Below are 55,271 nucleotides of genomic sequence, written 5' to 3'. Positions count from 1 at the left end.
CTCAGGCTCAATTGCCCGCCCATCATGGCGCACAGGCTGCGGCAGATCACCAAACCCAGGCCGGCGCCGCTCCTGGCCAGTTGCCCAGAGTTGTCGGCTTGGGCAAAGGGTTCGAACAAGCGCATCTGATCGTCGCGGCTGATGCCGATGCCGGTGTCTTCCACTACCAGTTTCATCTCGACTTGCTGGGCAAGATCGGTGGGCAGCACGTCCACCTTGATTTTGACCTGACCGCGCTCGGTGAACTTGATCGCGTTACTGATCAGGTTCGACAGCACCTGCTTGAAGCGCAGCGGGTCGATCAACACTTCGGTGTCGTCCAGGTCAGTCTTGAACTCCAGTATCAGGCTGAGGGTTTTCTGGCGGGCCAGGCCGTCGAACACACGTACCACCGATTCGATCACTTCCCGCAGGTTTACACGTTCCGGCGCCAGGCTCAGGCGGCCGGATTCGATCCGCGCGATATCGAGGATGTCGCCGATCAACTCCAGCAAGTCCTTGGCCGAGTTATAGGCCACTTCGATGGCGGGGCGGTCGAGGTGGCCCTGGTCCGCGCGCTTGAGCGTCAATTCGAGCATGCCGATCACTGCGTTCATGGGCGTGCGGATTTCATGGCTCATGGTCGCCAGGAACGTACTTTTGGCGCGATTGGCCTCGTCCGCACGTTCTTTGGCGGCACGCAGTTCGTCGAACAATTGGCGTCGCTCGCTGATGTCGATCCAGCCGCCGATGATGCCCTGGACTTCGCCGACGGAATCGCGATACGGCAAGATCCAGTGATAGATCGTGAGTTTTTTACCGCGTATGTGCAGGGCGCGATCCAGGATCAGCGGGTTGCCCTCAGCCACCACACGCTGATAATCGGCGTGGTATTGCGCGGCCTCTTCCGCCATGGCGGTGCTGATCTGCATCGCACTCCTGCCGATCACCTCTTCGCGCTTGACGTCGAACGCCTGCAGGTAGCTGTCGTTGCAGGTCTGCAGCAGGCCCTTGCGGTCGCGCACGTAAATTGGGTGCGGCGTTTCGTTGACCAGGGCGCGCATGAATTCGAACTGGTCATTGAGAGCGCGCTCAGCCATTTTGCGGTGCTTGATCTGGCGCTGCATGTAGGCGTTCCAGGTCAGGGAAATCAGCAGCAACAGGCCGGTGCCGATGATGATGCGCGCAATCAATTGATGATAATTGCGCCAGTAGCTGTCGGAGGCGGCGGTATAGCCGCGCCAGCGACTGTTGATCACCCCCAGCTCGTCCGGAGCGATGCTGAGCAGAGCCTTGTCGAGAATCGAGCTGAGTTCGGTGGCCCCCCGGGACGTTGCCAAGGCAAAGGTGGCCGGCGTGGTGCCAATGCTGAAACTGGTCTGGACCTTATCTTGGAATATCGGTGAAGACAGGAAATAGTTGGCGACCACCAGGGTATTGACCGCACCCTCCACATGGCCTTGTGCAAGGAGTTCGGTTGCCTTGAACGTGTCCCCCGTTTCTACCAGTTGAATCTGCGGAAAGTGCTCGCGCAGGAATTTGATCGGCGGGCTGCCTTGAGTTACCGCCACGCGTTTGCCAGCCATTTGCTCCAGACTGGTGGGCGCCTGGTCTTCCTTGCGCGTCAACATGACGTAGGAGTTTTCCAGGTAGGGGCGGGTAAAGTTCAACTGTCCTTCGCGTTGCAGGCTGGGGGCGATCGCGCCGATGACATCTGCTTCGCCGGCCTCCACCTGCTCGATCATCTCGTTCACATTGCGTCCGCGCTGGATCTCGAAGCGTAAGCCGGTGCGCAGGCGAATCAGTTCCAGCAGGTCGGCGGTGATGCCGCGGAAGTTGCCGTCTGCATCGAAGAATGTCAGCGGTGCGAAGGTTTCGTTCGCGATGACTTTGACCACTGGGTTGTCTTTCAGCCAACGCTCCTCGCGCGGGGTCAGTTGCAGCTTCTGATCGGTCAACAGAATGTCACTGCCGGCACTCCAGCGCTTGGCAATGGTTTCTCGCTCGGAGATGGGCACAGCCATCAGGACGGAGTCGACGATGCTCAGCAGGATGTGCTGGTGCTGCGGCAGGGCAAAGCTGAAGCCGTAGGCTTCGTGCTTACCGAAATTGGCCATGCGCACGTTCTTCAGGTAGCCCTTGTTGATCAGGTAATGGGTGGAAATGGTATCGCCGAGAAACACGTCCGCCTGTTCGAATGCCACTGCATTCAACGCATTCTGGTAAGAGGGATAGGCGCGGATGACCGCGTTGGGGTAGAGCTTTTCCACTTCGCTCAGAGGCAAGTAGTGATAGACCAGGGCCAGGCGCATCCCCGCCAAGCCCTCGCTGAGGCTGCGCGTTTCGCCCTCGCGGGTGACCAGCACCGGTTGATCCACCGCGTAGGGTTCTGACAGGGTGAGGTTGGGGTTGGCGGCTTCGAACCCGTTGGAAGAGCCCAGCAAGTCGATCTCCCCGGACTCAAGGGCGCGAATGGCCGCCTCTCGGGAGGGGTAGCGCACCACTTTGATCGGCAATGCCAGCGCCTTGGCCAGCAGCCCGGCGTAGTCGGCGGTGAGGCCCTCGTAATCGCGGCCGCTGGAGGTGAGATCAAAAGGGGGGTAGTCAGGGGCCGCAGTGCCCAGTACCAGTTCGCGTTTGTTCTGCAGCCATTGGCGTTGAGCCTTGTTCAGGTGGGTTTCCAGTTGTACCGAGCCTGCACGACTCAATAAATTGAAATATTCCGGGCCCGTTGGAGGGGCGGCAGGCACGGCAATGCTGAAGCACAAACCGGCACTCAATAAAATCAGATAGTCCTTTATACGCCTGGGCATCCGCTTTCTCACACTAGCGCGTTTCGTTTTGCCATCTCGATAAGTTCTACCAAGGACTTGGCTTGAAGTTTTTGCATGAGCCGCTTTTTATAGGTGCTTACTGTTTTGTTACTCAAGAACATACCTTTGGCGATTTCCTTGTTAGTCCGCCCTTGTGCAAAAAGTTGCAATACCATCAGTTCGCGATCGTTTACCGCTTTGAATAGTTCAAGTTCCTTTGAAACCGTGGTGTCCGCCCCATTGGCATTCAAAGCCTGGCTGGGAAAGTAGTTGTAACCTGATAACACGGCACGGATGGCGCTGAGCAACTCGCTCAGATCCCCTTCTTTGCACACATAGCCATCGGCGCCCGAGCGCATGCAGCGGGTGGCGAACAGGGTTGGGGATTGAGCCGTCAGCACCAAGGTCTTCATTGAAGTGTTCATGGCATTGAAGCGGCAGAGCACTTCAAGCCCGTCGAGTTTTGGAATGCTGATATCCAGAATGATCAGGTCCGGTTGGCACTCACGGACCATTTGTATGGCGTCGCATCCATTATCGGTTTCGCCCACTACTTTGTAGCCCTCGTGCTCCAACAACATTCGGATGGCGAGCCTTATAACCGGATGATCATCAATTATAAAAACGGTGTTCATGTTTACGTTTCCGTGCAAGTGCAAATAAAGCGGGCACATTAGCTCAGAAGCGGATGCAGGAGCATGAAGTGGAGGGGGAGCAAATATAAAACAGGAAAGTTCCTACATCAAAAAAGGTAAAAGCCTACTGGTTGCTAAGGATTTGTGAAGCGAGATGACAACGTTTCGCTGTTATTTCGGTTTAATCCAGGCATCAGGTGATTAGAAGGACTAGGTGTCATGATCTTGGTCGGTCTACAGGGTTGCAAGACTTGTTTTTATAAGGCGGGTAATGGAAAGAGCAACTGTGAAAGTTCTTCTTTGTTCAATGGCTTTGACAAGTAACCGAGCATGGGCAAACCACGCTCCAGTGCCTGAACATGCAACGCCGACAGCTCTGCGATGGGCAGCCCGCTGAGCAGGATAGCGGCGTTGATAAAGCGTTGACGGCTGGCGATTTCAATCAGCTCCAGACCCGGTAGATCGGGCAAGCATTGATCACACAGAAGGATGTCGAAAGGCATGTGCGCCTGGGTCATCAGATGGACGGCCTGCGCGGCGTTTTCGCATGGTGTCAGCCGCTCGAAGCCGAAGCTGCGAAGCAGACACTGAGTGGCGAGCAGTTGAAAAGGATGATCCTCCACCAACAGGATGCAAAGAGGGTTACTGGGCATAAAAAGTACACGATGAGTCAAGCGTCGAAGGGGGGCATGTAGGAGCTGTTCGATGACTGTGCCCGGAGCGGGCGCGATTATTCCCCGTGTATCTGTGCGAATTCGATCAGGCCGCTCTGTTCCGTGTGTAGGCAGATTCTGCTCAATCGGCAGGCGGCTTGATCGGGCGGTTATTGAGGGCTGGAGCGACCGGTCATCTCTCGTGCCATTTCAGTGGCATAGCTGTCGGTCATGCCGGCGATGAAGTCGATCATGCGCAGGAACGACGTGTGCAGTGGCCATGCCGGGTCCGGTGCGTTGTTGCCGAGCAAGTCGAGAATGCGCCGGTTCTTGAAGGACGGCGTGCGCCCGCCATGTTGCTCCAGTGCGGCGCCGCAGAACGCATTCAGGAGAATTTCCAGGGTGGTGTAAGCGCCGATTTCGTGCAGCGTCTTGCGCTTGTCCTGGAAGATTTTCTTGCGCGCCATGTCTTTGGCGTCCAACACACAGCGTTTGGCCGGACCGTGCATATGTTCGACCAGATCGCCGGGCAGGGTGCCGGCCAGCAAAGCATCCTGCTGATCGACGAACGCGCGCGCCGCGGCGTTGGTCAGGTGCTCGATGGCCTTGCCGCGCAGGATCGCCAGTTTGCGCCGGCGTGAGTCCTGCGGCCCCAATTGACGGTAGGTTTGCGGCAGGTCGTCGCCCACCAAATCGAGCAGCAACGACTCGACTTCGGCGTACTCCAGCAAGTCCATTTCCAGGCCGTCTTCCAGGTCGATCAAGGCGTAGCAGATGTCATCCGCGGCCTCCATCAGATAAACCAGCGGGTGACGCGCCCACCGTTGGTCCTCCAGTTGCGGCAGTCCGAGTTTGTGGGCGATCTGTTCCAGAATCGGCAACTCGCTCTGGTAGCAGCCGAACTTGTGCTTCTTGTAGCCCAGGGAGTCGGCGTGGCGGGCAGTCCAGGGGTATTTGAGGTAGGTGCCTAGGGTGGCGTACGTCAGCCGCGTGCCGCCGTCGAACTGGTGGTATTCCAATTGAGTGAGCACGCGAAAGCCTTGGGCATTGCCTTCGAAGTTGAGGAAGTCATTGCGCTCGGCGCTGCTCATGTCGTCCAGCCAGCCGCGGCCGGCTGCTTGTTGAAACCAGTGGCGGATAGCGTCTTCGCCTGAGTGCCCGAACGGCGGGTTACCGATGTCATGGGCCAGGCAGGCCGACTGCACCACCATGCCCAGGTCGCTGGGATCGCACCAGTCGGGCAGGGCGCTGCGCAGGGTCTCGCCCACGCGCATACCCAGGGAGCGGCCGACGCAGCTGACTTCCAGCGAGTGGGTCAAACGGGTGTGGATATGGTCGTTGCTCGACACGGGATGCACTTGCGTCTTGCGACCCAGGCGACGAAACGCGCCGGAGAAAATAATGCGGTCGTGATCTTTATGGAACGGGCTGCGGCCCAATTCTTCCGGGCTGTGCAGTGGTTTTCCAAGACGTTCGCGGGTCAGCAGGGTGGGCCAATCCAAGGCGGGTACTCTCCGTGCGGTGAATGACCCGCCCAGCTTCCCGGTTCCGCCGCGGCGGGGCAAGCGAAAATCTACAGGCCGGCGGCGTCGATATCGATTAACAGTAAGCGCTGACCGTTATCGAAGAATTGTCCGGCGGTGAGGCAGTACTGGTTGGTGGTGGCATCGCGGTAGGTCGAAGACAGCGTCAAGCGGCGCTCCTCCCAACCTTCGGCGAGCAGATGATAAAAGTACGGCCGCCACGACCAGTTGTGGCCAAGGTAGCGGCTATCACTCTGCCAGGCGTCCTGGCGCCACTCGAAATTGGGCGTCAGTTGGGTGCCGTGGCGGTCGCACTGATAAAAGCGCAGCAGCCAGGGGAATGCGGGCAATTGCGGTAACTGGCTCAACGGTGCCTTGGCCTGGGCCCAGCTTTGCAGGATGCTCATCAGCTCGGCCATTTGCTGGCGCAACTGCATGATGCGCCCGCGTTCCGCCAACTTCTGCTGGACGTATGCGGTGCGCAGTTGAGCAAAGCGTGGCACGAAGGCGTCGGTGGCGAACCAGTCCAACTGGGCTTGGGCAAACAAGTAACCTTGTACGTAGCGGGCGCCGCACTCCAGGGCGAAGTTCAGTTGCGCTTCAGTTTCCACGCCTTCGGCGATGATCCAGCAACCGGTCTTTTCCGCCATTTGTGCCAACGCGCGCACCACCTCGCTGCTTGGCCCGCCGCGCGCGGCCTCCTGAAACAGACGCATGTCTAGTTTGAGAATGTCCGGTTGCAACGCGAGCACCCGGTCCAGCTGGGAATAGCCGGCGCCGAAGTCATCGATTGCGATCCGCGCGCCCGCCTCACGGTAGCGCGCCACAACCTCTGCCAGGCGCCTGATGTCGCCCCCCAGTTCGGTGATCTCGAACACGATGCGCTGCGGGTCCACGCCGTGGCTGTGGATCTGTTTCAGGCTCGGCAACGGCTGGCCCGGACGCAGGCGGTTGATCCAGCGCGGTGAGATGTTCAGGCTCAGGAACCAGTCTTCAGGCGCCTCATGCAACCGGCTCAGGGCGTTATCGCGCAGCTGCCGGTCGAGTCGTCGCAGAGCTACGCCGGAGGTACGCGGGTCGGCGAACAGCGGGCCTACGGACTGCAGGCGACCGTCAGCCAGGCGCAGGCGACCCAAGGCTTCCACGCCGGCAATGCGGCCGGTGGCGGTATCGATGAAAGGCTGGAAGCAGGCGAGCGGTTGCCCGTCGATCACAAGGCCTCCTTAAGAGAGGTGGCGAAAAAAAGGCCCGCCCCTCGTGAACAAGAGGCCGGGCCGATTCTGTTAGCAAGAATGCAGCCAGCGAGGGCCGGCGCAGCTCAGTCTTTGCGCGAACGCCCTTGCATGGCCAGTTTGATCAACGGGATCAAACCCGCACCCAGGCGCACCAGACGCGTCACGCTGCTGATACTGCCGCCCTTGGCGCCCTTGCCAGTGAGGAAGCCCATCAGCGTCACCGCCGCCACGCCCCACAGCGGCGCGTGCTTGATGCCCAGGTTCTCCTGCCAGTTATGCCGCATGTCGCGCATCTTATGCAGGGGCGTGAGCAACTGCTGGGATTCGTGGCGGATTTCCTGGCGGTGCATTTCCATGCGCAGGCGGATCAAGGCCTTGCGCATTTCTCGCCGGGTGGTGGATTGCGGAACTTCAGTCAGGCTCATGGCAGCAGGCGCTCCCGGTCATTGGCCAACTCTTCGAGGGTGGCATGGAACGGTGTGGATTCATCGAACACCGCGGCTTTCAAGCGTACCCCGCAGAACGCGGCAGCCAGGCTATAAAACACGCAGAGGCAGATGATCCCTGTCAGGCGGTAGCCGGTGTCCCACACCAGAATCATCACCAGAGTCGACAACCCCACCAGCAACAGCAAAGCGAACACCAGGGCAAGGCCTGCGAACAGCAGCAGGCTGACGGTGCGGGCTTTCTGTTCCTGCAACTCGATGCCGAACAGTTCGACGTGGCTGTGCAGCAAGCCTAGAACGGCAGCGCCCAGGCGTCGTGAGGTAGAACTTGCGCCCGTAGACGAGCCACTTTCGCCGATAGACATAATTTAGCGCCTTGTAGCCAGCAGACCGATCAGAAAGCCCACGCCGGCGGCAATACCGATGGACTGCCAAGGGTTGGCCTGCACGTAATCTTCCGTTGCGGTGACCGCCGCCTGGCAGCGTTCGCGCAGGGAGTCTTCGGTCAATTGCAGGGTTTCACGGGCCTTGAGCAGGCTCTCGTGAATCTTGCTGCGCAGTTCATCGGCCTGGTCGCCGGCGAGGATAGCGGTGTCGTCCAGCAACTTTTCGGTGTCGCTGACCAGGGTTTGAAAATCCGCCATCAGTATTTCTTGAGCAGTCTTTGCAGTGGTTCTGGCCATGGGTATCTCCGTGATTGGCTGATCGGTGCGTGTGGTTTCGAGTCACCGGCGTCGGTGAAGGTTCATTGCGATTGCCTGGTACAGCTTTTGCTTTGGCTTGGTGCGCGGGCCCCACGGCCTGCGCTGAATCCGGGCGGTCGAGGCCAATGCCTTGAAAAACCTTACCCTAAAACACTTAAACCCGCGGAAAAACCCTGTCGGCAACGGCCTATTGTGATGTTCGCTGCGCTAAAGCGGTTCATGCCCCCAACAGAGGGGTGGTTCCGCCGGTTCCAATTTAGTGCGCGGATTTCTGGCTTGAACCGCTTTGGTGCTTTTTGCCCTGAGTACAGGCCTGCCAGCTTCCATGGACACTCTACAAAGTGCGGTGGACACCCTCGTCCATAGCTCCAACACCCTGTTTATTCTGATCGGCGCGGTCATGGTCCTGGCCATGCACGCCGGCTTCGCGTTTCTGGAAGTCGGTACGGTGCGTCAGAAAAACCAGGTCAACGCGCTGTCGAAGATCCTCAGCGATTTCGCGATCTCGACCCTGGCTTACTTCTTTATAGGCTATTGGATCTCCTACGGCGTGAGCTTTATGCAGCCGGCGGCGGTGATCAGTGCCGATCATGGCTACGGTCTGGTGAAGTTCTTCTTCCTGCTGACATTCGCCGCGGCAATTCCGGCGATCATCTCCGGGGGCATTGCCGAGCGTGCGAAATTCGCGCCGCAGTTGTGCGCCACCGCGTTGATCGTGGCCTTCATTTACCCATTTTTCGAAGGGTTGGTGTGGAACGGTAATTTCGGTCTGCAGGCCTGGTTGCTCAGCACTTTCGGTGCCGGTTTCCATGACTTTGCCGGCTCGGTGGTGGTGCATGCCATGGGCGGTTGGCTGGCGCTGGCGGCGGTGTTGCTGCTGGGCCCGCGCAACGGTCGCTATCGCGAGGGGCGGCTGGTGGCGTTCGCGCCGTCGAGCATTCCGTTCCTGGCGCTGGGTTCGTGGATTCTCATCGTCGGCTGGTTTGGCTTTAACGTGATGAGCGCGCAGACCCTTAACGGCGTCAGCGGTCTGGTGGCGGTCAACTCGCTGATGGCGATGGTCGGCGGCACCGTGGCTGCCCTGGTGATCGGTCGCAACGACCCTGGTTTTCTGCATAACGGGCCGTTGGCCGGATTGGTGGCGATCTGTGCTGGTTCCGACCTGATGCACCCGGTGGGCGCATTGGTCACCGGCGTGGTGGCCGGCGGTTTGTTCGTGTGGTGTTTTATCGCGGCCCAGGATCGCTGGAAAATCGACGACGTGCTGGGTGTGTGGCCGTTGCATGGCCTGTGCGGCGTGTGGGGTGGAATTGCCTGCGGGGTCTTTGGCCAGACGGCCCTTGGCGGGCTGGGCGGCGTGAGCCTGGCCAGCCAGTTGATCGGCACCGCCCTCGGTGTGGCGGTGGCGTTCGGCGGCGGCCTGTTGGTGTACGGCGTGATCAAGCGCGTGCACGGGCTGCGTCTGAGCCAGGAGCAGGAGTACTACGGCGCGGACCTGTCGATCCACAAGATCGGTGCGGTCAGTCAGGATTGATCGGCGCCTCATCGTTGTCGCTGGGCGGTGCGTGAAAGCCGTGCAGCAGGCGATAGCGGTTTTGCCGCACTTCATCAACGCGCGCCTGCACCTGTTGATCCGGCAGGCCCAGCAGGAGCAAGGCGTGGGAGGCGAGCATCAGGCTCGACTCCAATAACTCGGGCACCACTTCAGTGGCGCCCGCTGCTTTCAGTTCGGCCCACTGGCTATCATCGCGGGTGCGCACCAGGATCGGCACCTGGGCGTTGATACGGCGCGCCTCTTTAAGCACCACCAGCGCGACATCGCTGTTATCTACAGCAATCACCACCAATCGCGCGCGCTCTATGCCCACTGCGCTGAGCAGGGCGCCGCGCCGGCAGTCGCCGTAATGCACGCTGCTGTCTTCGGTCGCCGCTTCCTGAACCCGTTCCGGGTCATCATCCAGAGCGATGAATGCTTGTTGCTCGCGACGCAGAAAGCGCCCGATGGACTGTCCGACGCGCCCGTAACCGCAGATCACCGCATGGTTGCGCAGCTGCGCATTGAGCGCGGTGATGGTCTCCAGTTGCACCTGCTGATTGGGTTTGCGATGCAGGCGCAGGGCGATGGCCGGCGCGGCGCGCAATAGCAGGGGGGTGAGCAGCATCGAGCAAAACGTTGCGGCGAGCAGCAGGCCGTTGAATTGATCCGGGATCAGCCGGCTCTGCTGCATCTGTGCCATCAAGGCGAAGCAGAACTCGCCGCCCTGAGCCAGGGCCAGGCCGCTGCGCCAGGCGGTTTCCATGTCGCTGCCGCGCAGTTTGACCAGCACGGCGACCACGCACCCCTTGATCAGCATCAGCGTGAGGGTCATGCCGAGGATCAACAGGCTGTGGCTGAGGAACAATTGCAGGTCGATCAGCATGCCGATGCTGACGAAAAACAAGCCCAGCAGGATGTCGCGAAATGGTCGGATATCCGCTTCGATCTGATGGCGGTAATGGCTTTCACCCAGCAACATCCCGGCCAGGAACGCGCCCAGGGCAGGGGAGAGGCCGAGCAAATGGGTGAGCCAAGCGGTCAGTAGCACAATCACCAGGGCCAGCAACACAAACAGCTCCGCCGAGTGGGACGCGGCGACCTCACGGAACAGGCGCGGCAACAGCCAGCGGCTGGCAAGCAGCAGGCCGATAAACAGCACCACGGTCTTGCCCAAGGTCAGCGGCAACGCCAGGTACCAGGCCTGATCGCTGCTGCCGGCGAACACCGGCACCAGCGTCAGCAGTAACACTGCGACCACGTCCTGAAACAGCAACACGCCAATCGCATTCTGGCCATGGCTGCTGAAAATCTCGCCAAGGCTGCCCAACTCCTTGCTGACGATGGCCGTGGACGACAGCGCCAACCCCGCGCCGAGCAACAGCGCAATTCCGGGCGCCACCCCCAGTAGCATCAATGTGGCCCCCAGCAGCGCGCCGCACCCCAGTACCTGCAAGCTGCCCAGGCCAAACACCACATGGCGCAGGGCGAGCATCTTGTTCAGGGAAAATTCCAGGCCCAGGGAAAACAGCAGAAACACTACCCCCAGCTCGGCGAGATCGGGCAGCTCTTCGCTATCGTTCACCCAATCCAGCGCGGTGGGCCCCACGGCCAGGCCTACGCACAGATAGCCCAACACGGGCGGCAATTGCAGCCGGCGAAACAGGGCGATCACCACCAGGGATGACGCCAGAATGATCAGCAGGTTGGCGAACACAAACCTCTCCGTTACAGGGTCAGCTGACAAAAAGCCGCGAGAATGGCTGAATCAGTTATAGGCCATGGTGACTTGGGTCAGGTCTTTTTGGGGCGGCATGCACAACTCGCCACCCTCGGTAAGCAGGCTTAGAATGACCCACCTTATTCTGATCAGGCCCATTCGTCATGCTTCCTGAATGCCAGCTGTTCGGCACCCTGGGTTGCCACCTGTGTGAGTTTGCCGAAGCCGAAATCATGCCGCTCGTCGAACATGGGTTGCAGGTTGAGTTGGTGGATATCACCGATCCCGAGGACTTGACCGAGGTCTACGGCCTACGGATTCCGGTGCTTCGACGGGTAGACACGGGGGCGGAACTGGACTGGCCGTTCGACACCGACCAGGTGGTCGCCTTCCTTCTCTGACGTCGTGGCGATGGCGGGTTTCCAAATATTACGCTACTGTATGTTTGTACAGCGATGGAATAGAGGGAACGCCCGTGGTGAATGTTGAACAACTGAAAAGCAGCGTCAATCGCATGTCCGCCGACATCGTGCGCGATGCGGTGAACGAGCTGCGCCTGGACGGTCTGGTCACGGAAGGTAAGACGCCGTTCAACAAAGTGCATTTCAATACCTGCTTTGCCGAGATCGAAGCGCTGTTTCAGCGTGCCGGCTATCACAAGCAGTTGGACGTGGTGGGTTACCAAGGCTTGCTGTACGCCCTCTACGATCCGGGGCGTTGGGAGGCGGTGGACGTGTTGCGTTGGCTCAAGGAGTTCACCGAAGCGGCCAGTGCCTCGCCGATCCTGCGCGCTGAATTGGCCAAGGCCTGAGATCCGCCCTAGGCTCGATCCCGCTCCATGCGGGATAATGCCCGCCGATTTTCCCAGGCTTCGAGCGTCTTCATGTCCACTTCCGGTTTTTCCGCGTCCCAGCACCAGGCCAGCACCTTGTATCTGCCACCGGGCCCTTGGGCTACGGTGCTGGACTGTCTGTGCACGCACTTCCCCGCGATCAGCCGCGAACACTGGTTGGACCGCATCGCTCGCGGTCGCGTGCTGGACATCAACGGCGACCCCATCCAGCAAGATCTGGCCTACAGGGAAGGCCTGTGCATCTACTATTTTCGCGAGGTGCCCAACGAAAAGGTCATCCCGGTGCAGGAAACTATTCTGTATGCCGACGAACACTTGGTGGTGGCCGATAAACCGCACTTCCTACCCGTGACGCCGGCCGGCGAATACGTCGAACAGACGCTGTTGCGCCGCCTGATTCGTCGCCTGGACAACCCGTCGCTGGTGCCCCTGCATCGTATCGACCGGCACACCGCGGGGCTGGTGCTGTTCTCGGCCAACCCCCACAGCCGCGCGGCGTATCAGCAGCTGTTTCCTACGCGCAAGATCGATAAATTTTACGAAGCCATTGCCCCCGCGCTGCCGGATCTCACCTTTCCCTTGGTACACAAAAGTCGTCTGGTGGACGGTGAACCCTTCTTTCGCATGCAGGAAGGTCCCGGTGTCAGCAACACCGAAACCGCGGTGGAAGTTCGCGAAAAACATGGCGAGCTATGGCGTTACGGCCTGTTCCCGGTCACCGGCAAGAAGCACCAGTTGCGCGTGCACATGACCGCGCTGGGGGCGAGTATCTGCAATGACCCGTTCTACCCCGACGTGCTCAAGGACGCCGTGGACGACTACGCCAACCCACTTAAACTGCTGGCCCAGGGTGTGCGTTTTGTCGACCCGGTTACCGGCCAGACGCGCGACTTTCGCAGCCGCATCACCCTCGATTGGTGAGCGCCGGAAACGACAAGGCCCGCGCGAGGCGGGCCTTGTGGGCAAACGTTTAAGACTTACAGGTCTTTAACGGTGCGAACCTGGTCTTTATTGATACGGGTGTGCTTGCCGTCCAGCTGTTCGAATTCGTAGAAGCCCGAATCTTCATCGTATTTCGGGGTGTCGACGGCCTGGATTTCACGCCCGTCATTCAGGGTGATCACGGTAGGCGAGGCGCAACCGGCGAGGGTAGCGAGGCCCAGGGCGAGCATGAAAGCGGCGATGGTCCGTTGAGTCATGGGTGTGTCTCCAAGAGAATTCTTTGAAATTGCTGACCTTGTGACGCGTAAGGCGTCGCCAAAGTTCCTTGTACGAAAGTTCATTCTGACACGTCAGACTTCTGGTGCAACAGTTCGGGTGTGTTCAAGTTGGCCAGGCGTGGATCATTCGCCGGGCATTCCAGGCCCACGCCACCCAGTTGCAGGAGGATCTTGCGCGGGCTGCGCTCGCCAGCGTGCCAGGCTTGTTCTACCGCGTTCCTGAGGTGCGTTGGGATGATGCAGATCAAGGGTTCCCAGAATTCCCCATGGCGCACCATCACCGGCGACTGCGGGGTGCGTCGGGCCGTGTCACGCAGGTCGGCGAGCAGGCGCGCGTCGATATGCGGCACATCGCAGGGCAACACCAGCAAGTGCTCATGGCGCGCGGCGGCGAGGCCGGCGCGGATACCGGCGAGCGGCCCGGGGAAGTCCGCGCTGTCGTCGTTTACTAGGTGATCGGCGTATGCCGCGTAACGGTCTTGGTTGCGGTTGCAGGAGATGATCAAGTCGTCGGTCAGCCCGCGCACCAAGCCCTGCAAGTGCGCAATCAGCGGCTGGCCGCGCCAGGTTAGCAAGCCTTTGTCCTGGCCGCCCATGCGTTGGCCGCGGCCACCGGACAGCAATAGAATCGAACAGGGCAGAGGGCACGAATCAAAGGACATGGTGGTTCCGCAGCGGCAAGCAAAGGAGGGCCTGTGATATAACACCGGGCTGTTCCTTCGACAACCGGACCGTGCCATGAAAGCCAAGGTTGATGCGCCTTTTGTACCCCTGAATATCGCTGTATTGACCGTCAGTGACACCCGCACCCTGGATACCGACACCTCGGGCCAAGTCTTCGTCGACCGTCTGACCGCCGCCGGCCATCGCCTGGCCGAGCGCGTGCTGCTCAAGGACGATCTCTACAAGATCCGCGCCCAGGTTGCCCACTGGATCGCCGAAGACGTGGTGCAAGTGGTGTTGATCACCGGCGGCACTGGCTTTACCGGCCGCGACAGCACCCCCGAAGCGGTGAGCTGTCTGCTGGACAAGCAGGTCGACGGCTTTGGTGAGCTGTTCCGCCAGATATCCGTGGCTGATATCGGCACCTCCACCGTGCAATCCCGCGCGCTGGCTGGTCTGGCCAACGGCACCCTGGTGTGCTGCCTGCCGGGCTCCACCAATGCGGTGCGCACCGGTTGGGACGGCATCCTCGCCGAGCAGTTGGACAACCGCCATCGCCCGTGCAACTTCGTCCCGCACCTCAAACTGGCTGAACCTTGTGAATCCCGTGGGTAAGCCCGGCAAGGCCGGCGCCCTCATGCCGGTAGAGCAGGCGCTGCAACAGCTGCTGGACCTGGCCGACGCCACGCCGATTCGCGAGCAGGAGACGTTGCCCCTGGCCGGCTGCGACGGTCGCGTACTCGCGCATGCGCTGATCTCCACCCTCGACCTGCCGCCCTGGCCCAACAGTGCCATGGATGGCTACGCCGTGCGCCTCTCTGACTGGACCGGCGAGCCGCTGGTGGTTAGCCAACGTATCTTCGCCGGTCAGGCGCCGCAGCCCCTGGCGGCAGGAACCTGCGCGCGGATTTTCACCGGTGCGCCGGTCCCCGCCGGCGCCGATTGCGTGGAGATGCAAGAAAACGCCGTGGTCCACGCCGATGAACGGGTGAGCTTCAGCGAACCCCTGCGCACGGGCCAGAACATCCGCCCCCAGGGCCAGGAAACCACCGTCGGCGAAACCGTGCTCGACGCGGGCACGCGCCTGGGGCCCATTGAGCTCGGCTTGGCCGCGTCCTTGGGCTGCGATGGCCTGGCCGTGGTGCGTCGCCCGCGGGTGGCGGTGCTGTCCACCGGCGACGAACTGATCGAACCGGGCTTGCCCCTCGGCCCGGGGCAGATCTACAACAGCAATCGCCGCGTGCTGTGCAGTTGGCTGGCGCGGATGGGCTGTGAAGTGATCGATGCCGGGATTCTGCCTGACGACCTGGAACAGACCCGTGGGCGTCTGGCCGGGTTGGGCAGCGTTGACCTGATCCTGTCCACCGGCGGCGTGTCGGTGGGGGAGGCGGACTTCCTCGGCGTCGCCCTGCGTGAAGAGGGCGAGCTGGCGTTATGGAAACTGGCGATCAAGCCAGGCAAGCCGCTGACGGTCGGCCATTTTCGCGGTGTGCCGGTGATCGGTCTGCCTGGTAACCCGGCGTCTACCCTGGTGACGTTTGCGCTCTTGGCGCGCCCGTACATCCTGCGGCGTCTAGGCGTACTCGACGTGACACCGTTGCGCTTCGAGGTTCCGGTGGGTTTCGAATGGCCCAAGCCGGGCAACCGCCGCGAGTACCTGCGCGGGCGTATCGAGCAGGGCCGCGCGGTCATCTATCGCAACCAGAGTTCCGGTGTGCTGCGCAGCGCGGCGTGGGCAGAGGGATTTGTGGAGGTGTTGGAAGGCACAACGCTTAATGTGGGGGATCGAGTCAACTTCATCCCGCTGAGCGAAGTCCTCAACTGAATAAAAAGTCCGAGTGTGGGAGCGAGGACACTGATAGCGGAGTAACAGTCACCTAATGGCTGGCTGAATCACTGCCATCGGGGGCAAGCCCCCTCCCACCCTTGATAATCATTGCCTGGGCTGGATCATACGGCGCAGCACCGCGCAAACCATACTGCTTCCCCCGGTATCAACTGAAAAGCCGGCTCAAAATGTGGGAGGGGGCTCGCCCCCGATGACGGCTCGCTATTCAGTAATCGTCTCCGCGCTCGGTCACATCCCGCTCCACCGGTCCCGCATGCGGGTCAAATCCCACCGGGAACTTGCCTTTCAATGTCCAAGCAAACGCAATGATCTCGGCAATGGTGCGATACAACTCCTCGGGAATGCTGTCGCCCAATTCCATGCGGGCCAGCAGTTTTACCAACTCGGCGTTTTCATAGATCGGTACTTCGTTTTCCCGCGCCAGCTTGAGGATGGCTTCGGCCAGGGCATCATCGCCTTTGGCGGTGAGCGTTGGCGCCTGCTGGCCGTCGTACTTGAGGGCAATCGCCTGGCGAGATGATTCGGTGGTCTTCATGCGGTTTCGTCCACCCAGCGTTGTTCCAGGCCTGTCTTGGGGCCCCGTGGCGGCGTGCCAAGGTGGCAGTCGAGGTCGCCGACGTTGAGGCCCGAGGTCACCAGGCGCTCGCGCAGACTGCCCAAATGGCTTTCGATCAGGCTCGCGGTAAACGGTCGGGTCGCCCACAGTTGGCTCGACAACTTGCCCTGGCTCAACTGCGCCTGCACCTGCAACGGGCCCAGGGGTTCCATATCGAAGGCCAGCTCAACGCGCCAGAGCATCTGCTTGGCGTCCTTATTGGCTTTGCGTTCGGGCTGATCCTTGTCCGGCGCCGGTTCTTCACGCTGGAACTTGACCTGCAACGGCACGATGTCCTGCAGGGTGCGCATGGGGATTTCCAACTGCCAAGTGGTTTGCAGGCGGCCATCGGCCGTAGTGCCGGTTTGTTCCAGGCTCGACAACTGATGGCTCTGCAAGCGCGAGATCGCTCCGGCGGCCAGGCGCAGCAGGTTTTCCAGATCGCCTTCGCCCTCCAGCTTGCCCATCAGGCGTTCGGGCAGCGGGAAGCTCACCGGTGCCTGGCGTGCGCTGACTTGCCCCAAGGTATTCAGCGGGCTGCGCACAAAGTTCGGCAGTATCTGGGCCAGGGTGTTGGCGGCCAGGATGGCATTGAGGTTGGTATTGGCGGGCAGGGCGGGGACCAGATCGGCGACCAACCGCAGCAGCGCACCTTTCATATCCAGGGGCGGTACCTGCGGGTTCTGGCCGGCCAGCAGTTTGGCCTCCAAAAACGCGCCGCTGTTCTGAATCACCTGGGCCAGCACTTTCGGGTTGCTCACCTGGGCCAGGTCCGGCAGGGCGGCCAGCAGACGGTCGGCGGCGGCGCGTAGGTCCGCCGAGGTACTGCCCTCACGCGGTAAGTTCTGCAACGCGTTGAACACTGCATCCAGCGAACCTTGGCGGCTTTGTTGGGTCGCCAGCTGTTGCGTGACGGCCAACTGATCCTTGAGCCCGCTCAACGGCACGAAATTCAAGGTTTGCGCGTTCTGCACCACCGCGCTGAGCAGGCTGCCGACGCGCAACGGCTGCGGGCTCTCCACGGTCAGCGTCGCGCCGGCCATGGCACTGTTGAGCACTGTGACCAGCGAGCGGTAGATCGCCGGCTGTGTGGTGCTCAGGGGCAACACCTGGGTGGTCAGCACCTTGGCCTGCAGCAGCGTGCCTTTGGGGATTTTGCTGGTATCGATGCGCGTCAGGGCGGCGACGTTGGCGCTCAACGCTTGCTGCAGGCTCAAGGTCAGGTTGCCTGCAGCCGTCTGACTGACCGCCACATTGCTGCCCAGGGGCAACGGCTGTGGGCTGCTGGCTTGCACCAGGGTCTGGCGGCCGCCATCGAGGGTCAGCTTGAGCAGCAACTGGAAAGCCTCGCCGCCTTGTTTGAGGGCGATGACTTCCGCATTGGCGGTTTTCCCCGGGTCGATCAGCCCCGTCTGCGGCTCCAGCAGTTTAAGCAGTGCGCCGGCCGCCGGCAGCGATGGAGCGCCGCTCGCCGGGCTGGCAGGTAACGTAGGAAGGTTGATCTCACCGGTCATTGCGTGCGCCGTCTCTGGGGAAATTGCCCTCTTTAGAGTAGGGCATCACATGTATAATGCCGCCCGTCTGCAAAGAGAGCGGTAAAAACCTCACAACTATTTGATCCAGCTCTCTAAAATCGGTCGCCAAAGCCGTTATTGTGCATCTCTCTTTAACGGCCGCTGCACCGCCGACTTGAACCGTAAAGGCCCGCGATCTTTTGACCAGCCCTCTTCTTGAAGCCGTAGCGCTTGCCTGTGAACGCGACCTGCGCCTGCTGTTCGAGCACCTCGAACTGCGGCTGGCGGCCGGCGACATGGTGCAGGTCAGTGGCCCCAACGGCAGTGGCAAGACCAGCCTGCTGCGCCTGTTGGCCGGGTTGATGCAACCCACGGCCGGTGAAGTGCGCCTCAACGGCAAGCCTCTTAACGAGCAGCGCGGCGAATTGGCGCGCAATCTGATCTGGATCGGCCATGCCGCCGGTATCAAAGATGTGCTCACTCCCGAAGAAAACCTCAGCTGGCTCACCGCCCTGCATCACCCGGCGTCCCGCGAGGCGATCTGGCAGGCGCTGGCCGCTGTCGGTCTTAAAGGCTTTGAAGACGTGCCTTGCCACACCTTGTCCGCCGGCCAGCAGCGCCGTGTCGCTCTGGCGCGCCTGTATTTGCCGGGCGCGCCGCTGTGGGTTCTCGATGAACCCTTCACTGCCCTGGATAAGCAAGGCGTGGCCCAATTGGAAGAACACCTGGCCCGGCATTGCGAGCAGGGCGGTCTGGTGCTGCTCACCACGCACCACAGTTTGACGCGGGTGCCCGCCGGTTACCGTGAGTTGGACCTGGGGCGGTGGTCGCTATGAGTGTGTTCGCCTTGCTGGTCGCCCGCGAAGCGCGCTTGCTGTGCCGCCGCCCAGCTGAATTGGCCAACCCGCTGGTGTTCTTTGCCATCGTGATTGCGTTGTTCCCGCTGGCGGTCGGTCCCGAGACTAAACTGTTGCAAACCTTGTCGCCGGGACTGGTGTGGGTAGCGGCGCTTTTGTCCGTCCTGCTCTCGCTGGACGGGCTGTTTCGCAGTGATTTCGAGGACGGTTCTCTGGAACAGTGGGTCCTTTCGTCGCACCCCCTGCCACTTCTGGTGTTGGCCAAGGTACTGGCACACTGGGCTTTTTCCGGCTTGGCGCTAGTCTTGCTCTCGCCGCTGCTGGCGATGATGCTGGGTTTGCCCGTCGAATGCCTGCCGATCCTGCTGCTGAGCCTGTTGCTCGGTACGCCGGTCCTCAGCCTGCTGGGGGCGGTGGGCGCGGCGCTGACAGTAGGTTTGAAGCGCGGCGGGCTGTTGCTGGCGCTATTGATCCTGCCGTTGTACATCCCGGTATTGATCCTCGGCAGCGGTGCCTTGCAAGCCGCGCTCATGGGCATGCCGGCAACCGGTTACCTGCTGTGGCTTGGCAGCCTGACCGCCCTGGCGGTAACCCTGACACCTTTTGCGATAGCCGCCGGCCTGAAGATCAGCGTCGGCGAATAATGAGGTCTGGCCGGGCGTTATGCCTTCGCCAGTAAAGACCCTAAGCTGCTTGCCACGACAAGCGGTAACCGTGACGGAAACAGCAATGAACTGGACCTGGTTTCACAAGCTCGGCTCGCCCAAATGGTTTTATGGCATCAGCGGTAAATTGCTGCCGTGGTTGAGCCTCTTCGCCGCAGCGCTGATCGGCATCGGCCTGGTCTGGGGCCTGGCCTTCGCGCCGCCGGACTACCAGCAAGGCGATAGCTTCCGGATCATCTATATCCACGTGCCCACCGCGCTGCTGGCCCAGTCCTGCTACGTGATGCTGGCGGTGTGCGGCATTGTCGGGCTGGTGTGGAAGATGAAACTGGCCGACGTGGCCCTACAATGCGCCGCGCCCATCGGCGCGTGGATGACCGCCGTGGCGCTGGTCACCGGCGCCATCTGGGGCAAACCCACCTGGGGCTCGTGGTGGGTGTGGGATGCACGACTGACGTCTATGTTGATCCTGCTGTTTCTGTACTTCGGTCTGATTGCGCTGGGCAATGCGATCAGCAATCGTGACAGCGCCGCCAAGGCCTGCGCGGTACTGGCCATTGTCGGTGTGATCAATATTCCGATCATCAAGTACTCGGTGGAGTGGTGGAACACCCTGCACCAGGGCGCCACCTTCACCCTCACGGAAAAACCGGCGATGCCCGTGGAAATGTGGGCGCCGCTGCTGTTGATGGTGCTGGGGTTCTATTGTTTCTTCGGCGCGGTGCTGCTGATGCGCATGCGCCTTGAAGTGCTCAAGCGCGAGGCCCGCGCCAGTTGGGTCAAGGCCGAAGTGCAAAGCTGCCTGGGGGCGCGGGGATGAGTTTCAGTTCTTTCGGCGATTTTCTCGCCATGGGCCATCACGGCCTGTATGTCTGGACGGCCTATGGCATCTGCCTGGCGGTGCTGGCCCTCAACGTCGTCGCGCCGATCCTGGCGCGCAAGCGTTACCTGCAACAAGAGGCGCGTCGTCTGCGCCGGGAGACCGATAAGTGAATCCGCTGCGTAGAAAGCGTCTGTTGATCATCCTTGCCATCCTGGTGGGCGTCGGCATTGCCGTGGGCCTGGCCTTGAGCGCCTTGCAGCAGAACATCAACCTGTTTTACACGCCGACCCAGATCGCCAATGGCGAAGCGCCGCTGGACACACGCATCCGTGCCGGCGGAATGGTGGAGAAAGGCTCGCTGAAGCGTTCCGGCGATTCCCTGGACGTCACCTTCGTGGTCACCGACTTCAACAAGGCCGTGACCATCACCTACCGCGGTATCCTCCCGGACCTGTTCCGCGAAGGCCAGGGCATCGTCGCCCTGGGCAAACTCAACGCCGACGGCGTGGTGGTGGCCGATGAAGTGCTGGCCAAGCACGACGAAAAATACATGCCGCCGGAAGTCACCAAAGCCTTGAAAGACAGCGGCCAGTCCGCCCCTGCACCCGCGAAGGAGGGCTAAGCCATGACGTCCGCACTGTTTATTCCCGAGCTGGGCCAGTTGGCGATGATCCTCGCGCTGTGCCTGGCGATCGTTCAGGCCGTGGTGCCGTTGCTCGGTGCTTGGCGCGGTGATCGTCTGTGGATGAGCCTGGCGCAGCCGGCTGCCTGGGGGCAGTTTGCGTTCCTGCTGTTCGCCTTCGGTTGCCTGACGTACGCCTTTATGACCGACGATTTTTCCGTCGCCTATGTCGCCAATAACTCCAACAGCGCACTGCCTTGGTACTACAAGTTCAGCGCCGTGTGGGGCGCCCACGAAGGTTCATTGCTGCTGTGGGCGCTGATCCTCGGCGGCTGGACCTTCGCGGTGTCGGTGTTTTCCCGCCAGTTACCGCAAATCATGCTGGCCCGCGTGCTGGCCGTGATGGGCATGATCAGCATCGGCTTCCTGCTGTTCCTGATCATCACCTCCAACCCGTTCAGCCGTATCCTGCCGCAGGTTCCGGCGGACGGTCATGACCTCAACCCGTTGTTGCAGGACATCGGCTTGATCGTGCACCCACCGATGCTCTACATGGGCTACGTGGGGTTCTCCGTGGCCTTCGCCTTTGCCATCGCCGCCTTGCTCGGCGGGCGGCTGGATGCGGCGTGGGCACGCTGGTCGCGGCCGTGGACCATCGTCGCCTGGGCTTTCCTCGGCATTGGCATCACCCTTGGTTCGTGGTGGGCCTACTACGAACTTGGCTGGGGCGGCTGGTGGTTCTGGGACCCGGTGGAAAACGCCTCGTTCATGCCATGGCTGGTGGGCACCGCGCTGATTCACTCCCTGGCGGTCACCGAAAAACGCGGCGTGTTCAAGAGCTGGACCGTGCTGCTGGCCATCGCGGCCTTTTCCCTCAGCCTGCTGGGCACCTTCCTTGTGCGTTCGGGCGTACTGACTTCGGTGCACGCGTTTGCGTCCGACCCGGCGCGCGGCATCTTCATCCTGATATTCCTGCTGTTCGTGGTCGGTGGTTCGCTGACCCTGTTCGCCCTGCGCGCGCCGGTGGTCAAGAGCCAGGTGGGCTTCAACCTGTGGTCGCGGGAAACCCTGCTGCTGGGCAATAACCTGGTGCTGGTGGTGGCCGCGTCGATGATCCTGCTCGGCACGTTGTACCCGCTGGTGCTGGATGCGTTGAGCGGCGCCAAGCTGTCCGTGGGCCCACCGTATTTCAACGCCTTGTTTATTCCGTTGATGGGCTTGTTGATGGTGGTGATGGCGGTCGGCGTACTGGTGCGCTGGAAAGACACCCCGGTGAAATGGTTGCTCGGCATGTTGATGCCGGTGTTGCTGGGCAGCGTGGCCCTCGCCGTGATCGCGGGCATCGCCTACGGCGACTTCAACTGGGCGGTGCTGGCCACGTTCCTGCTGGCAGCCTGGGTGCTGCTGGCCGGCGTGCGCGACATCGTCGACAAAACCCGCCACAAAGGCCTGATCAAAGGGTTGCCGACGTTGACCCGCAGCTACTGGGGCATGCAGATCGCGCACCTGGGCATTGCCGTGTGCGCCCTCGGCGTAGTGCTTTCCAGCCAGAACAGCGCCGAGCGCGACTTGCGCCTGGCACCGGGCGAGTCCATGGACCTGGCCGGTTACCACTTTATTTTCGAAGGCGCCAAGCACTTCGAAGGGCCGAACTTCACGTCAGACAAAGGCACCGTGCGCGTCGTCCGAAACGGCAAGGAAATCGCCGTGCTGCACCCGGAAAAACGCCTCTACACCGTGCAGAGTTCGATGATGACCGAGGCTGGTATCGACGCCGGTTTCACCCGCGACCTCTACGTGGCCCTGGGTGAGCCGCTGGGCGAGGGGGCGTGGGCGGTGCGCGTGCACGTCAAGCCGTTCGTGCGCTGGATCTGGTTCGGCGGCCTGCTCACCGGTTTCGGTGGTTTGCTGGCAGCACTGGACCGGCGCTATCGAGTCAAGGTCAAAAGCCGCGTGCGTGAAGCGCTCGGCCTGCAAGGAGCGGCGGTATGAAGCGTTGGTTAATGGTGTTGCCGCTGGCGGCGTTTCTGGTGGTGGCGGTCTTCCTGTATCGCGGCTTGTACCTGGACCCGGCCGAACTGCCCTCGGCGATGATCGGCAAGCCGTTCCCGGAATTTTCCCTGTCTACCGTGCAGGGCGATAAAACCCTGACCCGTGCCGACCTGCTGGGTAAGCCGGCGCTGGTCAACGTGTGGGGCACCTGGTGCATCTCATGCCGCGTGGAACATCCGGTGCTGAACAAACTGGCCGAGCGCGGCGTGGTGATCTACGGCATCAACTATAAGGACGACAACGCGGCGGCGCTTAAATGGCTGGCCGAGTTCCATAACCCATACCAATTGGACATCCGCGACGAAGACGGCAATCTCGGCCTGAACCTGGGCGTCTACGGCGCCCCGGAAACCTTCTTCATCGATGCCAAGGGCGTGATCCGCGACAAGTACGTCGGGGTGATCGACGAAGTGGTATGGCGCGAGCAATTGGCCGCCAAGTACCAGGCGCTGGTTGATGAGGCCAAGCCATGAAGCGCTTGTTAGCCGCTGCCGTACTGGCACTGGGCTTGGCCGGCGTGGCCCACGCCGCCATCGACACCTATGAGTTCGCCAATGACGCCGAGCGCGAGCGCTTTCGCGACCTGACCAAAGAACTGCGCTGCCCTAAATGCCAGAACCAGGACATTGCCGACTCCAACGCGCCCATCGCCGCTGACCTGCGCAAAGAGATCTTCCGCATGTTGGGGGAGGGCAAGGACAACCAGCAGATCATCGACTTCATGGTCGACCGCTACGGTGACTTTGTGCGTTACAAACCGGCGCTGACCGGCAAGACCGCGTTGCTCTGGTTTGGCCCCGCCGCGCTGTTGCTGACCGGTGTGGTGGTAATGGCTGTGATCGTCCGCCGTCGCCGCGCCGCGCCCACCGATGGCTCCGACGCGCTATCCCCTCAAGAGCGCCAACGTCTCGACCACTTGCTGGACAAAACCTCTGATGATTGATTTCTGGCTCGCAGCAGGCTTGCTGCTTTTGGTTGCCCTGAGTTTTCTGTTGATCCCTGTGTTACGTGGCCGCCGTGCCCAGCGCGAGGAGGATCGCACCGCACTGAATGTGGCGCTCTACCAAGAGCGCGTGGCCGAACTGCAAACCCAGCAGGCCGAAGGCGTGCTCGACGCCGCGCAACTTGACACCGGCCGCGCCGAAGCCGCCCGCGAATTGCTGGCCGACACCGAAGGTGTGGAAGCCCCCCGCGAATCGCGTCTGGGTAAACCGCTGCCGTTGCTGGCCGCGTTTCTGGTGCCGGTGCTGGGCCTGGGCTTGTACCTGCACTTTGGTGCCAGCGACAAGGTGGAACTGACCCGCGAATTCTCCCAGCCGCCAGTGTCCCTGCAAGACATGACCCAGCGTTTGGAACGCGCCGCCGCCGCCCAGCCGGATTCCGCCGAAGGCCTGTACTTCCTCGGTCGCGCCTACATGGCCCAGGATCGCTCCGCCGATGCGGCCAAGGTCTTCGAGCGCGCCGTGGCCCTGGTCGGTCGCCAGCCGGAACTGCTCGGCCAGTGGGCCCAGGCCCAGTATTTTGCCGACAACAAACAATGGTCGCCGAAGATCCAGGCATTGACGGACGAGGCGTTGAAGCTCGACCCGAAAGAAGTCACCAGCCTCGGCTTGCTCGGCATCGCCGCGTTTGAAGGCGAGCGCTATCAGGACGCTATCGACTACTGGGGGCGTCTACTCGCGCAACTGCCGCCGGAAGACAATTCCCGCGTCGCGCTGCAAGGCGGCATCGACCGCGCCACGCAAAAACTCAAGGAAAGTGGCGGCACCGTCGCCCAGGCGCCTAAGGCGGCAACCTTGAAAGTGCGCGTGGATGTGTCCGCTGACGTAAAGGCCAAGGCCCTGCCAGGCGACAGCGTGTTTATCTTCGCCCGTGCCGTGAGTGGCCCGCCGGCGCCGTTGGCGGCCAAGCGCGTCACCGTGGCCGAGTTGCCGATCACCGTCGAACTGGGTGATGCCGACGCGATGATGCCGCAGTTGAAACTGTCCAACTTCCCCGAAGTCCAACTGGTTGCGCGCATATCCCGGGCTGGTCAACCGACCGCCGGCGAGTGGATCGGCCGCAGCCAACCCCTGGCCAGCTCCACCACTGCGTTGCAGCAGCTGACCATCGACAGTCCGGACAAGTAATTCGAGGAAACGCCATGACCGCATTCGCACGTATCACCTTGCTCAGCCTGGTATTGGGCCTGAGCGCTTGTGCGGTCCACCGGCCACCGCCTGCGCCGACCGGCCCGACCATCCCGCCGTCGGGCCCATCGACCCAGCCCAGCACCAAACCGTCCGGCCCGGTAACCCCGCCGCCAAAGCCGCTGCCAACCAAGTCCCCGACCTTCGCCCCACCACCGGGCGCCGCCAGCCACTGGGACGGCAAGATGCAGGTGTATGTGCTGGACGAACAACCCGATACCTTCTACCGCCAGCGCACCTACTACCGCTGGAGCAACGGCTGGAGCCGCTCCATCAGCCCCAACGGGCCATGGGAGGAGACGGACGTGCACGGCGTGCCGCCGGGATTGAGTAAGCAATACGCGCAGTGACAAAAGGCGACCTTCGCAGACTGTGTGAAAACGCACTGATGGTGGTTCCAAGCAAACGCCCCGACTTGCTCGGGGCGTTTGCTTTTGTGCAGACAGCAAGCGGAAAAAGGCCAACGCCATTTCGGCTCTTGTACCCTCAAGCTGTCGCAGCAGGAGGCGAGCATTGCCAAACAACCGCTGCTCAAGGTTGCCGAGCGGATGCGCAACGATGGATCTCCGAGCGGTCATCATTGCTGGATGCGCCAGCATTCGCTCTCCTTGGATGTCGGCCATAACGAAAAATGCTCCGTACCTTTCGATACGGAGCATTTCTTTGAGCGCCGCGCAGATTGTTAATTGTTCACACCGTATGTTCGGGTTGCCTTTTTCATCCTGAAACCCATTCCTCGAAACATGGAGAGCATGTGCGGGAGGGGCGCTGCGAAGATTCAACTTGCCCAACCACTAGAGGTTTTCTCAGCCATCAAGTCACAGGATATTCCCGCTCCAGTGTTTCATTCACCGACAGCTACGCGCTCTCAGCCATCTGCACTAACGCCAGCACCCGCTTGCGACTTGCGCCATCTAGGCTCTCGGCACAATCGTAGGCACAGGCGGTCGCGGATTCCAGCATCTCGCTGGGGTTGTTCAATGCCGCTTCGGTGCTGAGGCCGAGGTGGAGGGTGAAGATCATATTCGGCGTGGATTGTGGAATCACGTTCGAAGCGGATGGCGGGGGGGATTGGGGGTGACCTTTTTCATGCAGTACATCTCCATTCAGTTGGAGCTTACCGCGTCAGCGACCATGCAGAAGAGTGGCGAGCAGTATTCAGGTTGGTCGACCAGGGAATGGAAGTCCCGCCGGGCGTGAGCCCTCCCAAGCACAGCTCGCCATTACACGAAAATGATAATGCCGCGTTCGCGGCACTATGCGCCATTCTAATCCAGGCAACCAAGCCTGATCGCTGATGAGCTGCGATTGCTAAGGGCTAACGATGCCTCATAGCAACTGTAAGCCAACAAGTTTGTAAGAAAAGTCGTGAGAGTTTGACTTGGTTTTTAAAGTGGTTTATCGATATTTGGTCTGACAGACCATTCCTATACATGGGGTAGTGGAAATCACTTGAGTACCTATCTGTTTGGCTAGCTATTTTTTCTGTGAGTAATCAGTTAGCTTCAAGATATTCAAATGTCTTGGGGTTTCAGATGAATCTGCTAGATATCGGTAATACTCCGTTTGTCGAGTTGGCGACTATTTCTCTGAACGGGAATAGAGTTTTTTCCAAATGTGAGTTTCTAAATCCTTCAGGAAGCCATAAAGATAGAACGTACTTGAATATTGTTAGCGAGTTGGAGCGAAGCGGTGAAATTGAACCGGGTATGATCCTTGTAGACTGCTCCACGGGGAATGGCGGTGCGGCACTTGCTTGGATAGGTAGAGCTAAAGGTTACGGTGTAAAAATATTTATGCCTGAGGGGATGACTGAAGAAAGAAAAACGCAAATTCGCTCGTTTGGGGCGCAAATAATTGAAACTCCAAAAGAAGAGTTTTTGTCCGGAGCGGTCGCAAGAGCTAAAAGTTATCGCGCTACAAATCTCTCAAGTGGTATCTACTTTCTCGATCAGTCCGAGAATATCTTAAATAGGGAGGCTTGGAATATCTGTGGAAAGGAAATAGTGGCAGCGCTGAAGGGGCTTGATGTGGTGCCTGATTTTTTCGTATGTTCTATAGGGACTGGAGGCACATTCTCCGGTATTGCTGAAATATTAAAGCGCGAATACAAGAATATAAAAACTGTTGGGATTGAGGTTGACAGTTCAGCGCCTTTGTATGCAAAAAGAAATGATCTGGTTTTTAAACACTGCTCTCATAATCTCATGGGGCTTGGAGCTGGAGTTCTATCGGCGAATACTGTGTCCGCGCTTATTGATGAAATAAGAGTGGTTGATGGTCCTGCCTCTTGGGCTCGAATGAAGAGGTTTATAGCAGAAGAACGACTTGCAGTCGGTCCGACTTGCGGAGCGAATATACTTATTTGTGAAGAAATCGCTGCTGCATTTAGTAATAAGAATATTGTTACTTTGTTTTTTGATAGCTCTTGGAAATACAAAAGTCGATGGGATGGGAACTATCCGGAATACAGCGAGGTGCAATGATGTTGCTCGAAGAGGTTTATAGAAATGCAAAAGTTGTGAGCTCTGGAAAATCTTTAACGACAGTGAATGAGTTTACTGATCAAATACCTGCGCTACGGCCTGCGGTTCTAATGGAAGTGGCTCATGGAATTATAAAGCTAATGGATTTAAGTGTCACAAAAATTGTAACGGAGGAAGATAAAGGTGCTGCATTGGCTACTGCTATCTCCTTGTTGACAGGCATTCCGTTGGCTATGGCAAGGTGGTATTCGTATAATCTTGGAGATGCTAATGAGCAAGTGGTTGATATTAGCTCTGAGTACTTTCAAGGAAAGATGTATCTCAATGGAATCAAAGCGGGCGATAGGGTAGCTATTATTGACGATACATTAAGTACTGGTGGGGCTGTAATTGCATTAGTAGAGGCTGTAAGGGCCTGCGGGGCGGAGCTGGTTGATGCTCTATGTGCTGTTGAAAAAGTTGGGAATCATGGCTTTGATAATGTTCATAGAAGTACGGGCGTCTCTGTAAAGACGCTTATGAAGATATCCGTTCATGAGAAGGGTGTGAGTATAATTAGGGAGGATTTTTAAATTGCTTGGTGGTGTAAATTATGCTGGGTAAAGGTTTTTTATTTGGGCTTTTATTTTGTCTGATTAGTGCGGCGTTCGATGTGTATGTTGCTTTTGTGACACAAGCTGTTAGTACGATTTTAGTCGTTTTTTATTGTTTTATTGTATCGACAGCTTTTTTTGTTGTATGCGCGCTTTGGAGTAACTCGAGATCATTTTTTACGAAAGTGCGCGAGCAGTGGGGAATGGTCGTTGTTATTAATCTTGCTGTGCTGTTCAATTGGGGTGGTTTGTTTTATGCCCTGCGGTATCTTGAGCCAGCAGTGGTGGGAGTGGCAGCTGTAGCCTGCGGCCCAGCGCTAACTTTACTTATCTCTTTCTTTGACAGGCGCAGCGCTAGGGTTGCTTTCGCAGATGCACTTGTGTCCTGCCTGGTGCTAATTTCGGTCGGAATCATGCTTTTCAATTCCTTTTCCGGGAATAGTGGAATCGCTACGACAACATCGGCGCAACGGTTGTTGGGCATAGCCAGTGTGGTGCTGTGCGCGCTCGGAACGGTCATATACACAGTTTTTTCAAAGCAAATGTTTGCTCGGCACTGGTCTATTTTTGAAATTCTTGCCGTTAGGAATATCGCGATGGTTGGTTTTTGCGTTCTCGTTGTTTCAATAATAGGGGGGAGTATTACATTGGATAGAGAACTTTTAATTCCCATGATAATTCTAGTGGGGGTGGGTCATTTACTACCGATATACCTGATCCAGAAAACTATCTATTATCTCACCCCCATCCATGTGTCGCTTGTGCTATTGACTCTCCCGGTATTTGTTCTTTTGCTTCAGTACTTTGATGCTCGTATAGAGTTTTCCGTTGCCAGTGTCTTGGCCGTAAGTATCATCGTTTTTTTGCTTTTGGGGCGGACCTTATATGAATTGAGGAGAGAGAGACTATGATCAGAATCGCCGTCGTTGATGGGTTCTCATCCGGGAAATTTGTCGTGAAGCGATTGAAAGAGGAAGGGTGTGTGTTGATGCACGTGGCCTCCTCGGGCAGTCTGGACAGTTATTATTACAGAGGTTTTGATCCAACACTGTATGACCAAACGATCACAAATACCCATATTGAGGTAACGCTCGCCAGCGTTGAGCATTTCGCGCCCCAGTTCATCATCGCCGGTGCCGAAACCGGTGTGCTGCTCGCCGATCAGTTGAACGAGCGCCTTCAGTTACCGTATCGCAATGACTTCGACAACACCCATGCCCGTCGAAACAAGTTCGCCATGATCGAAACGGTCGCCCAGGCGCAACTGCCCGTAGCACGACAGTGCGTGGCCGGCAGTTGGGCCCTTGCACATGCTTGGATCAACGCCCACGGGCGTTTTCCTGTGGTGGTCAAGCCGCTCGACAGCGCGGGGGCAGATGGGGTGTTTATCTGCGAGGATTTGCCGGCCTGCGAGGCGGCGGTGCAAACGCTGCTGGGCACGGTGAACCGGTTGAACGGCCGCAATACGCAGGTGTTGATTCAGGAGTATCTGGCCGGCCTGGAGTATGTGGTGAACATGGTTTCCGTCGATGGCCAGCAACTGGTCACCGAGGTGGTGCGCTATCAAAAACAGCGCGCTCCGAGAGGCGGCATTCTTTATGACATCGATGAACTGATCGGGCCAGACTCGCCACTCTACTTGCCGTTGGTGGAATACACCCGCGCCGTGGTGCAGTGCCTTGGCATCCGCAACGGCCCTAGCCACGCGGAAGTCATGTTCACCGACGAAGGGCCGAAACTGGTGGAAATCGCCGCGCGTACCGATGGCATTCTTCGTCCTGGCGTATCCCGTCAGACCACCGGGCTGGGGCAGATCGAGGCGGTGGTGTTGTCCATCACCGAACCCGAGGCATTCGCGCAGTTGCTGGCCAGGGACTTCGATTATCAGCGCCTGCAGCGTACTTACAATGTGTGCCTGATCAATCGCACTGAAGGCTACTTCCACAAGGCGCGGTTTGTGGAGGAACTGCTCAAGCTGGCGTCATTCTTTGAGGCGGTGTTCTACGTTGAGGAGGGACAACCCCTGAGCGCGACGCAAGATGTATTCAGCCAGCCAGGTACGGTGTACCTGGTACATGCTGATCCAGCAGTGATCGCTGCGGATTATCAGCGGATCCGATTGCTTGAGGCCCAAGGTATCTACCTCACCTCACACTGATACTTTGCTTTGAGTCTCTGTGCACCCTCTATACTGTCCCGCGACAATTTCCCAGGTGCTGCCAGCCGCCCAATACGGCTGGAGATATATGCAGAGGCTGTTTCAATGGCAGGCAGGTTGATCTATCTCATCGGCCCATCGGGTTCGGGCAAGGACAGCCTGTTGGAGGCCGCGCGTGCGCGTCTGGCCGAGCGCGGTTGCCGCATTGTGCGTCGCGTGATTACCCGCTCGGCGGAAGCGGTGGGCGAGGCGGCGCAGGGTGTGAGCCCCGAACAGTTCGCCGTAATGGAGGCGCAAGGGGCGTTTGCGCTGAGCTGGCAGGCCAATGGGTTGTGTTATGGCATTCCAAAGGTGATCGACGACTGGCTGGCGGCGGGGGAGGACGTGCTGGTCAATGGTTCGCGCGCGCACCTGGCGCTGACCCGCGAGCGCTATCCAACGTTGCTGGTGTTATTGCTGACCGTGGATCAGGAGGTGTTACGCGAGCGTCTGGTGGCACGGGGACGGGAAACACTGGCGGATATTGAAAAGCGCCTGGCGCGTAATGCCCGGTTCACGGCGCAGATGCTGGCCGGTGACGGCGCGGGGCTTTTGCTGCTGGATAACTCCGGCCCGCTGCAACATACCGTGGAGCGTTTGCTGTGTTGCCTGGAGCAAGGGCATTCAGCCTGTGCATGAACGCCGGCAGGGCATCGGTAGTTTGAGCGGATGTATCCCGGCTAATGGGCAAAGGGTGTAGTTCAAGGGCTGTTGATGCAATGGATGCAAAGCTTTCTTCAGTCATCGGGCGCCCTTGGCCAGCGCATCTGAATCTGGGTCAGCCGCTGCGCGTCAGGCCGCAGCCCGTGCCGGGGCCTGACGTGACGCACTGAGAAACCGAAGCAGCGCCACCAGTGGAAACGCGCTGCCCACCAGCATCACCGCCAACCAGCCACCGTGTTCGTACACGCTGCTGGCAATCGCCGAGCCGAAGGCGCCGCCGATAAAGATGCTGGTCATATACAGCGCGTTCAGGCGGCTGCGGCTGTTGGCGTCCAGCGCGTAAATGGCCCGCTGGCCGAGGACCATGTTCATCTGCACGCAGAAGTCCAAAACCACACCGGTGACCGCCAGGGCGATCACGCTGTACAGCGGATGCACCAAGGCCGGCAGGAAGCTCAGCGCTGCGAACAGCATTGCCAGCAGCGATGCGCGATGGGTGTGACCGGCATCGGCCAGGCGCCCGGCGATGGGCGCGGCGATGGCGCCGATGGCACCGACCAGCGCGAAAATCGCGATCTGGGTCTGGCTCAAGCCATGGTTGCGCACCAACTCCAGCGGGGCCGCGGTCCAGAACAAACTGAAGGTGGCGAACAGGCAACCCTGGTAAAAGGCGCGTTGGCGCAACAGCGGTTGTTCACGCAACAAGGTGCCCAGCGAGCGCAGCAGTTGGCCATAGCTGGCGCTGTGGTCGGGTTGGCGTTTGGGGATGGTCAGCATCAGCACCACGCTGATAAACACCATCAACGCCGCTGCGGCCATAAACATCGCGCGCCAGCCAAAGTGATCGGCGACCACACTGGACACCGGCCGCGCCAGCAAAATGCCCAACAGCAGCCCGCCCATGATGCTGCCGACCACCCGACCACGGGATTCCGCGGGCGCCAGGTGCGCGGCCAGGGGAATCAGGATCTGCACCGACACCGAGCTGAAGCCGATCAACAGCGACACCAGCAAGAACAGGTTCGGTTGCTCGGTAACCGCCGCGCCCAGCAGGCTGGCAATGGCCACCACAGTGGTGGCGATCATCAGTTTGCGGTTTTCCAGCAAGTCTCCCAGGGGCACCAAAAAGAACAGGCCCAAGGCATAGCCGATTTGCGTAAGGGACACAATCAGGCTGGCCATGGCGGGGGTGAGGCCAATATCCGGCGCGATCAGTTCGATGATCGGCTGCGCATAGTAGATATTGGCGACGATGGCGCCGCAGCAAAACGCAAACAGCATCACCATGCCTCGGGTCATGGTGCTCGTTGGGTGTGGGGTAGCGTTCATGGTGTTCTCATAAAAGCGAAGGAAGATGGCCTGCGAGGGTAAAGGCAAGGCTTAGCGACGAGTAGGCCGCTTGGAATGATAGTACTTATGTCGGCTGATGATACATTCAGAAACATCTACCCAGCCCCCGCGCAAAACCAATGTGGTAGGGGGCTACACAAGTCTCAAAGGCTGAAATAACTCTGCGGGAGTGGGTTTGCTATGGTGATGGGGGCAAGCCCGCTCACCACAGCAACCCCCCTCCCACAGTTTTAGTGCGTTTGTTCAGTTATTGACCGGAGTAGATCTGGTCAAAAATGCCGCCGTCATTGAAGTGGGTTTTCTGTACCGTGCGCCAGTCACCGAAGGTTTTTTCCACCGACAGGAAATCGACTTTGGGGAAGCGGTCGGTGTACTTGGCCAGCACCGCCGGATCACGTGGGCGCAGGTAGTTGTTCGCGGCGATTTCCTGGCCTTGCGGCGACCACAGGTACGTCAGATAGTCCTCGGCGGCGGCGCGGGTGCCTTTTTTCTCGATCACTTTGTCCACCACCGACACCGGCGGCTCGGCTTCGGCGGATACGCTTGGGTAGATCACTTCGAACTGATCGCGGCCGAATTCGCGGGCGATCATTTCCGCTTCGTTTTCAAAGGTCACCAGCACATCGCCGATCTGGTTGGTCATGAACGTGGTGGTGGCGGCGCGGCCGCCGGTGTCCAGCACGGGAGCTTGTTTGAACAGCTTGCCCACAAAGCTCTTGGCTTTCTCTTCGTTCCCGCCGTTCTTGAGTACATAGCCCCAGGCCGACAGGTAGGTGTAGCGGCCGTTGCCCGAGGTTTTCGGGTTGGGCACGATCACCTGCACGCCGTCCTTGAGCAGGTCGGGCCAATCTTTCAGGGCTTTGGGGTTGCCTTTGCGCACGATAAACACCGTGGCCGAGGTGAACGGCGCGCTGTTGTTCGGCAAGCGCGTGACCCAGTTGTCCGGCACCAGTTTGCCGTTGTCGGCCAGGGCATTGATGTCGGTGGCCATGTTCATGGTGATCACGTCAGCCGGTAGGCCGTCGATCACCGAGCGTGCCTGTTTGCTTGAACCGCCAAAGGACATCTGCAAGGTCAGCTTGTCGTCTGGGTGCTCGGCGTCCCAGTGTTTCTGGAAAGCCGCGTTGTAGTCCTTGTAGAAATCGCGCATCACATCGTAGGACACGTTAAGCAGCGTAACGGGGGCGGCTTGCACGGCGCTCGCCAGGGCAATTCCGGCGGCCAGGAGGGAGGCGCTAAGGAGTTTTTTCACTGCTCATTCCTTTGTTGTTCGAGAAGAGGGGACAGGCACAATGCCAGCGACTATAGCCGGGGCCGCATAGTCGCTTAAAGATTAAAAAGAACTTTGCTTATTCCACTTTCTTAAACAGATTGCTGCCACAGCGCGAACAGAATGCCGCATTGGGTTCGTGGGTGTTTTTCTGGCATACCGGGCAGTCGGTCTGCAGCTGTTCGCCGCGCATGGCACTGGCCAGTTCGGCGGTGAAAATCCCGGTGGGCACGGCGATGATTGAGTAACCGGTGATCATCACCAGCGACGAAATCACCTGACCCAGTGGGGTTTTGGGCACGATATCGCCAAAGCCGACAGTGGTCAGGGTCACGATGGCCCAGTAGATGCCCTTGGGAATGCTGGTAAACCCGTGTTCCGGGCCTTCGATCACATACATCAAGGTGCCGAACACGGTCACCAGGGTGCACACGCTGACCAGGAACACCACGATCTTCTGCTTGCTGCCGCGCAGCGCCGACATCAGGTAATTGGCTTGCTTGAGGTAGGGACTGAGCTTGAGCACACGGAATATCCGCAACATACGGATGATGCGGATGATCAGCAGGTACTGCGCATCGCTGTAATACAAAGCAAGGATGCCAGGCACGATGGCCAGCAAATCCACCAACCCATAAAAGCTGAACGCATAGCGCAACGGCTTGGGCGAGCAGTACAGGCGCAAGCCGTACTCGATGGCGAAGATCAGGGTGAAGCCCCATTCGATATAGGCCAGCACGTCGGCGTAGTTCTGGTGCACTTGGTCGATGCTGTCGAGCATCACGATCACCAGGCTGGCCAGAATGATCAGCAGCAAGATCCCGTCAAACCGCCGCCCCGCCACGGTGTCGCTTTGGAAAACCATGACGTAGAGACGCTGACGCCAATCGTTGTTGCTGTCCATAAATCCTGCCCGAGTCGATTTTCGAGCAAGCCTAGGGGGATTCGAAGGGGCTGTCCATGCGCGGTTTCCGAAGCATCCTGCGGCTGGCGAGCACCAGCCAGCACGCGAGGATAAACGGCGCGGTCAGTACCGGCAGGTGCAGGGCGGCGAAGCCCGGCGTCAGCAGGATCGCCAGCAGGATACCGGCCAGGGGCAGCCAGGCCCGACGACTGATCTGACTTAACGCCAGGGCCGCCAGCGCTGGGTTGTAGCTGTGCAGGCCGAGCAGGGCGTGTGTGGTTTCACCCAACCCCAGGGCGAACAATGCGCCGCTGCCGGCACCGATGAACGCCCACAACACGGCGCGCCGATTGGCCAGCCACAGGCCCAACGCAATCAGGCCGCCGGCCACTGGCTGATCCAGCAACATGACCTGGGCCAGGCCGGTGAAAGGCGCGCTGAACAGGCCGAAGGCGTCGGCGCTGAGCGTGGCCGCCTCGCCGGGCGTCGCGCGGCCCAGCAGCAGCCAACCTAGACCGACAAAAGGCGCGGTGTAGGCCGGCAAGTCATCGGTCTGGCTGGCGTGTTTCAACCATTGCCGCGTGAGCATAGCGCTGACGCCGCCGCCCGCGAGGATCAATGGCGGCAGCATCGCCGACCACGGCAAGTGCTGGCTGATCAGCAACCCCAGCAGCACGCCGTTGTAGCTATACAAACCGGCCTGGCGCTCGGCTTTGGGATAGCCGCGGCGCTGGGCCGTGAGCAAACCGGCGACGCCACCGAGTAACGCACCGCCGAACAACGCCGGGGCACTGATCAGGATCGCCAGCAGGCACAGCAGGCCGCACAGAGGATGGCGTTGCAGGAAAATCTGGCTGAAGCCGTTGAGCAACGCTTCGGCCCAGTCGGGGCAGGTTGGGTTGTGCATGGTGGGTATTCAGTTGGACTGGGGTGAAACCCATCGGGGGCAAGCCCCCTCCCACACTTGATTGGGCTCACAAAGTCATAGCTGTGAATGCAGTCCAATGTGGGAGGGGGCTTGCCCCCGATGGGGCCGCTACAGACGCTAGATCAACACCTCTATGCGCAGCGAGTTGGTCGACCCCGGCTGCCCGAACGGCACCCCGGCAGTAATCACCAACGTATCCCCACGCTCTGCCATACCCTGGGCCTGGGCAATCTCCAGCGCCGTCGAACACACCTCATCGACCTGACGCAGCCGATCGTTGACCACCGAATGCACGCCCCACGCCACGCTCAAGCGCCGCGCGGTGGACAGGTTCGGCGTCAGGTTGAGGATCGGCGCCACCGGTCGTTCCCGCGCCGCGCGCAGGGTGGAGCTGCCGGACTCGCTGTAGTTCACCAGCACCGCCACCGGCAGGATGTTGCTGATGCGGCGGATCGCGCAGCTGATGGCGTCCGATACCGTGGCTTCCGCTTTGGGCCGGTTGACCTCCAGTTGCGTCTGGTAGTCCGGGCCGTTTTCCACTTGGCGGATGATCTTGCTCATCATCTGCACGGCTTCCAACGGGTAGTCGCCCGACGCGGTTTCCGCCGACAGCATCACCGCATCCGCGCCTTCGGCCACGGCGTTGGCCACATCGGTGACTTCGGCGCGGGTCGGCGCCGGGGAGAAACGCATGGATTCGAGCATCTGCGTGGCCACCACCACCGGTTTGCCCAACTCGCGGCAGGTGCGAATGATGGTTTTCTGGATCTGCGGCACGCTCTCGGCCGGCACCTCCACCCCCAAGTCACCCCGGGCCACCATGATCGCATCGCTCAGATGGGCGATTTCCCGCAGGTGCTGCACGGCCGAGGGCTTCTCGATCTTGGCCATCAAGAACGCCCGATCACCGATCAGCTCGCGGGCCTCACGGATATCTTCCGGGCGCTGCACGAACGACAGCGCCACCCAGTCCACACCCAGCTCCAGGCCGAAGCTCAGGTCGCGGCGATCCTTGGCGGTGAGGGGGCTCAGTTCCAACAGCGCTTGTGGGACGTTCACACCTTTGCGATCGGACAATTCGCCGCCGTTCAGCACCGTGGTGTCGATGGCATCCTTGTGTTTGCTGACTACCCGCAGGCGCAGTTTGCCGTCGTCGAGCAGCAGGTCCATGCCCGGTTCCAGGGCCGCGATGATTTCCGGGTGGGGCAGGTTGACCCGGCGCTCATTCCCCGGGGTTTCATCCAAGTCCAGGCGCAGCGCCTGGCCGCGCAGCAGTTGCACGCAGCCGTCGGCAAAACGCCCGACCCGCAGCTTCGGCCCTTGCAGGTCCATGAGGATGCCCAACGGATAATTGAGCTGGCGCTCCACCTGACGGATCCACTGGTAGCGCTGGGCGTGATCGGCGTGCTCGCCGTGGCTGAAGTTGAGGCGGAAGATATTTACTCCGGCCTCCACCAGCTCGCGGATGTCATCGATACCGTCGATGGCCGGGCCCAGGGTGGCGAGGATTTTGACCTTTTTGTCAGGCGTCATGGTGGGCAGTCTCAAGGATCAGGATGGCGCGGAAGTCGTTGACGTTGGTGCGCGTGGGCTCGGTGACGATCAACCCGTCGAGGGCGGCGAAATAGCCGTAACCGTTGTTGTTATCCAACTCGTCGCTGGCCGACAGGCCGAGGGCTTCGGCGCGCGCGTAACTGCACGGGGTCATGATCGCGCCGGCGTTGTCTTCGGAGCCGTCGATGCCGTCGGTGTCACCGGCCAGTGCGTACACGCCGGGCAGGCCCTTGAGGCTATCGGTGAGGCTCAGCAGGAACTCTGCGTTGCGCCCGCCACGGCCCTCGCCGCGAACGGTCACGGTAGTTTCGCCGCCGGACAGGATCACGCACGGCGCCGCCAGCGGCTGGCCATGCTGCACGATCTGCCGGGCGATACCGGCATGCACCTTGGCCACGTCCCGCGCTTCGCCTTCCAGATCGCCGAGGATCAGCGGGCTGAAACCGGCCTGGCGCACTTTCACCGCCACCGCTTCAAGGGATTGCTGCGGGCGGGCGATCAATTGGAAATGGCTGCGGGCAAGCACCGGGTCGCCGGGCTTGACGGTTTCCGACGCCGGGTTCTGCAACCAGCTGCGCACCGAGGCGGGCGCGTCGATGCGGTAGCGCTTGAGGATCGCCAGCGCCTGTTGCGACGTGCTCGGGTCGCCGACGGTGGGGCCGGAGGCGATCACCGTGGCCTGGTCGCCCGGCACATCGGAAATCGCGTAGGTGTACACCGTGGCCGGCCACGCGGCCTTGGCCAGACGCCCGCCCTTGATCGCCGAGAGGTGCTTGCGCACGCAGTTCATCTCGCCGATGGTCGCGCCGGACTTGAGCAGGGCTTTGTTGATGGCCTGTTTGTCGGCCAGGCTGATGCCTTCGGCGGGCAGAGCCAGCAAGGCTGAGCCGCCGCCGGAGAGCAGGAAGATCACGCGATCGTTTTCGCTGAGGTTGCTGATCAACGCCAGCACGCGCTGGGCTACCGCCAGGCCGGCGGCATCGGGCACCGGGTGCGCGGCTTCGACCACTTCGATTTTCTTGCAAGGAGCCCCGTGGCCATAGCGGGTGACCACCAGGCCGGTGACTTCGCCTTGCCAGCAGTTTTCGACCACGAGCGCCATGGCGGCGGCCGCCTTGCCGGCACCGATCACGATCACGCGGCCGCTACGGTCGGCGGGCAGATAGGGTTCAAGGACTTGCCAGGGGTGGGCGGCGTCGATGGCTGTGGCAAACAGCTCGCGAAGCAGGTGCTGCGGATCGACCGACATAAGCGGGCTCCCGGATATTTTTGTTATTAGACGTGCAGCTATTTCAGCCTTGGCCTAGGAGTAGGCCCTACTTTGGAATAGGCCCTACTTTGGAATAGGCCCTACTTTGAAATGGAGCCACCTGTGGGAGGGGGCTTGCCCCCGATAGCGGTCTATCAGCTACAGAAGACATGCTATCGGGAGCAAGCCCCCTCTCACATTTGATCAAGGCATTACTGATCGCGAATGGAGAAATTCGCCATATGCTCCAAGCCCTTGATCAGCGCCGAATGGTCCCAATTCCCGCCCCCCAGCGCATTACAGGTGCTGAACACCTGCTGAGTACCGGCAGTGTTCGGCAGGTTGATCCCCAGTTCTTTGGCACCGGCCAGGGCCAGGTTCAAGTCCTTCTGGTGCAGGTTGATGCGGAAGCCCGGATCGAAGGTGCCCTTGATCATGCGTTCGCCGTGTACTTCAAGGATTTTCGACGAGGCAAAACCGCCCATCAGCGCTTCGCGCACCTTGGCTGGGTCGGCCCCGTTTTTGGCGGCGAACAGCAACGCTTCGGCCACCGCCTGGATGTTCAGCGCCACAATGATCTGATTGGCGACCTTGGCGGTCTGGCCATCGCCATTACCGCCCACCAACGTGATGTTTTTGCCCATGGCTTGGAACAGCGGCAGGGCGCGCTCAAAGGTCTGTGGCTCGCCACCGATCATGATGCTCAAAGTACCGGCCTTGGCGCCGACTTCACCGCCGGACACTGGCGCATCGAGGTACTGCGCGCCGTGCTCGTTGATCTTGGCGGCGAAGCTCTTGGTGGCGGTGGGCGAGATCGAACTCATGTCGATCACCACCTTGTTCGGCGACAGCCCGGCGGCCACGCCGTCGGTACGGAACAGCACGTCCTCGACCTGCGGAGTGTCCGGCACCATGACAATGATGAACTCGGCCTCCTGAGCCACTTGCTGCGGGCTGGCCAGCGCCACGGCGCCTGCGTCGATCAGTGCTTGCGGGGCCTTGCCGTGGTGCTCGGAGAGGAACAGTTGATGACCTGCTTTTTGCAGGTTGGCGGCCATGGGTTGGCCCATGATGCCGGTGCCGATAAAGCCGATTTTAGCCATGATGAAATCCTCTTGTTATGTGGGAGGGGGCTTGCCCCCGATGACGGTGTGCCAGGCAAAACAGTGTTGACTGAGCTGCTGCTATCGGGTGCAAGCCTCCGCCCACAGGGTTTTGAGCCAGCCAAGACCCGCTTCGGTGGTGGTCAACGGCTTGTATTCACAACCGACCCAACCCGTGTATCCGATCCGGTCCAGGTGCTCGAACAGGAAGCGATAGTTGATCTCCCCGGTCCCCGGCTCGTTGCGCCCAGGGTTGTCCGCCAGTTGGATGTGATTGATCTCACCCAGGTGCGCGGCCATGGTGCGGGCCAGGTCACCTTCCATGATTTGCATGTGGTAGATGTCGTATTGCAGGAACAGATTGTCACTGCCCACCCGCTCGCGGATCGCTAGGGCCTGAGCGGTGTTGTTCAGGTAGAAGCCCGGGATGTCGCGGGTGTTGATCGCTTCCATCACCAGTTTGATGCCCGCCGCTTTCAGTTTGTCGGCGGCGTACTTGAGGTTGGCGACGAAGGTGTCTTCCAGCTGTTGGTCGTCGACACCGGCGGGGCGAATACCGGCCAGGCAGTTGATTTGCGTATTGCCCAGCACCTGGGCATAGGCGATGGCCAACGTGACCCCGGCGCGGAATTCCTCGACCCGGTCCGGATGGCACGCCAGGCCGCGCGCGCCGTTGGCCCAGTCACCGGCCGGCAGGTTGAACAACACTTGAGTAAGGCCATGGGCGTCGAGTTGCGCCTTGATCTCGGCAGAGCTGAACTCGTAAGGGAACAGGTACTCCACCCCCTGGAAGCCGGCATCGGCGGCCGCTTTGAAGCGAGCGAGAAAGTCCTGTTCGGTGAACAGCATGGACAGGTTGGCGGCAAAGCGCGGCATAGGGTTCTCCTTAATCGAGCAGGGAAATGGCAGTCGGCGCATCGTTGCCGACCAGGGCCAGGTCTTCGAATTCGTTGACGGCGTTGATCTCGGTGCCCATGGAAATATTGGTCACCCGCTCCAGAATAATCTCAACGATCACCGGCACCTTGAATTCTTCGATCATGGCCTCGGCCTGGCGCAAGGCCGGCGCGATCTGGCTGGGTTCGAACACGCGCAGGGCCTTGCAACCCAGGCCTTCGGCGACGGCCACGTGGTCCACGCCATAGCCATTGAGTTCCGGGGCGTTGAGGTTGTCGAAAGACAGCTGCACGCAGTAGTCCATTTCAAAACCACGCTGGGCCTGGCGAATCAGACCCAGGTAGGAATTGTTCACCACCACATGGATGTACGGCAGTTTGAACTGCGCGCCCACCGCCAGTTCTTCGATCATGAACTGGAAGTCGTAGTCGCCGGACAGCGCCACTACTTTGCGGCTCGGGTCGGCCTTGACCACCCCCAGCGCCGCCGGAATCGTCCAGCCCAGCGGGCCGGCCTGGCCGCAATTGATCCAATGGCGCGGCTTGTAAACGTGCAGGAACTGCGCGCCGGCAATCTGCGATAGGCCGATGGTGCTGACGTAGCAGGTGTCTTTGCCGAACACCTGGTTCATCTCTTCGTACACCCGTTGCGGCTTGACCGGCACCGCATCGAAGTGAGTCTTGCGCTGCAGGGTGGCCTTGCGTTGCTGGCAATCATGCAGCCAGGCGCTGCGGTCCTTGAGCTTGCCGGCGGCTTTCCATTCGCGGGCCACTTCAATGAACATCGTCAGGGCAGAGCCGGCGTCGGACACGATGCCCAAGTCCGGTGTGAAAACGCGGCCAATCTGCGTCGGCTCGATGTCCACGTGGATGAATTTACGGCCTTCGGTGTATACCTCGACCGAACCGGTGTGGCGGTTAGCCCAGCGGTTACCGATGCCGAGCACCACGTCGGACTTGAGCATGGTCGCGTTGCCGTAACGGTGCGAGGTTTGCAGACCGACCATGCCCACCATCAGCGGGTGATCGTCGGGGATCGTGCCCCAACCCATCAGGGTCGGGATCACCGGAATGCCGGTCAGTTCGGCGAACTCCACCAGCAGCTCGCTGGCGTCGGCGTTGATCACGCCGCCGCCGCTGACTAACAGCGGGCGTTCCGCCTGGTCGAGCAGGGCCAGGGCTTTCTCCACCTGTACGCGAGTGGCCAGCGGCTTGGCCAGCGGCAGTGGCTGATAAGCGTCAATGTCGAACTCGATCTCAGCCATTTGCACGTCGAACGGCAGGTCGATCAATACTGGGCCGGGGCGGCCGGAGCGCATTTCATAAAAAGCTTTCTGGAACGCGTAGGGCACCTGGCCGGGTTCGAGCACGGTGGTCGCCCATTTGGTCACCGGCTTGACGATGCTGGTGATGTCCACGGCCTGAAAATCTTCCTTGTGCATGCGGGCACGGGGCGCTTGGCCGGTGATGCACAGGATCGGGATCGAGTCGGCCGAGGCGCTGTAGAGGCCGGTGACCATGTCGGTGCCCGCCGGGCCCGACGTGCCGATGCACACACCGATATTGCCGGCCTTGGTGCGGGTGTAACCCTCGGCCATGTGCGAGGCGCCTTCAACGTGGCGAGCAAGGACGTGATCGATGCCGCCCACTTTCTGCAAAGCCGAATACAGCGGGTTGATCGCGGCGCCGGGGATACCGAAGGCAGTGTCCACACCTTCACGGCGCATCACCAGGACGGCGGCTTCGATTGCTCTCATTTTGCTCATGATTTTGGTGCCTCTTGCGTTTTGTAATTGTATACAAGTGGTGTCTGTCCAAAGTGTATTCACGGCGAGCTGTGCAGGTCAACGCATTTTATTCGTGACCGATCATGCTCGGTGGAACGCCTTTTTTCGACGTGTGGTGGGTATGTTGGAAAATATTGTATACAAAAAAGTAGGTCATTGTGTTCTATTTGTGCGATCGAGCTTCTGATCAATCAGACCTCCATCGCTTTCCCAATAACAAAAGAAGGACGGCACCATGAGCGCTTTAACCTTGAAAACCGCCACTCAACTCGCCAGCCAGGCCCTTACAGCGGGCCGTATGATTGGCGCCGCGCCCCTGACCATCGCAGTGCTCGACAGCGGCGGCCATTTGATCACCCTGCAACGCGAAGACGGCGCCAGCCTGCTGCGCCCGCAGATCGCCATCGGCAAGGCTTGGGGCGCGATTGCGCTGGGCAAGGGTTCGCGCCTGCTGGCGCTGGACGCGCAACAACGTCCGGCGTTTATCGCTGCGCTGAACAGCCTGGGGCAGGGCAGCGTGGTGCCGGCGCCGGGTGGCGTGTTGATTCGCGGTCAGGACGGTGGGGTGCTGGGAGCGATCGGGATTAGTGGGGATACGTCGGATATTGACGAGCAGTGTGCGATCACGGCGATCGAGGGGGTGGGGTTAATGGCGGATGCGGGGGTGTCGGCTTGAACAGTGGGTGACTTTTAGGGCCTCATCGGGGGCAAGCCCCCGATGGGCACCGGCTCTGCGGTGTATCAGTCCGGCTCACAGCCCTTGAGCACCAACCGGATAATGGTCTGCGCCGCCGCTTCATAATCGGCCTCATCCAGCTTGGCTTTTCCGGTCACCGCGGAAATCTGCCAGTCGAAATCGGCATAGGTCTGCGTCGCGGCCCAGATGCTGAACATCAGGTGGTTGGGGTCGATTGCCGCGATCAATCCGCGATCCACCCAGCTCTGGATGCAGTCGATATTGTGCTTGGCCTGGGCGTTGAGCTGCTCGACCTGTTCGGCGCTCAGGTGCGGGGCGCCGTGCATGATTTCACTGGCGAACACCTTGGAGGCGAAGGGCAGGTCGCGGGAGATGCGTATTTTCGAGCGGATGTAATTGCTCAGCACCACCGCCGGCTCACCCTCGGGGTTGAACGGCGTGGACGCAGCCAGGATCGGCTCGATAATGCTTTCGAGCACCTCGCGGTAGAGGTTGTCCTTGGATTTGAAGTAGTAGTAGACGTTGGGCTTGGGCAGCCCGGCCTTGGCGGCGATGTCGCTGGTTTTGGTCGCGGCGAAGCCCTTGTCGGCAAACTCCTCGCTGGCCGCCCGCAGGATTTTTTCTTTGTTGCGCTCGCGAATGGTGCTCATAAACCAGGGTTTTCCTTGCCAGTGCAGGCGGTCGGGCATGGTAGCACCGGGTATCCGCGAGCCTCAACAATGTGTCCGCAACGCCTTGCGCCGCGCTATGCTCGCGTCATCTTTTCTCTTACGGAAGTGCGTTTCATGGCAGGAAGCAGTTTGCTGGTGTTGATCGACGATATCGCCACGGTACTCGACGATGTCGCTCTGATGACAAAGATGGCCGCGAAGAAAACCGCCGGCGTGCTCGGCGACGATCTGGCGCTCAATGCCCAGCAGGTGTCCGGTGTGCGCGCCGAGCGGGAAATACCGGTGGTGTGGGCGGTGGCCAAGGGCTCGTTTATCAACAAATTGATCCTGGTGCCCACCGCGCTGTTGATCAGCGCCTTCGTCCCCTGGGCGGTCACCCCTTTGTTGATGCTGGGCGGTGCTTTTCTGTGTTTCGAGGGCTTCGAGAAACTGGCCCATAAATTTCTGCACAGCAAGGCCGAAGACCAGGCCGAGCACGAACAACTGACGAAGGCCGTTGCAGACCCGGCCACCGACCTGGTGGCCTTTGAAAAGGACAAGATCAAAGGCGCGGTGCGTACCGACTTCATTCTTTCGGCCGAGATCATCGCGATCACCCTGGGCACCGTGGCCGCTGCGCCATTGATGCAGCAGGTGGTCGTGCTGTCGGGCATTGCGATTGTCATGACCATCGGCGTCTATGGGCTGGTGGCGGGCATCGTCAAGCTGGACGACCTGGGCCTTTGGCTGAGCCAGAAACCCGGCCAGATGGCCCGCAGCGTCGGTGGCGCCATCCTGCGCGCGGCGCCGTACATGATGAAGAGCCTGTCGGTGATCGGCACGGCGGCGATGTTCATGGTGGGCGGCGGCATCCTGACCCATGGCGTGCCGGTGGTGCATCACTGGATCGAGACGGTCAGCCAGAGCACGGGCGCCGTGGCGTGGTTGATGCCGACGCTGCTTAATGCGGTGGCGGGAATTATTGCCGGGGCGATTGTGCTGGCGCTGGTGTCGACCGCAAGCAAGCTGTGGCGAGTCGTGAAGGCATGAGTTCAGCGCCCACCACACGCTTGCTGCAGAGTCAGGTTATTTCAACGCTGCGTAACCCTTTACGCTGAATGCCTTGAATAGCTGCGCTTCGGAACCTGCCGAAACACTGCCGAATTGGCCAAACCCCTGCAGGTGTTGATCGTGCTGTTGCGAAGCGTCCTGCCGTTTGAGTCCTTCGCGGCCGTCGACGTAGTTAACCACTTCGGCCAGGTTATAGGCGGCATTCGCGCGTGATTCGGGGTTGGTGTTGGCGGAGCTCCAATCGCCAGTCTGTTGCTTGAGCTGGTTGAGAAAATCGCTTGAGAAAGATCCGTCTCGTTTGAGCACATCTTTCAGAATCGGGTTGTCTTTGAAAATCTCTTGCGCGCTGCGGTTATCGCCGGCTGGCCGGCCATAAGCCCCTCGTGGGGTGCCCACGTCAATGTGGGCTGCTGGCTCAGGGGCGGTTGCCGGTGCGAAGGAGGGGGTTGGCGCGAAGGTGTTGAGGGCGTTAACGGATAACGTCATAGGGAATGTCCACTGCAAAGTTCAAGGTTGGTAATAGAGCCTCGGCCGGATAGTTGTCAGGCCTGTCTGGTCGTGATACCGGACTTTGCGTGGCGAATCGGTAAGAAAGGTTCCAAACCATGTCATTTCAGCCACGGTCGGACACAAAAAAGGCCATTCAATCGAATGGCCTTTTTGTGCGCGTCACTTACTCGGCAATCTGCAACTTGCGCGATTCGGTGTAGATGTAGCGCACCTTTTCATACTCAAACGGCGAATTCATCTGACCGTAGCGGAAGCTGGTCTGGTAGCGCTTGTCCACCGCGCGCAGGGCCCAGATTTCCGGGTGGTTGGAGCTGACTTCGGAGACGTTGAGGAAGTTGATCTGCGACTCTGCGGTGTAATCCACCAGCAAGCCAGCGGTGTCGCGCAGGTTCGACGGGCCGAAGATCGGCAGTACCACGTATGCGCCGCCAGGCACGCCATAGAAACCCAGGGTCTGGCCGAAGTCTTCGCTCTGGCGCGGCAGGCCCATGGCGGTAGCCGGGTCCCACAGGCCAGCGATGCCGACGGTGGTGTTGAGCAGCAGACGCCCGGTGGTTTCCAGGGAACGGTGGCCCTTGAGTTGCAGCAGGCTGTTCAACAGGTTGGGTACGTCGCCCAAGTTGTTGAAGAAATTACTCACGCCGGTGCGCAGGAAACTGGGGGTCACGTAGGTGTAACCGTTGACCACGGGCAGGAACACCCATTGGTCGAAACGGTAGTTGAAGTGGTACACGCGACGGTTCCAGGACTCCAGCGGGTCATACACATTGAGGGCGGTGAGCGAGGAGCGCTCGAACTCGCGCTGGTCCAGGCCGGGGTTGAATTTAAGCTTGGTCAGCGGTTGCTTGAAGCCGTCATCACCCAGCTGCGTCGGCTCGTGAGCCTTGCTGTTGTCGGCATTGGCCACGCCCGCGCACATCAGGGCAGCGAGCAGCAGAAGATATTTAGCCACGGAAGAACTCCAGCATGGCGTCGGCGTTGACGCGGTAATTGAGGTTGCCGCAGTGGCCGCCCAGGGGGTAGACGGTCAAGCGATCGCCGAAGGTTTTACGCAGGAAGCCCAGGTCGCCCGGGCCCAGGATCACGTCGTCGGCGTTGTGCATGACGGCGATTTTCGGGCTGGCGTGCAGGTAGTCCTTGAGCGCGTACAGGCTGACCTGGTCGACCAGTTGCAACAGGCTGCCGCCGTCGGAGCGGGCGCGCCACATTGGAATTACTTGTTCGGTGAGGTAGCAATCGAAGTCGCATTGCAGCGCGCGCTTGAGGAACGGCGTCAGGCTGGTGCCTTCGGTGATCGGGTATTTCGGCGGGATGATCAGGCCGCGACGGTTGATCAGGTCCGAAGTGAAGGCGATATCGGCCGCCGAGAAGCGGAACGAGGTGCCGATCAGCATGGCCATCTGTTCGTTGGTCAGGTGCTGCTTGGACTGCTGGAAGTCGTAGAGCAGGGCGTCATTGAGGTCGATGTAGCCCTTTTGCTGGAAGTAGCGGGTCAACTTGTTCAACACCAGTTCATAGAAGGTGGTGGTGTTGTTGATGCCCTTGACCTCGGTCTGGACCAATTTGTCGAGGTTGGTGATCGAGGTGTAGAGGTTCACCGGCGGGTTGAGCAGCAGCACTTTCTTGAAATTGAAGCTGCGACGGGTCTCGTCCAGTTTGCTCACGAACGCCGCATCCAGAGCGCCGAGGCTGTAGCCGGTGAGGTAGAAGTCGGTGACCGGCAACGAGGCGTTCTGGGCGCGTACGGCTTGCATTACGCGGTACATGTCCTCGGCGTCTTCCTGGCTGATGCCGGGGGTGGCGAAGCGCGATGCCGAGGCGATGAAGTCGAAGCTGGTGGGCGACGACAGTTGCACCACATGGTAGCCGGCCTGGTAGTACAGCTTTTTCAGGTACTCGTTGAGGCTGCTGTCATAGCGCGCGCCGGTGCCGGCGATCAGGAAGATCAACGGCGCGGCGCGGTCTTGCTTGGCGATACGGTAGGTGAGTTTCTTCACCGCCCAGAAATTGTCCGGCAGGCTGAACTCGCGCTCCGGGCGCATATTCAGGGTGTAGTCGGACTGGTTGATTTCGTCGTCGGTCGGCAGCTTAGGCCGAAGATCTGGCGGGGTCGTGGCGATGGTCGCTTCGAACGGGTTGGTCAAAGGGTAGCCATAGCTGGCTTGGTCGATATCGACGGCCAGTGCTGACGCACTCAAAAAAAGGCTGCCCAGTAAGGCAGCACAGCGCAAGGAACGGAGCATGACTTAATCCCTAAGAGGAAACGTGCTGAATGAAGTTCGCAGGCTATGACCACCGCCGTACCACCGAAGTGCCAGCACTCGGTGCGAAAAGTCGTAAAAAACCGTCGGATTCGGGGTAATAGTAGCCAGACGATACACTTTGCCAGCCCCTGCTGAACACTAATTGTGTGTATGCACCTTGCTAACGGCCGTTGGCGCATTAAGCTGAGCGCCGTTTTTGCCTTTCGGAGTGCTCCATGTCCCGTCGTTTGCCATTGATTCTGCTGCTTATTGCCTTGCCACTTTGGCTGGCTGCCAGCTATGCCGCGCGTTATGGCTTTATGGAGGACGGCCGGTGGGTCGGTATTTGCGTCGACGAGGCCAGTCGCTGGGAATGCCAGCTGCGCTCGAACCTGGGTTTGATGATCCATTTCAAAGTGCTGGGCTGGGCAGCGCTGGTGACCTCGGTGCTCGCATTTTTTGTAGCGGGTCGCACTGGGTGGGGCCTCGCGGTAGCGGGGCTGGTGTTCGGGCTGCCGGCGCTGGCGTTGTACAACACAACCTTTGCGGTGTTTGCGGTGGTGATTGCGGGGTTGCGGTTGGTCAGACAGCCTCGGGGCGTTTGATCGGGTCAATCGGGGGCAAGCCCTCTCCCACATTCGCCGGTATTCACAATTGGAAATGTGTAAACCCAATCAAGTGTGGGAGGGGGCTTGCCCCCGATGGCAGTATTAAGCCCTGCGCACCCGCAAGCACCGCCACAACGCGACCACCATCAACCCGCTGACCACTGCCCAACCCCACGCCTGTTGGTTCAGCAAGCCTTCACGGAATAGCTGCGGCGCAATGCCGGCGCCGATGATGAAGGTCAGCAGCGCAATCTCCCGACGTGGGCCGGTTACCGGGCGTGCCAGGTACACCAGCGCCGGCAATACCAGTGCGGCGCTGGGGAAACTGCGATAGCGCGGATCGAACACCAGCGCCAGCATCATGACCGCGCCCGCGAAGCCGGCGAATGCCACCAGCCAGCCCGCGCGTTGTTCCAACCAATTGAACATGCGCCCGCGCCACCCTTCGCGAGCGCTCAGGGCCAGCGCGGCATGGGCCAACACCAGCAGGTTCAGTGCCAGCAGCAGCCCAGCCCACACCCACTCATCGTTGAAGCGCGCAGTCAGGCGGGTCAGCTCGGCCCAGGTGCCGATCGAGCATGCCGCGATAGCGCCCAGTAAAGGCAGGGCCAGCGCGGCACGGGGGCTGCGAACGCGACCGCCGAGCACCAACGTGCCCAGCAGGATCACGCCGCCGACGCCCAGCCACAACGGCCAGTACGGCACATTGCTCACTGGGCCGGCGAGGATGCCTTTGTCCTGACGATCGGCATCAAACAGGCCCCAATAACCACCCACGGCGCCTTCGCTGGCGCGCTTCCACGGCTGGTCAAAGGCTTCAATCAGGTTGTAGTGCCAGCCGTTGGCCTCGGCCATTGCGACGAAGCCGCGCATGAACTTGGCTTCGTTGACCCGGCTCGGCACCGCCGTCTCGCGCTGGCGGCCTTCGCTGGGCCAGCCGGTTTCGCCGATCAGCACGTCTTTGGGCGCGAACTTGTTGCCGAAGGTCTGTCGTACATCGCCCACATGTTTGAGCGCCTGGTCGATGCCGGACGGATCGTCTTCCCAGTAGGGCAGCAGGTGAATGGTCAGAAAATCCACCGCTGGGGCGATTTCCGGGTGTTGCAGCCAGAATTCCCAGACGTCGGCGTAGGTGACCGGTTGCTGGATCTGGCTTTTGACTTTCTGGATCAGCTTCACCAGTTGCCCGGCGGTGACTTCCTTGCGCAGCAGCGCCTCGTTGCCGACGATCACAGCGCTGACCACATCCGGGTTGGCGTTGGCCGCGGCGATCAACAGATCGACTTCCTTTTCGGTGGCTACCGGGTCGGCGCTGACCCACGCGCCGATCATCAGCTTCAAACCGTGCTTGCGCGCAAGGGCCGGCAAGCCTTCCAGGCCGGTCATGGAGTAGGTGCGGATGCATTCGAAGCGGGTAGCCAGCAAGGCCAGGTCGGCGTCCATGCGCGCCGGGCGCAGCGTGAACGGCTGGTCGAAGGGGGATTGGTCTTTGTCGAAAGGCGTGTAGGACGCACATTGCAGCTTGTGGCTGGCGCTGGCGACGTCCGGCAGCACCACCGGTCGGCCGAGGCCGTACCAGTAGCCGACAAGGGCCAGCAGGCCAAGGATCAGGGCGAATACATAGGGCAGGGCAGGGAAGCGGGCAGTCGCGGTCATGGTCGGCTTATCTGGAAAGCAAAGGCGCGCATCTTACCCGCAATTGTGTGGCTCAAGGGTGGTTGCACGATTTTGACATGCAAAGTTCGGGCGGGTTTTTGAACGCTCGTTCAGCTAAGCGCCCTGCTGGCTATGTGATGTCGTTTCCTGCTTGTAAGAGGTCGCTGACAGAGCAGGTCGAAGGCCGGCGCAGGCCGATGATCCAAGGGTCAGCACTCCACTGATGTCGCAGCCGCTGGATCGATGCGCGTGAAAGGGGCGCGGTGCACTACACAACAACAGGTTGACGTCGCTCGGCATCCGCCGAGCGCAGCACTTTCGGGGAAGTACGATGAAGATGCGACGACTCTTGGGCGCAGCTGCCACTTTGGTAGTTGCGATGAGCTCTACACTGGCCAGCGCCGACAGCAAAACCCTGAGCATCGGTTACGTGGACGGTTGGTCCGACAGCGTAGCCACCACCCATGTGGCGGCCGAGGTGATCAAGGAAAAGCTCGGGTATGACGTGAAACTGCAGGCGGTTGCCACCGGGATCATGTGGCAGGGCGTAGCAACCGGCAAGCTCGATGCCATGCTCTCGGCGTGGTTGCCCGTGACTCACGGTGAATACTGGGCCAAGAACAAAGACAAGGTTGTCGACTACGGTCCTAACTTCAAGGATGCCAAGATTGGCTTGATCGTGCCGGAGTACGTCAAGGCCAAGTCCATCGAAGACCTCAAGACTGACACCACCTTCAAGAACAAAATCGTCGGTATCGACGCCGGTTCGGGCGTAATGCTCAAGACCGACGAAGCCATCAAGCAGTACGGCCTCGATTACAAGCTGCAAGCCAGCTCGGGTGCGGCGATGATTGCCGAGCTGACCCGTGCCGAAGACAAACAGGAATCCATCGCCGTCACCGGTTGGGTGCCGCACTGGATGTTCGCCAAGTGGAAACTGCGCTTCCTCGAAGATCCAAAAGGCGTTTATGGCGCTGCTGAGACCGTCAACAGCATCGGCAGCAAAGGCCTGGAAGCCAAGGCGCCGGAAGTTGCGGCCTTCCTGAAAAAATTCCAGTGGGCCTCCAAGGACGAAATCGGCGAAGTCATGCTCGCTATCCAAGAGGGCGCCAAGCCTGACGCCGCAGCCAAGGATTGGGTTGCCAAACACCCTGAGCGCGTAGCCGAGTGGACCGGTAAATAACCCCCGAGATCCTGTTACAACCCCTGTGGGAGGGGGCTTGCCCCCGATAGCGGAGTGTCAGTTTTCAATGATCTGACTGACTCATCGCCATCGGGAGCAAGCCCCCTCCCACATTAATTTCTGTTTCCTGCAAATCTTCATTCGCGTCGTCAATCCCTCGCTACACTCGATCTACTACTAAGGTCGTCTGGAACCTGTGCCACAGCCGCATACAGTGGCTACGTTCCAATAATAAAAAAGCTGTGCTGCGAGGATAAAAACAATGAACGACAGCATTTACCTATCGATTCAAAACAGCCCGCGCTTCAAGGAGCTGGTGAGAAAAAGGGAGCGGTTTGCCTGGATTCTCTCGGCCATCATGCTAGGGCTCTACTCCGGTTTCATCCTATTGATCGCCTACGGGCCACAAGTGCTGGGGGCCAAGCTCAGCCCTGGTTCGTCGATTACCTGGGGCATCCCCCTGGGCGTCGGGTTGATCGTCTCCGCGTTCGTCTTGACCGGCATTTATGTGCGTCGGGCCAATGGCGAATTTGACGATTTGAACAATGCGATTCTCAAGGAGGCTGCGCAATGATCCGTCGTCTACTGGCAGTATTCGGCGCTTCGCTTTTTGCTCCCGCCCTGTGGGCGGCCGACGCATTGACCGGTGAAGTGCACAAGCAACCGCTGAACGTCTCGGCCATCGTGATGTTTGTCGTCTTCGTCGGTGCAACCCTTTGCATCACTTACTGGGCCTCCAAGCGCAATAAATCGGCGGCCGACTACTACGCGGCGGGCGGCAAGATCACCGGTTTCCAGAACGGTCTGGCAATTGCTGGCGACTATATGTCGGCGGCCTCGTTCCTGGGGATTTCCGCGCTGGTGTTTACGTCCGGCTACGACGGGCTGATCTACTCGATCGGCTTTCTGGTGGGCTGGCCGATCATTCTGTTCCTGATCGCCGAGCGCCTGCGTAACCTGGGTAAATACACCTTTGCTGACGTGGCGTCCTACCGCCTGGGCCAGACCCAGATTCGCAGCCTGTCGGCTTGCGGTTCGCTGGTGGTGGTGGCGTTCTACCTGATCGCGCAGATGGTGGGGGCGGGCAAGCTGATCCAGTTGCTGTTCGGCCTGGATTACCATGTGGCGGTGATTCTGGTGGGCATCCTGATGTGCCTGTACGTGCTGTTCGGCGGCATGCTGGCGACCACATGGGTGCAGATCATCAAGGCGGTGCTGTTGCTGTCGGGTGCGTCGTTCATGGCGCTGATGGTGATGAAGCACGTCAACTTCGATTTCAACACGCTGTTTTCCGAGGCGATCAAGGTTCACCCTAAAGGTGAGGCGATCATGAGCCCAGGCGGCCTGGTGAAAGACCCTATCTCTGCATTCTCCCTGGGCTTGGCGCTGATGTTCGGCACCGCCGGCCTGCCGCATATCCTGATGCGCTTCTTCACAGTGAGCGATGCCAAGGAAGCGCGTAAGAGCGTGCTGTATGCCACGGGCTTTATCGGCTACTTCTATATCCTGACCTTTATTATCGGCTTCGGCGCGATCCTGCTGGTCAGCACCAACCCGGCGTTCAAGGATGCGGCAGGCGCCTTGCTGGGCGGTAACAACATGGCGGCGGTACACCTGGCCAATGCGGTGGGTGGCAGCATCTTCCTGGGCTTTATCTCAGCGGTGGCGTTTGCCACCATCCTGGCCGTGGTGGCCGGTTTGACCCTGGCGGGTGCATCGGCGGTGTCTCACGACCTGTATGCCAGCGTGATCAAGAAAGGCAAGGCCAACGAGAAGGATGAGATTCGCGTGTCGAAGATCACCACCGTGGCCCTGGGTGTATTGGCGATCGGCCTGGGTATCCTGTTCGAAAGCCAGAACATCGCGTTCATGGTCGGCCTGGCGTTCTCCATTGCCGCCAGCTGCAACTTCCCGGTGCTGCTGCTTTCCATGTACTGGAAAAACCTCACCACCCGTGGCGCCATGATCGGCGGCTGGCTGGGTCTGGTGAGCGCCGTGGGCCTGATGGTACTGGGCCCGACCATCTGGGTCTCGATCCTGCACCATGAAAAAGCCATCTTCCCGTACGAGTACCCTGCGTTGTTCTCGATGATCATTGCGTTCATCGGCATCTGGTTCTTCTCCATCACCGACAAGTCGGCGGCGGCAGAGAAAGAGCGTGCGCTGTACTTCCCGCAGTTTGTGCGTTCGCAGACTGGCTTGGGGGCGAGTGGGGCGGTTAACCACTAAGCTTGTAACTGGATCAGGAAGTGCCCCGGTCGAAAGGCTGGGGCATTTTTTTGCCTGGGGTTTATGGGTTGCTGCTCATGGCCTCATCGGGGGCAAGCCTCCTCCCACACTTGATCTGTGAACACTTTTCAAAGGTGGGAGGAGGCTTGCCCCCGATGGCGGTAGACCAGACGCCACAAACAAAAACGGCCTCCACTGGGGGAGGCCGTTTTCAGTGCAACTAAGCGATGCTTACTTGCGATCTTCCAGCTTGGTGATATCACGCGACTCGTAGCCGGTGTACAGCTGGCGCGGGCGGCCAATCTTGTACGGGCTGGAGAGCATTTCTTTCCAGTGGGAGATCCAGCCCACGGTCCGCGCCAGGGCGAAGATCACGGTAAACATGCTGGTTGGAATGCCGATCGCCTTGAGGATGATCCCCGAGTAGAAGTCGACGTTCGGGTACAGGGAGCGTTCGATGAAGTACGGGTCGGTCAGGGCGATCTCTTCCAGGCGCATGGCCAGTTCGAGTTGCGGATCGTTCTTGATGCCCAGTTCCTTCAACACTTCGTCGCAGGTCTGCTTCATAACGGTGGCGCGTGGGTCGCGGTTCTTGTAGACCCGGTGACCGAAGCCCATCAGCTTGAACGGATCGTTCTTGTCCTTGGCCTTGGCGATGAAGGTGTCGATGTTCGAGACATCGCCGATTTCATCGAGCATGGTCAACACGGCTTCGTTCGCACCGCCGTGGGCAGGGCCCCACAGTGCGGCGATGCCGGCGGCGATACAGGCGAACGGGTTGGCACCCGAGGAGCCCGCCAGGCGCACGGTGGAGGTGGAGGCGTTCTGCTCGTGGTCGGCGTGGAGGATGAAGATCCGGTCCATGGCCTTGGCGAGCACCGGGCTGATCGGTTTGATCTCGCACGGGGTGTTGAACATCATGTGCAGGAAGTTTTCCGCGTACGTCAGGTCGTTGCGCGGGTACATCATGGGTTGACCCATGGAGTACTTGTAAACCATTGCGGCCAGGGTCGGCATCTTGGCAACCAGGCGGATCGCGGAGATTTCGCGATGCTGCGGGTTATTGATGTCGAGGGAGTCGTGATAGAAGGCCGACAGGGCGCCGACCACGCCGCACATGACGGCCATCGGGTGGGCGTCGCGACGGAAGCCGTTGAAGAAGGTCTTCAACTGCTCGTGAACCATGGTGTGGTTCTTGACTGTGCTGACAAACTGGGCTTTCTGCTCGGCTGTTGGCAATTCGCCATTGAGCAGCAGGTAGCAGGTTTCCAGGTAGTCCGACTTTTCTGCCAATTGCTCGATCGGGTAGCCCCGGTGCAGCAAGATGCCATTGTCGCCGTCGATATAGGTGATCTTCGACTCGCAAGAGGCGGTCGACATGAAGCCTGGGTCGAAAGTGAAACGGCCCGTGGCCGTCAGGCCCCGTACGTCGATAACATCGGGACCAACGGTGCCGGTTAAAATGGGCAGCTCGACGGGGGCTGCGCCCTCGATGATCAACTGCGCTTTTTTGTCAGCCATGTGGCCTCCTATTTATGCTTCAAATCATCAGACAGACCCCCCACGCAGGGCCCGCACCACTATAGTGAGATAAATTCAGATGTCAATTTGCCTAAAGTCTTGCTCCAGAAGGCTTTAACCGGACTTTTTCGTCGAAATTGCCTGCCATTTACGCCTTTTATCCCGTCAGCGCAATCCGCTATTAGGGTGAGGAGCGCGCGTTGTCATTAGTAACCTAACTGTCTATACTCGGCCACCGACCGCCAAGGGCTTTTGGGCTTGCTTTCATTGGGGGTCGCACTCCCTGGGTGGTGCTTACCTGACCAGTGCACTCCCCTACAACTTTGCCCTGATTGTTAGGGGCTCTTCAGTGTGAAAAAAAGCCGTGAAGAATAGCCAACGACCTGTAAACCTAGACCTAAGGACCATCAAACTCCCCATCACCGGCGTTACGTCGTTCCTGCACCGTGTTTCCGGCATCATCCTGTTCCTGGGCTTGGGCATCATGCTTTATGCATTGAGCAAATCCCTGGGTTCCGAGGAAGGTTACGCCGAGGTGAAGGCATGCTTGACCAGCCCGCTGGCCAAGTTCGTAGCATGGGGCCTCCTGTCCGCTCTGCTGTATCACCTGGTAGCCGGTGTGCGCCACTTGATCATGGACATGGGCATCGGTGAGACGCTGGAAGGCGGCCGCCTGGGCTCGAAAATCATCATCGCCATTTCCGTGGTGCTGATCGTTCTCGCAGGAGTTTGGATATGGTAACCAGCGTTACGAACCTATCGCGTTCGGGCCTCTATGA

At 60.0% G+C, this 55,271-nt stretch carries 58 protein-coding genes and 1 pseudogene (2 of these 59 only partly in view); 29 read left to right on the top strand and 30 right to left on the bottom strand.

Features of this window, described 5'->3' with window-relative positions:
* The 8 genes from K1567_RS07265 to K1567_RS07230 form a co-directional block, all read right to left on the bottom strand.
* Positions 1-2,792: the 5' portion of a transporter substrate-binding domain-containing protein gene (locus tag K1567_RS07265; protein WP_169903272.1), read on the bottom strand. It extends 844 nt beyond the left edge of the window; only the first 2,792 of its 3,636 coding nucleotides appear in the window; its start codon is at positions 2,790-2,792; its stop codon lies off the left edge, out of view.
* 8 nt (positions 2,793-2,800) lie between these two features.
* Positions 2,801-3,427, bottom strand: coding sequence for a response regulator transcription factor (locus tag K1567_RS07260; RefSeq protein ID WP_034096610.1), 627 nt, complete (start codon positions 3,425-3,427; stop codon positions 2,801-2,803).
* A gap of 257 nt (positions 3,428-3,684) precedes the next feature.
* Positions 3,685-4,080 carry a response regulator gene (locus tag K1567_RS07255; protein ID WP_034096611.1) on the bottom strand — a complete coding sequence of 132 codons (396 nt, stop codon included), beginning with the start codon at positions 4,078-4,080 and terminating at the stop codon, positions 3,685-3,687.
* Between the two features lie 170 nt (positions 4,081-4,250).
* A complete protein-coding gene (locus K1567_RS07250; RefSeq protein ID WP_034096612.1) occupies positions 4,251-5,582 on the bottom strand; it encodes a deoxyguanosinetriphosphate triphosphohydrolase in 1,332 nt (443 codons plus the stop codon).
* A 71-nt stretch (positions 5,583-5,653) separates the two neighbouring features.
* The gene (locus K1567_RS07245; protein WP_034096613.1) at positions 5,654-6,817 is read right to left on the bottom strand and encodes an EAL domain-containing protein; all 1,164 of its coding nucleotides are present in this window, start codon (positions 6,815-6,817) and stop codon (positions 5,654-5,656) included.
* A gap of 104 nt (positions 6,818-6,921) precedes the next feature.
* Positions 6,922-7,263, bottom strand: a complete 342-nt coding sequence (locus tag K1567_RS07240) for a hypothetical protein (RefSeq protein WP_034096614.1) — start codon at positions 7,261-7,263, stop codon at positions 6,922-6,924.
* Positions 7,260-7,649 (bottom strand): phage holin family protein, encoded by a 390-nt coding sequence (locus tag K1567_RS07235; RefSeq protein ID WP_034096615.1) that lies wholly within the window; start codon positions 7,647-7,649, stop codon positions 7,260-7,262. The genes K1567_RS07240 and K1567_RS07235 overlap by 4 nt, the downstream gene beginning before the upstream one ends.
* 3 nt (positions 7,650-7,652) lie before the next feature.
* Positions 7,653-7,967: a YqjD family protein gene (locus K1567_RS07230; protein ID WP_220698288.1), complete on the bottom strand. Its 315-nt coding sequence runs from the start codon at positions 7,965-7,967 to the stop codon at positions 7,653-7,655.
* 346 nt (positions 7,968-8,313) lie between these two features.
* On the opposite strand from K1567_RS07230, the gene K1567_RS07225 reads away from it, so the two are divergent.
* Positions 8,314-9,522, top strand: coding sequence for an ammonium transporter (locus K1567_RS07225; protein ID WP_040266256.1), 1,209 nt, complete (start codon positions 8,314-8,316; stop codon positions 9,520-9,522).
* Here K1567_RS07225 and K1567_RS07220 read toward each other — a convergent pair.
* Positions 9,509-11,239, bottom strand: a complete 1,731-nt coding sequence (locus K1567_RS07220; protein WP_034096618.1) for a monovalent cation:proton antiporter-2 (CPA2) family protein — start codon at positions 11,237-11,239, stop codon at positions 9,509-9,511. The genes K1567_RS07225 and K1567_RS07220 overlap by 14 nt on opposite strands.
* A 167-nt stretch (positions 11,240-11,406) precedes the next feature.
* Here K1567_RS07220 and K1567_RS07215 point away from each other — a divergent pair, with 167 nt between their 5' ends.
* The 3 genes from K1567_RS07215 to K1567_RS07205 all read left to right on the top strand — a co-directional run bounded on the left by K1567_RS07215 (position 11,407) and on the right by K1567_RS07205 (position 13,016).
* On the top strand, positions 11,407-11,643 hold the full coding sequence (locus tag K1567_RS07215; RefSeq protein WP_034096619.1) for a glutaredoxin family protein: 237 nt from the start codon (positions 11,407-11,409) through the stop codon (positions 11,641-11,643).
* Positions 11,644-11,717: 74 nt separating this feature from the next.
* On the top strand, positions 11,718-12,053 hold the full coding sequence (locus K1567_RS07210) for a hypothetical protein (RefSeq protein ID WP_034096620.1): 336 nt from the start codon (positions 11,718-11,720) through the stop codon (positions 12,051-12,053).
* Between the two features lie 72 nt (positions 12,054-12,125).
* Positions 12,126-13,016, top strand: coding sequence for a pseudouridine synthase (locus K1567_RS07205; protein WP_034096621.1), 891 nt, complete (start codon positions 12,126-12,128; stop codon positions 13,014-13,016).
* Between the two features lie 56 nt (positions 13,017-13,072).
* Here the strand turns inward: K1567_RS07205 and K1567_RS07200 are convergent, their stop codons facing one another.
* Together K1567_RS07200 and mobA are read right to left on the bottom strand one after the other, a co-directional pair.
* Positions 13,073-13,294 carry a YgdI/YgdR family lipoprotein gene (locus tag K1567_RS07200; protein WP_034096622.1) on the bottom strand — a complete coding sequence of 74 codons (222 nt, stop codon included), beginning with the start codon at positions 13,292-13,294 and terminating at the stop codon, positions 13,073-13,075.
* 80 nt (positions 13,295-13,374) lie between these two features.
* Complete coding sequence (gene mobA / locus K1567_RS07195; RefSeq protein WP_034096623.1) at positions 13,375-13,977, bottom strand: molybdenum cofactor guanylyltransferase MobA; 603 nt, start codon at positions 13,975-13,977, stop codon at positions 13,375-13,377.
* A 76-nt stretch (positions 13,978-14,053) separates the two neighbouring features.
* Here mobA and moaB point away from each other — a divergent pair, with 76 nt between their 5' ends.
* Together moaB and glp are read left to right on the top strand one after the other, a co-directional pair.
* Entirely contained in the window at positions 14,054-14,593 is a 540-nt protein-coding gene (moaB, locus tag K1567_RS07190) for a molybdenum cofactor biosynthesis protein B (RefSeq protein WP_034096624.1), read from the top strand.
* Positions 14,577-15,803 carry a gephyrin-like molybdotransferase Glp gene (gene glp / locus K1567_RS07185; RefSeq protein WP_220698287.1) on the top strand — a complete coding sequence of 409 codons (1,227 nt, stop codon included), beginning with the start codon at positions 14,577-14,579 and terminating at the stop codon, positions 15,801-15,803. The genes moaB and glp overlap by 17 nt, the downstream gene beginning before the upstream one ends.
* A 229-nt stretch (positions 15,804-16,032) precedes the next feature.
* Here the strand turns inward: glp and K1567_RS07180 are convergent, their stop codons facing one another.
* Positions 16,033-16,362, bottom strand: a complete 330-nt coding sequence (locus K1567_RS07180; RefSeq protein WP_034112674.1) for an EscU/YscU/HrcU family type III secretion system export apparatus switch protein — start codon at positions 16,360-16,362, stop codon at positions 16,033-16,035.
* Entirely contained in the window at positions 16,359-17,936 is a 1,578-nt protein-coding gene (locus K1567_RS07175; protein WP_220698286.1) for a flagellar hook-length control protein FliK, read from the bottom strand. The genes K1567_RS07180 and K1567_RS07175 overlap by 4 nt, the downstream gene beginning before the upstream one ends.
* A 200-nt stretch (positions 17,937-18,136) precedes the next feature.
* Here K1567_RS07175 and ccmA point away from each other — a divergent pair, with 200 nt between their 5' ends.
* From ccmA to K1567_RS07125, 10 genes are all read left to right on the top strand, one after another.
* Positions 18,137-18,772, top strand: coding sequence for a cytochrome c biogenesis heme-transporting ATPase CcmA (gene ccmA, locus K1567_RS07170; RefSeq protein WP_034112678.1), 636 nt, complete (start codon positions 18,137-18,139; stop codon positions 18,770-18,772).
* Positions 18,769-19,437 (top strand): heme exporter protein CcmB, encoded by a 669-nt coding sequence (gene ccmB, locus K1567_RS07165; RefSeq protein ID WP_034096629.1) that lies wholly within the window; start codon positions 18,769-18,771, stop codon positions 19,435-19,437. The genes ccmA and ccmB overlap by 4 nt, the downstream gene beginning before the upstream one ends.
* Positions 19,438-19,522: 85 nt before the next feature.
* Positions 19,523-20,278, top strand: coding sequence for a heme ABC transporter permease (locus K1567_RS07160; protein ID WP_034096630.1), 756 nt, complete (start codon positions 19,523-19,525; stop codon positions 20,276-20,278).
* Positions 20,275-20,451 carry a heme exporter protein CcmD gene (gene ccmD, locus K1567_RS07155; RefSeq protein ID WP_034096631.1) on the top strand — a complete coding sequence of 59 codons (177 nt, stop codon included), beginning with the start codon at positions 20,275-20,277 and terminating at the stop codon, positions 20,449-20,451. Before K1567_RS07160 ends, ccmD begins: the two co-directional genes overlap by 4 nt.
* Entirely contained in the window at positions 20,448-20,903 is a 456-nt protein-coding gene (gene ccmE, locus K1567_RS07150) for a cytochrome c maturation protein CcmE (RefSeq protein ID WP_034096632.1), read from the top strand. Before ccmD ends, ccmE begins: the two co-directional genes overlap by 4 nt.
* A gap of 3 nt (positions 20,904-20,906) precedes the next feature.
* A complete protein-coding gene (locus tag K1567_RS07145) occupies positions 20,907-22,895 on the top strand; it encodes a heme lyase CcmF/NrfE family subunit (RefSeq protein ID WP_034137540.1) in 1,989 nt (662 codons plus the stop codon).
* On the top strand, positions 22,892-23,428 hold the full coding sequence (locus K1567_RS07140; RefSeq protein WP_040266267.1) for a DsbE family thiol:disulfide interchange protein: 537 nt from the start codon (positions 22,892-22,894) through the stop codon (positions 23,426-23,428). The genes K1567_RS07145 and K1567_RS07140 overlap by 4 nt, the downstream gene beginning before the upstream one ends.
* Positions 23,425-23,898 carry a cytochrome c-type biogenesis protein gene (locus tag K1567_RS07135; RefSeq protein WP_034096635.1) on the top strand — a complete coding sequence of 158 codons (474 nt, stop codon included), beginning with the start codon at positions 23,425-23,427 and terminating at the stop codon, positions 23,896-23,898. Before K1567_RS07140 ends, K1567_RS07135 begins: the two co-directional genes overlap by 4 nt.
* On the top strand, positions 23,891-25,084 hold the full coding sequence (gene ccmI, locus K1567_RS07130; protein ID WP_169868344.1) for a c-type cytochrome biogenesis protein CcmI: 1,194 nt from the start codon (positions 23,891-23,893) through the stop codon (positions 25,082-25,084). Before K1567_RS07135 ends, ccmI begins: the two co-directional genes overlap by 8 nt.
* Positions 25,085-25,098: 14 nt before the next feature.
* Entirely contained in the window at positions 25,099-25,494 is a 396-nt protein-coding gene (locus tag K1567_RS07125) for a lipoprotein (RefSeq protein ID WP_040266271.1), read from the top strand.
* Between the two features lie 108 nt (positions 25,495-25,602).
* Here K1567_RS07125 and K1567_RS07120 read toward each other — a convergent pair.
* Both K1567_RS07120 and K1567_RS07115 read right to left on the bottom strand, forming a co-directional pair.
* Positions 25,603-25,749: pseudogene (locus K1567_RS07120) on the bottom strand (IS5/IS1182 family transposase); the annotation flags it as partial.
* A 253-nt stretch (positions 25,750-26,002) separates the two neighbouring features.
* Positions 26,003-26,167: a DUF6124 family protein gene (locus K1567_RS07115; RefSeq protein ID WP_232925219.1), complete on the bottom strand. Its 165-nt coding sequence runs from the start codon at positions 26,165-26,167 to the stop codon at positions 26,003-26,005.
* Positions 26,168-26,679: 512 nt separating this feature from the next.
* Between K1567_RS07115 and K1567_RS07110 the strand changes: the two genes are divergently transcribed.
* The 5 genes from K1567_RS07110 (at position 26,680) to phnN (ending at position 31,059) form a co-directional block, all read left to right on the top strand.
* Positions 26,680-27,630, top strand: coding sequence for a cysteine synthase family protein (locus tag K1567_RS07110; RefSeq protein WP_047882251.1), 951 nt, complete (start codon positions 26,680-26,682; stop codon positions 27,628-27,630).
* Complete coding sequence (locus K1567_RS07105; protein ID WP_099313167.1) at positions 27,630-28,202, top strand: phosphoribosyltransferase family protein; 573 nt, start codon at positions 27,630-27,632, stop codon at positions 28,200-28,202. Before K1567_RS07110 ends, K1567_RS07105 begins: the two co-directional genes overlap by 1 nt.
* Positions 28,203-28,222: 20 nt before the next feature.
* The gene (locus K1567_RS07100) at positions 28,223-29,134 is read left to right on the top strand and encodes a DMT family transporter (RefSeq protein WP_034112689.1); all 912 of its coding nucleotides are present in this window, start codon (positions 28,223-28,225) and stop codon (positions 29,132-29,134) included.
* Positions 29,131-30,381, top strand: coding sequence for an ATP-grasp domain-containing protein (locus K1567_RS07095; RefSeq protein ID WP_099313110.1), 1,251 nt, complete (start codon positions 29,131-29,133; stop codon positions 30,379-30,381). Before K1567_RS07100 ends, K1567_RS07095 begins: the two co-directional genes overlap by 4 nt.
* A 105-nt stretch (positions 30,382-30,486) precedes the next feature.
* Positions 30,487-31,059, top strand: coding sequence for a phosphonate metabolism protein/1,5-bisphosphokinase (PRPP-forming) PhnN (gene phnN, locus K1567_RS07090; RefSeq protein ID WP_169868342.1), 573 nt, complete (start codon positions 30,487-30,489; stop codon positions 31,057-31,059).
* Positions 31,060-31,212: 153 nt separating this feature from the next.
* Here the strand turns inward: phnN and K1567_RS07085 are convergent, their stop codons facing one another.
* The 9 genes from K1567_RS07085 to gcl form a co-directional block, all read right to left on the bottom strand.
* Positions 31,213-32,412, bottom strand: a complete 1,200-nt coding sequence (locus K1567_RS07085) for an MFS transporter (protein WP_034096643.1) — start codon at positions 32,410-32,412, stop codon at positions 31,213-31,215.
* A 268-nt stretch (positions 32,413-32,680) separates the two neighbouring features.
* Entirely contained in the window at positions 32,681-33,685 is a 1,005-nt protein-coding gene (locus tag K1567_RS07080; RefSeq protein WP_220698285.1) for a sulfate ABC transporter substrate-binding protein, read from the bottom strand.
* Between the two features lie 97 nt (positions 33,686-33,782).
* Positions 33,783-34,607, bottom strand: a complete 825-nt coding sequence (locus K1567_RS07075) for an ion transporter (protein WP_034096645.1) — start codon at positions 34,605-34,607, stop codon at positions 33,783-33,785.
* A gap of 31 nt (positions 34,608-34,638) precedes the next feature.
* Positions 34,639-35,514, bottom strand: coding sequence for an urea transporter (locus tag K1567_RS07070; RefSeq protein ID WP_220698284.1), 876 nt, complete (start codon positions 35,512-35,514; stop codon positions 34,639-34,641).
* A gap of 138 nt (positions 35,515-35,652) precedes the next feature.
* The gene (gene pyk / locus K1567_RS07065; protein WP_034112697.1) at positions 35,653-37,068 is read right to left on the bottom strand and encodes a pyruvate kinase; all 1,416 of its coding nucleotides are present in this window, start codon (positions 37,066-37,068) and stop codon (positions 35,653-35,655) included.
* The gene (locus K1567_RS07060; RefSeq protein ID WP_220698283.1) at positions 37,058-38,338 is read right to left on the bottom strand and encodes a glycerate kinase; all 1,281 of its coding nucleotides are present in this window, start codon (positions 38,336-38,338) and stop codon (positions 37,058-37,060) included. The genes pyk and K1567_RS07060 overlap by 11 nt, the downstream gene beginning before the upstream one ends.
* 212 nt (positions 38,339-38,550) lie before the next feature.
* Complete coding sequence (locus K1567_RS07055; RefSeq protein WP_034096649.1) at positions 38,551-39,441, bottom strand: 2-hydroxy-3-oxopropionate reductase; 891 nt, start codon at positions 39,439-39,441, stop codon at positions 38,551-38,553.
* Positions 39,442-39,522: 81 nt separating this feature from the next.
* The gene (gene hyi, locus K1567_RS07050) at positions 39,523-40,317 is read right to left on the bottom strand and encodes a hydroxypyruvate isomerase (RefSeq protein WP_220698282.1); all 795 of its coding nucleotides are present in this window, start codon (positions 40,315-40,317) and stop codon (positions 39,523-39,525) included.
* A 10-nt stretch (positions 40,318-40,327) separates the two neighbouring features.
* The gene (gene gcl / locus K1567_RS07045) at positions 40,328-42,103 is read right to left on the bottom strand and encodes a glyoxylate carboligase (RefSeq protein ID WP_034096651.1); all 1,776 of its coding nucleotides are present in this window, start codon (positions 42,101-42,103) and stop codon (positions 40,328-40,330) included.
* A 256-nt stretch (positions 42,104-42,359) separates the two neighbouring features.
* On the opposite strand from gcl, the gene K1567_RS07040 reads away from it, so the two are divergent.
* Positions 42,360-42,800: a heme-binding protein gene (locus K1567_RS07040; protein WP_034096652.1), complete on the top strand. Its 441-nt coding sequence runs from the start codon at positions 42,360-42,362 to the stop codon at positions 42,798-42,800.
* Between the two features lie 65 nt (positions 42,801-42,865).
* Here the strand turns inward: K1567_RS07040 and K1567_RS07035 are convergent, their stop codons facing one another.
* On the bottom strand, positions 42,866-43,471 hold the full coding sequence (locus K1567_RS07035; RefSeq protein ID WP_040266283.1) for a TetR/AcrR family transcriptional regulator: 606 nt from the start codon (positions 43,469-43,471) through the stop codon (positions 42,866-42,868).
* A gap of 135 nt (positions 43,472-43,606) precedes the next feature.
* Between K1567_RS07035 and K1567_RS07030 the strand changes: the two genes are divergently transcribed.
* Entirely contained in the window at positions 43,607-44,521 is a 915-nt protein-coding gene (locus K1567_RS07030) for a DUF808 domain-containing protein (protein WP_034112708.1), read from the top strand.
* Positions 44,522-44,557: 36 nt separating this feature from the next.
* Here K1567_RS07030 and K1567_RS07025 read toward each other — a convergent pair whose 3' ends face one another.
* The 3 genes from K1567_RS07025 to K1567_RS07015 all read right to left on the bottom strand — a co-directional run bounded on the left by K1567_RS07025 (position 44,558) and on the right by K1567_RS07015 (position 47,295).
* The gene (locus tag K1567_RS07025) at positions 44,558-45,028 is read right to left on the bottom strand and encodes a hypothetical protein (RefSeq protein ID WP_052229543.1); all 471 of its coding nucleotides are present in this window, start codon (positions 45,026-45,028) and stop codon (positions 44,558-44,560) included.
* Positions 45,029-45,215: 187 nt separating this feature from the next.
* Positions 45,216-46,004 (bottom strand): VacJ family lipoprotein, encoded by a 789-nt coding sequence (locus tag K1567_RS07020; protein WP_034096655.1) that lies wholly within the window; start codon positions 46,002-46,004, stop codon positions 45,216-45,218.
* Entirely contained in the window at positions 45,997-47,295 is a 1,299-nt protein-coding gene (locus tag K1567_RS07015; RefSeq protein WP_034096656.1) for a serine/threonine protein kinase, read from the bottom strand. The genes K1567_RS07020 and K1567_RS07015 overlap by 8 nt, the downstream gene beginning before the upstream one ends.
* A gap of 236 nt (positions 47,296-47,531) precedes the next feature.
* On the opposite strand from K1567_RS07015, the gene K1567_RS07010 reads away from it, so the two are divergent.
* Complete coding sequence (locus K1567_RS07010) at positions 47,532-47,900, top strand: hypothetical protein (RefSeq protein WP_034096657.1); 369 nt, start codon at positions 47,532-47,534, stop codon at positions 47,898-47,900.
* A 105-nt stretch (positions 47,901-48,005) separates the two neighbouring features.
* Here K1567_RS07010 and K1567_RS07005 read toward each other — a convergent pair whose 3' ends face one another.
* The gene (locus K1567_RS07005; protein WP_169868334.1) at positions 48,006-49,559 is read right to left on the bottom strand and encodes a glycosyl hydrolase family 17 protein; all 1,554 of its coding nucleotides are present in this window, start codon (positions 49,557-49,559) and stop codon (positions 48,006-48,008) included.
* Between the two features lie 331 nt (positions 49,560-49,890).
* Between K1567_RS07005 and K1567_RS07000 the strand changes: the two genes are divergently transcribed.
* The 3 genes from K1567_RS07000 to K1567_RS06990 all read left to right on the top strand — a co-directional run bounded on the left by K1567_RS07000 (position 49,891) and on the right by K1567_RS06990 (position 52,971).
* Positions 49,891-50,742 (top strand): glycine betaine ABC transporter substrate-binding protein, encoded by an 852-nt coding sequence (locus K1567_RS07000; RefSeq protein ID WP_034096659.1) that lies wholly within the window; start codon positions 49,891-49,893, stop codon positions 50,740-50,742.
* 262 nt (positions 50,743-51,004) lie between these two features.
* A complete protein-coding gene (locus K1567_RS06995) occupies positions 51,005-51,316 on the top strand; it encodes a DUF485 domain-containing protein (RefSeq protein ID WP_034096660.1) in 312 nt (103 codons plus the stop codon).
* The gene (locus K1567_RS06990; RefSeq protein ID WP_034096661.1) at positions 51,313-52,971 is read left to right on the top strand and encodes a cation acetate symporter; all 1,659 of its coding nucleotides are present in this window, start codon (positions 51,313-51,315) and stop codon (positions 52,969-52,971) included. The genes K1567_RS06995 and K1567_RS06990 overlap by 4 nt, the downstream gene beginning before the upstream one ends.
* 231 nt (positions 52,972-53,202) lie before the next feature.
* On the opposite strand, the gene gltA is transcribed toward K1567_RS06990, so the two are convergent.
* Positions 53,203-54,492, bottom strand: coding sequence for a citrate synthase (gene gltA, locus K1567_RS06985; protein ID WP_014717728.1), 1,290 nt, complete (start codon positions 54,490-54,492; stop codon positions 53,203-53,205).
* 364 nt (positions 54,493-54,856) lie between these two features.
* Between gltA and sdhC the strand changes: the two genes are divergently transcribed.
* Both sdhC and sdhD read left to right on the top strand, forming a co-directional pair.
* Positions 54,857-55,234: a succinate dehydrogenase, cytochrome b556 subunit gene (gene sdhC / locus K1567_RS06980; protein WP_034096662.1), complete on the top strand. Its 378-nt coding sequence runs from the start codon at positions 54,857-54,859 to the stop codon at positions 55,232-55,234.
* Positions 55,228-55,271: the start of a succinate dehydrogenase, hydrophobic membrane anchor protein gene (sdhD, locus tag K1567_RS06975; protein WP_003172805.1), read on the top strand. 325 nt of this gene lie beyond the right edge of the window; only the first 44 of its 369 coding nucleotides appear in the window; the start codon lies at positions 55,228-55,230; its stop codon lies beyond the right edge, outside the window. The genes sdhC and sdhD overlap by 7 nt, the downstream gene beginning before the upstream one ends.

Origin of the sequence: Pseudomonas sp. S5F11 (assembly GCF_019641515.1) — a bacterium.
Taxonomy (GTDB): Bacteria; Pseudomonadota; Gammaproteobacteria; order Pseudomonadales; family Pseudomonadaceae; genus Aquipseudomonas; species Aquipseudomonas rhodesiae.
The sequence above is the reverse complement of the archived record's forward strand: the minus strand, read 5'-3'. Positions and strand labels throughout refer to the sequence as shown.

Bases quoted from the DNA above. Each gene is read 5' to 3' on its own strand.
- K1567_RS07260 (WP_034096610.1), bottom strand. From the start codon at position 3,427: ATGAACACCGTTTTTATAATTGATGATCATCCGGTTATAAGGCTCGCC.
- K1567_RS07255 (WP_034096611.1), bottom strand. From the start codon at position 4,080: ATGCCCAGTAACCCTCTTTGCATCCTGTTGGTGGAGGATCATCCTTTT.
- K1567_RS07240 (WP_034096614.1), bottom strand. From the start codon at position 7,263: ATGAGCCTGACTGAAGTTCCGCAATCCACCACCCGGCGAGAAATGCGC.
- K1567_RS07235 (WP_034096615.1), bottom strand. From the start codon at position 7,649: ATGTCTATCGGCGAAAGTGGCTCGTCTACGGGCGCAAGTTCTACCTCA.
- K1567_RS07230 (WP_220698288.1), bottom strand. From the start codon at position 7,967: ATGGCCAGAACCACTGCAAAGACTGCTCAAGAAATACTGATGGCGGAT.
- K1567_RS07225 (WP_040266256.1), top strand. From the start codon at position 8,314: ATGGACACTCTACAAAGTGCGGTGGACACCCTCGTCCATAGCTCCAAC.
- K1567_RS07215 (WP_034096619.1), top strand. From the start codon at position 11,407: ATGCTTCCTGAATGCCAGCTGTTCGGCACCCTGGGTTGCCACCTGTGT.
- K1567_RS07205 (WP_034096621.1), top strand. From the start codon at position 12,126: ATGTCCACTTCCGGTTTTTCCGCGTCCCAGCACCAGGCCAGCACCTTG.
- K1567_RS07200 (WP_034096622.1), bottom strand. From the start codon at position 13,294: ATGACTCAACGGACCATCGCCGCTTTCATGCTCGCCCTGGGCCTCGCT.
- mobA (WP_034096623.1), bottom strand. From the start codon at position 13,977: ATGTCCTTTGATTCGTGCCCTCTGCCCTGTTCGATTCTATTGCTGTCC.
- moaB (WP_034096624.1), top strand. From the start codon at position 14,054: ATGAAAGCCAAGGTTGATGCGCCTTTTGTACCCCTGAATATCGCTGTA.
- K1567_RS07180 (WP_034112674.1), bottom strand. From the start codon at position 16,362: ATGAAGACCACCGAATCATCTCGCCAGGCGATTGCCCTCAAGTACGAC.
- K1567_RS07175 (WP_220698286.1), bottom strand. From the start codon at position 17,936: ATGACCGGTGAGATCAACCTTCCTACGTTACCTGCCAGCCCGGCGAGC.
- ccmB (WP_034096629.1), top strand. From the start codon at position 18,769: ATGAGTGTGTTCGCCTTGCTGGTCGCCCGCGAAGCGCGCTTGCTGTGC.
- K1567_RS07160 (WP_034096630.1), top strand. From the start codon at position 19,523: ATGAACTGGACCTGGTTTCACAAGCTCGGCTCGCCCAAATGGTTTTAT.
- ccmD (WP_034096631.1), top strand. From the start codon at position 20,275: ATGAGTTTCAGTTCTTTCGGCGATTTTCTCGCCATGGGCCATCACGGC.
- K1567_RS07145 (WP_034137540.1), top strand. From the start codon at position 20,907: ATGACGTCCGCACTGTTTATTCCCGAGCTGGGCCAGTTGGCGATGATC.
- K1567_RS07140 (WP_040266267.1), top strand. From the start codon at position 22,892: ATGAAGCGTTGGTTAATGGTGTTGCCGCTGGCGGCGTTTCTGGTGGTG.
- K1567_RS07135 (WP_034096635.1), top strand. From the start codon at position 23,425: ATGAAGCGCTTGTTAGCCGCTGCCGTACTGGCACTGGGCTTGGCCGGC.
- ccmI (WP_169868344.1), top strand. From the start codon at position 23,891: ATGATTGATTTCTGGCTCGCAGCAGGCTTGCTGCTTTTGGTTGCCCTG.
- K1567_RS07125 (WP_040266271.1), top strand. From the start codon at position 25,099: ATGACCGCATTCGCACGTATCACCTTGCTCAGCCTGGTATTGGGCCTG.
- K1567_RS07115 (WP_232925219.1), bottom strand. From the start codon at position 26,167: ATGATCTTCACCCTCCACCTCGGCCTCAGCACCGAAGCGGCATTGAAC.
- K1567_RS07110 (WP_047882251.1), top strand. From the start codon at position 26,680: ATGAATCTGCTAGATATCGGTAATACTCCGTTTGTCGAGTTGGCGACT.
- K1567_RS07105 (WP_099313167.1), top strand. From the start codon at position 27,630: ATGTTGCTCGAAGAGGTTTATAGAAATGCAAAAGTTGTGAGCTCTGGA.
- K1567_RS07100 (WP_034112689.1), top strand. From the start codon at position 28,223: ATGCTGGGTAAAGGTTTTTTATTTGGGCTTTTATTTTGTCTGATTAGT.
- K1567_RS07095 (WP_099313110.1), top strand. From the start codon at position 29,131: ATGATCAGAATCGCCGTCGTTGATGGGTTCTCATCCGGGAAATTTGTC.
- phnN (WP_169868342.1), top strand. From the start codon at position 30,487: ATGGCAGGCAGGTTGATCTATCTCATCGGCCCATCGGGTTCGGGCAAG.
- K1567_RS07085 (WP_034096643.1), bottom strand. From the start codon at position 32,412: ATGAACGCTACCCCACACCCAACGAGCACCATGACCCGAGGCATGGTG.
- K1567_RS07075 (WP_034096645.1), bottom strand. From the start codon at position 34,607: ATGGACAGCAACAACGATTGGCGTCAGCGTCTCTACGTCATGGTTTTC.
- K1567_RS07070 (WP_220698284.1), bottom strand. From the start codon at position 35,514: ATGCACAACCCAACCTGCCCCGACTGGGCCGAAGCGTTGCTCAACGGC.
- pyk (WP_034112697.1), bottom strand. From the start codon at position 37,068: ATGACGCCTGACAAAAAGGTCAAAATCCTCGCCACCCTGGGCCCGGCC.
- K1567_RS07060 (WP_220698283.1), bottom strand. From the start codon at position 38,338: ATGTCGGTCGATCCGCAGCACCTGCTTCGCGAGCTGTTTGCCACAGCC.
- K1567_RS07055 (WP_034096649.1), bottom strand. From the start codon at position 39,441: ATGGCTAAAATCGGCTTTATCGGCACCGGCATCATGGGCCAACCCATG.
- hyi (WP_220698282.1), bottom strand. From the start codon at position 40,317: ATGCCGCGCTTTGCCGCCAACCTGTCCATGCTGTTCACCGAACAGGAC.
- gcl (WP_034096651.1), bottom strand. From the start codon at position 42,103: ATGAGCAAAATGAGAGCAATCGAAGCCGCCGTCCTGGTGATGCGCCGT.
- K1567_RS07040 (WP_034096652.1), top strand. From the start codon at position 42,360: ATGAGCGCTTTAACCTTGAAAACCGCCACTCAACTCGCCAGCCAGGCC.
- K1567_RS07035 (WP_040266283.1), bottom strand. From the start codon at position 43,471: ATGAGCACCATTCGCGAGCGCAACAAAGAAAAAATCCTGCGGGCGGCC.
- K1567_RS07030 (WP_034112708.1), top strand. From the start codon at position 43,607: ATGGCAGGAAGCAGTTTGCTGGTGTTGATCGACGATATCGCCACGGTA.
- K1567_RS07025 (WP_052229543.1), bottom strand. From the start codon at position 45,028: ATGACGTTATCCGTTAACGCCCTCAACACCTTCGCGCCAACCCCCTCC.
- K1567_RS07015 (WP_034096656.1), bottom strand. From the start codon at position 47,295: ATGCTCCGTTCCTTGCGCTGTGCTGCCTTACTGGGCAGCCTTTTTTTG.
- K1567_RS07010 (WP_034096657.1), top strand. From the start codon at position 47,532: ATGTCCCGTCGTTTGCCATTGATTCTGCTGCTTATTGCCTTGCCACTT.
- K1567_RS07005 (WP_169868334.1), bottom strand. From the start codon at position 49,559: ATGACCGCGACTGCCCGCTTCCCTGCCCTGCCCTATGTATTCGCCCTG.
- K1567_RS07000 (WP_034096659.1), top strand. From the start codon at position 49,891: ATGAAGATGCGACGACTCTTGGGCGCAGCTGCCACTTTGGTAGTTGCG.
- K1567_RS06995 (WP_034096660.1), top strand. From the start codon at position 51,005: ATGAACGACAGCATTTACCTATCGATTCAAAACAGCCCGCGCTTCAAG.
- K1567_RS06990 (WP_034096661.1), top strand. From the start codon at position 51,313: ATGATCCGTCGTCTACTGGCAGTATTCGGCGCTTCGCTTTTTGCTCCC.
- gltA (WP_014717728.1), bottom strand. From the start codon at position 54,492: ATGGCTGACAAAAAAGCGCAGTTGATCATCGAGGGCGCAGCCCCCGTC.